Origin of the sequence: Stenotrophomonas maltophilia group sp. RNC7, from assembly GCF_030910085.1 — a bacterium.
GTDB lineage: Bacteria > Pseudomonadota > Gammaproteobacteria > Xanthomonadales > Xanthomonadaceae > Stenotrophomonas > Stenotrophomonas sepilia.
The window spans coordinates 57,672-111,915 of record NZ_JAVFVN010000889.1; the positions used below are offsets into that span (position 1 = coordinate 57,672).

Here is a 54,244-nt window from a genome sequence, read left to right on the forward strand (position 1 = left end):
TTGGTTTCGGGGGCACGGTAGGTCATGCGTCGCAAGGTTCTCCAGGGAAGGGCGGTCAACGGGCCGTCCTGCGGTGGGGGACGCACAGGCTCCCGCAGTATCCCGGCCAACGTGGGCAAAGAAGTGAACCGGGCATGAGGGGGTAAACTGGCGTGCCCCGCACGAGTTGAACGCAATGGACATGGGCCGCAGGCAATCGACCATCGAACTGGTCGCCATCGACATGGATGGCACGCTGCTGGACCCGTCGCACCAGCTCACCTCCCGCGCCAGGAAGGCCATCGCGCAGGCGCGGGCGCTGGGCGTGCACATCGTGCTGACCAGTGGCCGCCCGGTTCCGGGCCTGGCGCCGTACCTGCACGAGCTGGGCATCACCGGCAACGACGACTACTGCATCGCCTGCAATGGCGGCCTGGTGCAGCGCATCGGCACGCGCGAAACCGTGGTCGAGTATCCGCTCAGCTTCGACGACTTCCTGTTCTGCGAGCAGGTCGCCCGCGACCTGGGCGTGCACTTCCAGGCGCTGGACAGCCAGCGCATGTACACGCCCAACCAGGACATCAGCTACTACACCGTAGCCGACTCGCATCTCTCGCGGATGCCGCTGTCCTACCGCCGCGTGGAGGACATGGATCCATCGATGTCCTTCATCAAGCTGATGATGATCGACGCGCCGGACGTGCTGGATGCCGCCATCGCGCGCCTGCCGAGCGAACTGACCGAGCGCTTCGCGGTACTGAAGAGCGCGCCGTTCTTCCTGGAAGTGTTCGACCACCGCGCCGGCAAGGGCCCGAGCCTGCAGAAGCTGGCCGAGCACCTGGGCATCGACCGCGCCAACGTGATGGCCATCGGTGACCAGGAAAACGACCTGACCATGCTGCAGTACGCCGGCACCAGCGTGTCGATGGGCAATGCCATCGATGCGGTGAAGGCCGTGGCGCGCTTCGAAACCACCAGCAATGCCGATGAAGGCGTGGCGCGTGCGATCGAGCGTTTCGTCCTGCAGTAACTGCGCGTCCGCTTGCGCTGGTAGGTGCCAACCTTGGTTGGCACACGCAAGCGGCAAGCGCCAACCAAGGCCGGCCTCTACCACGGCGGGGCTATACCCACGTATAGCCCACCCATCCCCACCGCCATCGGCGCTGTACCACGGTGCAATGGCGGATGCAGCAGCGCGATGCAAGAATTTCGCACGTCGAAATCACGCCATCGAATCCTGCGGCAGATGATCGTCTTCATCTGCTGACCGGCGCGCACCGCGCTGTTACCCCCTCAACGCAATCGCACTGCCAGCCAGGGCGCCGACACCGGCGCTGCAACGCGCTGGGCGTGCGCCTGCGCCGCTTTCCCCCTGCACCCTGGATCTGCTGCCATGAACACCCCACCCACGACACGCCTTGCCTTGGCGATCATCGCGGCCATCACAGCCCCTGCGTACGCCGCAGAAACGCACGATGCCGCGCACGACACGCCCACCACGCTCAACGCCCTGCAGGTCATCGCCACGCCGCGTGGCGCCGCCGTGGCACCGACCCAGGTGGTTGGTCCCAACCGCTACATCATCAAGGCCGAAGATCTCGACGCGATGGTCACCGGCAACAACGGCCTGGCGATGCTCAAGCAGGTGCCGGGCGCCAGCTACACCGCCACAGATGGACTGGGCCTGGATATCTCGGCCACCAGCCTGTTCGTGCGCGGCTTCCGCATGAACGAAATGGGCATCACCTTCGAAGGCGTGCCGCTGAACGACAACGGCTTCCTCTCGCTCACCGGCACCAGCGTGGTGAACGTGGGCGTGCCCGATGGCATCGGCGCGATCACGGTCAGCCCCGGTGGCGCACCGGTCAGCGTGTTCTCCAGCAGCGTCAACGGCGGCAGCCTGGAGTACCGCCTGCGTGACCTGCAGGACACGCCCAGCCTGCGCGTGAAGCAGGGCGTGGGCAGCAACAGCACGTTGGTCACCACCGTATCCGGGCAGACCGGCCAGCTCGGCGAGCAGGGCCCGAAGGTACTTGTCGACCTGCAGCGCGTGTCTGCCGACAAGTACCAGGGCGAGGGCACGCAGAACTTCCTGCGCGGCGACCTGAAGCTGCAACAGGACGTCGCCTGGGGTGACTTCACCGTGTTCCTGTCCGACAGCAAGGCCAAGGTCTGGGGCTACAACAACATCTCCTTCGACATGATCCGCAAGCTGGGCTGGAAGGCCGACATCTTCTATCCCGATTATGCGTGGGCCTGGTACGTGGCCTCGCCGGAGAACGCGGACAAATCCTGTGGCGCCTACACCTGCGGTGAGCTGTCCGAACTGATTCCGTACGACACCGGCCAGATCACCCGCGACCGCGTGTCATCGATCAACCATCGCTTCCAGATCACCCCGGCGCTGAGCGGCAACGTGCAGCTGTACAACGCCAACAGCCACACCCAGGCCACGCTCACCGACCCGACCGTACCGTCGCCCAACGGCGCGCCGTTCTCCGAACAGGTGCAGACACCACACCTCAACCGGCTGGGCGGCATGCTCAACCTGCAGTTCGAGGCGGGCGCGCACACCTTCACCGCCGGTTTCTGGCAGGAGAAGAGCAAGGCCGCGGCCAAGACCGAGTGGTACCAGCAGCCGCTGCTGGGCGAGGGTCCACCACTGAAGGCCACCGGTCCGTTCGATGTGTATGGCCCCGCGTTCAAGACCGACAACGCCTCGAGCTGGGTGACCCGCTCGCGCCAGTTCTACCTGCAGGACGACATCGTGTTGAACGACACGCTGAAGCTGGGTGTCGGCTTCAAGGCCGTGGACTTCCGCACCCGTGGCGGCGGCCTCGGTGATGCCAAGGACCGGCCGGTGAACGGCACGCTGTGCGCGAAGAGCTACTTCCTGCCGCACGTCTCGCTGTTCTGGAGCCCGACCGAATCCACCGATGCCTTCATCGACCTGGCCAACACCATGAACGGCTATCGCGTCGCTCAGCGCGGCAACATCGGTTACACCGCCTCGGCGTGGACCATCACCGACCAGGAAGAGTTCGACCGCGTGGCGGGTACCCTGCGTCCGGAAAAGAACTGGAACCTTACCGTGGGCGCATCGCACCGCTTCGATCGGCTGACGATCACCGGCGACGTGTTCTACAACGACATCCGCAATCGCCTGCTGTCGGCGGCCATCGGCACTCAGTTCGCGCAGATCAACACCGTGCGGCTGATGCCGAAGATGCACGTGATCGGTGCCGACCTCGGCATCACCGCCGACCTGAGCGACCACCTGCAGTTCTACCAGGGCGTGGCCGTGGCCCGTTCGTACTATGACAGCGATTTCGTGGTGGGTGACACGGTGTACCCGATCAAGGGCAACGCCCAGCCGGGCTACCCGCAGATCTCGCTGGTCAGCGACCTGTCCGCCCACTTCGGTGACTGGCGTTTTGGTGCCACCAGCACCTCGTACCTGCGCCAGCCCTTCACCTACGAGAACGACATCCGCGTGCCGACCTTCTGGCAGGTCAACACCTATGCTGCGTATCGATTCGGTGCGGACAGCCCAGTGCCCGGGCTGGAGTTGCGGCTGGACGTGAGCAACCTGTTCAATCGCCACAACATCGGCACCGCCACCATCGCCGGCTCGTCGTTCTCGGGGGACTACCAGACCCTGCAGCGCAGCGCGCCACGGCAGCTGATGTTCAGTACCTCGATGGCGTTCTGAGGCGATGAGGGTGGGGTCAGAGCCCTTTGCTGCGCAAAGGCATCCGACCCCGCAGCCATCCCGTGATCGGGGGGGCGGATCCCTTTGCACGGCAAAGGGCTCTGACCCCGCAGCCCGCCCGGAAGCCCGCCTTGGGCAATCAACAGGGATTTTCTGGCGGCGACGCAAGGTTCCCACAATGTTGCTGGGTCATCCTGTGCGCATGGCACAGCAGACCCCGCCAACCCGGTTGTTCGGCATCCGAGGCCCAGGACGGCCCCGGCAGACGCTGTCCGTGGCGCCTGCAATCGACCTACGTGCCGAATACCAGTTCTGGCAGGTCTACGAACGCGTGGTCCGCCCGCTGCCCGGCGGAGGGCTGCCGCAGGCGTGGCTGGTGTGCCAGAAGGTATATCGCGACCGCTGGCAGCACCCGGAGGACAGCGACGCGGCGGGACTGTCACGGGTGCTGTTCGGCGACAACATGACGGCTGGCCGGGCGTCGGAACTGGCGGAGCTCCACGCGCTGGTCAGCCGTCGGGTGGCGTCGCTGGCGAAGCGGGGACGGTTGCATACGGCAGCCTGATGCCTGCCCTTGGTAGGGTCGACTGTTAGTCCACCGCTCTTCGCATCTACCTCTCAGAAGGCCGCGCTTCGCGCGAGAGTCGACCAACGGTCGACTCTACCAATAGCCAACCCGACCGGCATTTCTAAGGCTTTCCCCGATCCAACTGCCGATAGCCAATCGCCTCAGCCAGATGCGCCGTCTGGATCGTTTCACAACCCGCCAGATCCGCAATCGTGCGCGCCACGCGCAGAATCCGGTGCATCGCACGTGCGGAAAGCTGCAGACGCTCGATGGCCTGCTCCAGCATGTCCTGATCTGCCTCGCTGAGTCGGGTACAGGCTCGCAGCGCCGCTGGCGGCAGATGCGCATTGAGCCCGCCACGCACCTGCTGCCGCGCATGTGCGGCTTCCACCCGTGCACGTACCGCGGCACTGGGCTCACCCAGCGGCGTGCTTTCCCGTAGCTCCACCGCATCCATGCGCGCAACGCTGATATGCAGGTCGATGCGGTCCAGCAGTGGGCCTGACACGCGCGCACGGTAGCGGTTGATGCGTTCGTCGCTGCACAGGCAGCGGTTGCTGCGGTCGCCGGCCCAGCCGCAGGGGCAGGGATTCATCGCCGCCACCAGCTGGAATCGCGCCGGATACTGCACGCTGCGTGCCGCGCGGGCGATGCGGATGTGGCCGGATTCCAGCGGCTCTCGCAGGGTTTCCAATGCACTGCGGTTCCACTCTGGAAGCTCATCCAGGAACAGCACGCCGTGATGGGCCAGCGAGATCTCACCGGGGCAGGGCGGGTTGCCGCCGCCCACCAGCGCCGCCGCGCTCGCACTGTGGTGGGGAGAGCGGAACGGCCGTTGCCGCCAGCGCCGCGGATCCAGCCCTTCGCCACTCACCGACGCAATCGCGGCCAGCTGCAACGCCTCGGCCTCCTCGGTGTCCGGCAACAGACTGGGCAGGCGCGAGGCCAGCAATGTCTTGCCGCAGCCAGGGCTGCCGATCAGCAGAAGATGGTGACCACCCGCTGCGGCCACTTCCAACGCACGCCGCGCATGCGCTTGCCCGCGCACGTCGGCCAGATCGGGCAGTGGCAACGGTGTCGTGTCCACGCGCTCCACGGACGGCAACAGACGCGGATTGCCCAACCCGGCGCAGCACTCCAGCAGCGTGCGGGCCACGCGCACATCGGCGTGCTCGGCCAGGGCCGCCTCGGCGGCATTGCCCGGTGGCACCACCAGGATGCGCCCGGCATCAGCCGCCGCAATCGCCGCCGGCAGCGCGCCGGCCACCGGCCTCAGCTCGCCGGTCAGGCCAAGCTCACCCAGGAACTCGTATTGCAGCAGCGACTGCGGATCGATCTGGCCACTGGCTGCCAGAATGCCCAACGCGATGGCCAGGTCGTAACGCCCGCCTTCCTTGGGCAGGTCAGCGGGCGCGAGGTTGAGCGTGATGCGTCGCTGCGGAAAGTCGAAGCGCGCGCAAAGAAGGGCGGCACGCACGCGCTCACGGGATTCACGCACGCTGGTCTCGGCCAGGCCGACAATCTGGGTGGCAGGCAGGCCACCGGAGAGATGCACTTCCACCCGCACCAGCGGGGCATCGACCCCGGCGCGGGCACGGCTGTGGACCAGCGCCAGGCTCATGTGTGGATTCCTGCAGAGGGACGCTCGATGGTGCTGCAGGTAATCTGCGTGGGACTATCGGGAATTGCTGGTGCAGATACTAGGGGGATTCCGGCCGATGGTTGGAGCGTGTCTTCTTCCTCTGCGGACACGGGTCTCTGCCATCAAGTGAAAGATCGACGCTAACGCTGTGCTACTCCAATGAGGGGCGTCGGTTTCACATGCCGCGCACTTCCTAGCGCCACGCCAATTTCACTTGGGGAATCCAGGTGCCCTACCTGCGGATGCTTCTGAAAGATCAGCGTGGCAACAACCAGCGCTTGATTCACGTCAACACGCACGGGTCTCAGTGTGGCTTCCCCAGCCATCAGGGGCTGTGATATGAAGACGGGATCTTGCTGTAGGCTCTTTCAATGGGATTGGAAGGATGGAAAAGTTCGAGGAGATCGATCACCGTGTTTTCCTTTTTCCTTGGGGCTTGGCGAAGCGCTTTCCTAAACGGACCCCCATGGGGACCTGGCTCAGTTGCATACCAATGATGAGCTTGGCGTTGGCGCCATCGGCAAGCGCCGAGACGGTCACCTACATTCATACTGATGCGCTTGGTTCGGTGGTTGCCGAGACCGACGCCAATGGCAACGTGGTCAAGCGCTATGACTACGAACCCTATGGGGCCGTTGTTGGTGGGCAGGTTGCGGATGGACCTGGATATACGGGACACGTGAGCGACGCTGCCACTGGGCTGAGCTACATGCAGCAGCGCTACTATGATCCCCACTTGGGACTCTTCCTCTCGGTGGATCCGATCTCCACGCATTCAAGTCCGAAACACTTCAATCGCTACAGCTACGCTTATGGCAATCCGTATTCCTTCACCGATCCGGACGGAAGAGTTCCGGTAATGCCATTCATCTATGGTGCCGTCCTGGGCGGCCTCGCAGATATCGCAGTCCAGAAAGCCATGAATCCGGATAAGCCTATCGACAAAGTGGAGGCTGGCATTGCGGCTGCGGTTGGCTCTGTCTCCGGAGGCGCCGGTGGAGTAGCCGTTGCGGCAGTCGGATCTGGCACGATTTCGGTAGGGCGTGCAGTTGCTATACAGACCGTGGTCAATGCGGTGGCAGGCGGTGCCGGCTCCGCCGCAGAGAGCGCAATCAAAGGGCAGCCCATCACGGCGGAGGGCGTCGCTTCAAACGCGATTGGCAGTGCAGCGGGTGGATTGGCAGCCTCCGGGGTTGGCGTTGCCATGGGTGATTTCGCAGGCCCAGCTGCACGGGGATCACTCCAACGGCTGAGTCAATCCCGCGGCCCAGGTGGACCGAACATGGCAACTGCCACTGCGTCAACCGGAACTGCCATTCCCAGGCAATCGGCGCTCCAGGGTGCGGCGTCCCAAGCGGGCCAGGGCCTGGCGGGAGCAGGGGCGACTATCGTACAGAAGGACTTGGAGAAGAAGAAATGAGTCCCTTGTTGAAAGGCTTCATAGGCACTCAGCTTCTCGCTGCGGTCTTTGGCGTTTCGTACTTCGCAGTTCTCACGTACCGCAATTACCCGGACGCTATGCACACGGGATTGCGTATTTGGGGCTACTTCGCGGTGATCTTTCTATTCCTTCAACTGCTTCTTGCGCTGAAGCAGTGGTGGGAAAATTCGCATCGAAGGCGATAGGCGTGCACCGTCCCGGGATTTCGTTCGCACCAAAGAACAAATCGCCCAATGGGCGGCTTGTTCTTTTCAGGGGCCGGTTCACCAGCGTGCAAGTGAAAGCATGCCAATCTCCACATCAGCTGCTGGAAAAACTGCGTTCACTACAATTCTATCGTGGCTTGCGAGTACTGATGGCCCTCTCGCTCGCCATGGGCCTGCCGGGGTGCCGGGATGAGGTGGAGAGTTCAACGTATCCCATTGGCCAGACGGGAGAGACGTGCACCGCCTACAAGGGCTTCGACCGCCAGCCTCCTGAAGTAGTTGTGGCCGAGCTTGCCAAGCGAGGGTTGGATAGTCGCCGATTGGTGCATAGGACAGTCTGCGGCTCGATCACCAGTTGGGACATTCTCCCCGCAGGGGCGTCGATCGATCGGATACCTCCGCCAGACGCATATGTAAACGTCCACCTGCTGGAAGACGGCTCGGTTTCCATCAGTACAGACCGCCCCTGACGTTGGCGCCGTCCTTGATGATCGAGCATCGGGCGGCCCCTTGCGGTGCAGGCGCAGCGCAACTGTGAGCGTCAGCCTACGAAGGCACTTCAGCGCTGAAGTCGTTGCTGGGATCGGGCTGGCGGATGCCGGGCGCCCCAAACAGACACCGCTGCTCATCCAGCACCAGCCCATTGAAGCGCCCAAACCGCTTCTCAACCCACGATGGCCCCGCACTTTCCACCAGCAACCGTCCCTGGCTCTGATGCAGATCCAGCCAGCGCTCGAAGCTGGTGCGTAGACGCTCGATGTCCGGCGCCCGCCACCGTGCATCGGCGGGCATGCGGATCAGCACGCGCGAGGGCGCATTCTCCACCTCCATCACCAGCACGCCCTTGCATCGGATCTCGAAGGACGTTGCCCTGGCATGGCGCGTGTGCAGTTCAAAACCCTCGTGGGCCTTCGCGGTCACGAAGCCGAGCGCATCACTGTGCAGCAGGCGGTAATCGGCCGGCTGCAGCTTCTGGTAGGCCCACACCTGATTGCCCGCGGGCTCAGGCCACTCCACCCACATCGCGCCGATCACCGCGATGCACACCGCCGCAGCGGCAAGGCCGTGCATCTTCATTCGTCACCCCGCACACAGGCAGAAAGGTCCGCGCCATAAGCGCGCTCAGTCCTTGGGTCGCATCCGCTCGTGGATGAAGGCGGTGAGTGCCAGATCGGCCATCACCAGCCCCTCCATCACCCGGTCGCCGACGTACTGTTCGGGCTCACCGTTCTGGCGCGTGCGCTCGGCCGCCAGCAGGATCTCCTGAACGATGCGCTGGCCGGTGAGGGCGCAGTCGGCGTCGGACAACTGCATCTGCCGGCTGCGCAGGTGATGTCGCTCGGGCCAGGGCTGGCCGTCGGCTGCGGCACCGGCACCGATGGCGTGCAGGGTGGCGATGAGGCTGTTGGGGTCCGGGGCCGGAGTGGCCGAGGGCGCTTGCTGGATCGGGCGCGGGGGAGGGGAGTGCGGCGTGGTCATGGCTGGCTCCGTGCATGCAGGCGGAAGCCGCCACCGATAAAGGTGGCGGGCAGAGCGTGGCTCGAAAACCGGTTGCTAGACAAAGCCGGCGGGCACGAGGGCCCCCACGCCCCGCCCGCCATAGCCGGCAGACGGATTGCCAGCCGGCACCACGCGCGGTGGTGCCGGCTGGCAAGCGCAAACTTACGTCTAGCAATCCGGGTTTTCGAGTCCCGACCACCGATGCACGGTGGCGCAGTAACGATTACCTGCTGTTGTTCGGAATGCCAACGGGTAGGGGGCAATGCCGCCAAAACCCGAGACGTTTTTGGCATTGTCGCATAGCGAGGAAAGCGGCGAGAGCCTTGGCGTGCTTGGCGCAGCAGCACTTCTGGGACGGAGTCGTCAGAACCTTCCGCCAGAGACGCAGGGAGCGGCAAATGCGACAACATTGGTCCGACGGTCGCTGATGGATGCCGCGTATTTCGCCTCCATGCGTGAGTGACTTTCTGCCTATTGACCCCACGGGGCGCCACGCAGAATCTGACTACCGCTGTAGTCACTCGGAACTGTTCTGCCCGCAGCAGGAAGGTTCTGCGGCGTTTGAACGGACTCCACCCACTGGCGCAGGCCGCTACAAGGATCACTGTCGTGTTACGCCGCAATCGACTTCTTCTGTCTGCGGGTCTGCTCCCGCTCCCGTGGTTCCTGTTCTGGACCAGCGTTGCCGCCGTGTTCGCGCCGGGCTACAACCCGCTCGCACAGCACGCCAGCGAGCTGCTGCAGGCGCCGACGCTCGCAAGCATCTGCGCCAGGATCGCCGCCATCGGCTCTGGCGTAGGCTTCGTGGCGTTCTCCATCGGGGTATGGAGGGAGTCCGGTCGCCGGATTGCAGTAGGTGCAATCTGCTGGATGGTCTTTGGCGTCTCTATGCTGACCAACGGGCTCTGGCCCATGGGCCATCCGATGCATGGCTTCTACACCATCGGTATCGCAAATATCATTGCGCCGGCGATGTCGCACATCGAATTGAGCGCATGGTCTGCCAACCGAAGGGCTTATGCTGTGACCGCGTTGGTGAGCATCGCGAGCATCGTCTATCTCTGGTTGAACGTGGTGGGCGTGGACCCGGAGGGGTTCAGGGGGCTGACCCAGCGCCTGTTCTCGTCGATCAACTCGCTGTGGCCATTCCTGGTTGCGCTGTACCTGCTGCGCGGGGGTTCAAGCGTGCTGCAGACGCAGACCGTGCATTGATGGGGGCGCACGACAGGAGCAGGCGGGTTCAGCCAGGAACTTCTCGATTCTCAGGCCCAGCTCAAGGTGATCTTCTCGGGGCTCATGCCAGGGGTCTCACTGCTCAAGCCCTGGGCGTTTTCAACCATCTGTCTGTTCCTTGATGCTCGCACCATGGGTGGCAAGGGGGGAAATGGTCGTGCGCGCCTTCTGCTATAAGTAGCGCAACCGCGCCCAGAGGGCCTTTTAGAAGATTGTGGATTCATGGAGTTGTACTGGCGCTTGTTCACCGATTGCACATCGCAGCAGGCCGCCCTCAAGGTGGCGGCGCGAGCTTTTGAGCAAGCTGGTCTTGGCGTCAGCAATCTCCACGTCGAGCCATATCAGAAGGGCGGCTTCATGGTGAGTGCCTGCTCCAATCATGCTGCGCAATCGTGACCTGAATTTGTGGTTCTTGCCCTGGCTTCGGCTCAGGGCACCGGCCGCGGATGGCTCCTGAATGGCTCAATTGCAGAAGAGCTGGATGCTTGGTCCAATCATTCCTTGGCTTCCGGTGTTTCGTGTATCCATATCCAGGCGGAAAGGCGGGAGTGACGAATCGCTGGAGTAGATGGCTGGTTCCGGCATGGAGCTGCTCTAGAGACCACGGCCGCTAGCCGGTTATCATCTTGCAGTATCGCGGCAAGAGTCGAGCTTGAGAATCTTGCATCGCCTATCCAGCCGGCCTGACGGGGCTCACACTTTCGTGTCGGTGCTCCACGATATGGAAGGCTCTTGCGATTGATGCCCGCTCTTGGCTGAATGCAAACGTGCCGGCGCCAGACAACGCGACCCGGAATGCTAGAGGCCGCTCTCGATCCGAAGCGGACGTTCGTCCCCTTCAGCCCTACGCGACACCTGCCAGTCCAGTGATTCGTCCACCTGAGGTTCTTGATTCTCAATGATCGATTTGCCTTGTCCATCGTGTGGCTTCCTGACCCTGGAGGACGTCTACGGGTCCCACGCCATATGTCCGATCTGCAACTGGGAGGATGACGGAGTGCAACTTGCCAACCCCACATCCACCGGCGGAGCCAACGGCGAGTCTCTGGCGCAAGCGCAGCAGAATGCTCTTTCCAGTTTCCCCCTTGGCGTCGAGGTCGCAAGCGGCTTTCGCCGCGGATCTGGCTGGTGCCCTTTGTCCAGCACGGAGATCGGGCACTACGAAGCTCTAAGGGGCGGCAATCACTGGCACAGCAAGAGTGTCTCGTACGAGAAGGAGGCTTACTGGTCGATGCTGGGCGTTCTTTCGATCTGAAGCACTTCGCGGCTCAACTCATGACGTTCACCAATGTCCACCACTGGCCGAGAGCGGACATTGGCTCGCGCAGGGCATTTCCTGTGGATCACTGACCTGCCAGCGACCCGTAGCGAACTTGCCCGTGTGTCTTGAACGTGGATCTGGCAGGGCTCCTGATCCCACGCGTGGGGCCGGCCATGCGTCGGCTTGATGGCTGAACTCGGCCGCTCTAGGATCGCGCTGTACCAGGGGAAAGTACGCCACATGGTGCTTTGTGGGCAGGTCGGCCGTAATCTGACATCAACGATGCCTACGCACTGGATTCCAATGGCCGCATTCGATCATTCCCTGGTAACCCTCAGATTCTTCGGAGACGACCTCCTGCCCGAAGAAGTCAGTGCCTTGCTCGGGGCGACCCCGACCGCTTCGCATCACAAGGGCCAGGAACTCAGAGGCAACCCATCAGGCACCGTGCGTATCGCCAGGACTGGCAGCTGGCAACTTGATGCGGAGCGTCGTGAGCCTGAAGATCTGGACGCTCAGATCTTCGAGATCCTCGATCAACTCACCGGCGATCTCGCCGTATGGCAGGCTCTGGCACGCTTCCGACCTGACCTGTTCTGCGGTCTTTTCATGGGCAGCAGCAATGACGGTGTCTCGCTTTCGCCCCGCGTGCTGCTCGCTCTGGGAGAGCGCGGCATTGAGCTCGGGCTGGACATCTATGAAGCCGATGAAGAGGTGCGCAACGCCCAACGCCAAAAGGTCATCAATTGATGATCTCCCCACTCCCCGAAGCAACAAATGCCTTCAACTGCCGAACGAATTCCGCGTCGTAGAGCTCCCACTCCACAATCTCCCCCACCACCCGCAACGGCTGCGCACTCCGATACGACCGCGTCGGGTTCCCGGGAAACTTCTTGTTGGTCACATTCGGGTCGTCCTCAAACGGCCCGGTCGGCTCCACCACATACACGCGCGGTCGCCCCTCACCCCGGGCCATCTCCGCAGCCAGCCCGGCGCCCTTGGCAATGGTGGTGAAGTAGATGTGGTTCATCACCAGGCTGTCGCGGTAGTTGGAGCGGAAACCGGCACTCAGCAGCTCGCCCACCGCCAGATCAGCGCGGGTGCCGTGATAGAACGGCCCGGCGATCTGGTCGCAGGTGTCATGCGAAACGGGTGTCCATTCGGTGTCCTGCGCCATCGGCACTGCCCCTGCGTGTCCTGCCGGATCGACAGGCCGGCGAGTCTAGGGCGCCCGGTGGGCCTTGCTGCAAGGCCCCATCCGGGAAATAATCTGTAAACGGGAGGCGCGGTGCGCCTCCTTTTTTCATTCTGCGGTGCCGCGCCCTTCCAGCTCGCGCACGGCCGTTTCCAGCGCATCCAGCTTTTCGCGGGTCTTCAGCAGCACGGCGCGCTGCACTTCGAACTCCTCGCGGGTGACCAGGTCGAGCTTGGCCAGGCCGGCCTGCAGCGCGCTCTTGAAGGTGGCCTGCAGTTCCTCGCGCGATTCGCGCAGGCCCGGCGGCACCAGGTCGCTGAGGCGACGGGCGAGGTCATCGATTTGGTTCAGGTCGATCATGGGGTGCTCCGTGGGGGGGGGGCCCGTGCATCCGGCGCGGGCAGGCCGTTCGGGCACAAGGATACTGCTGGCACCCACTGCCCGGACAGGCGGCAGCGGCTTCGCACGGGCCGCGTTCAGGCGCTATCCTCCACGCCGGAAGACAGGAGATAGACGATGAAGATGGTCATGGCGGTGATCAAGCCGTTCAAGCTCGACGACGTGCGCGAAGCGCTGGCCGAGCGTGGGGTCACCGGGATCACGGTGACGGAAGTGAAGGGCTTTGGTCGCCAGAAGGGCCACACCGAGCTGTACCGTGGCGCGGAGTATGTGGTCGATTTCCTGCCGAAGGTGAAGCTGGAAGTGGCGGTAACCGATGACCAGGTGGAGGCGGTGGTTGAGGCCATCGTGAAGGCCGCCGGCACCGGCAAGATTGGGGACGGCAAGGTGTTCGTGTACGACCTGGGCAGCGTGGTGCGTATTCGTACCGGTGAGCTGGACGCGGACGCGTTGTAAGTGCATCGCCGGATGCGCGAACGCGACTGGTCCCGGGAACGCTACGGGGTAGAGTCGACTGTTAGTCGACTATCGCGCGCAGCGCGGGCATTTCGGTCACGGACGGGAAGAGCAGTCGACTAACAGTCGACTCTACCCCGTCAGGCATTCAATGCCACCAGGCTATTCGGCTCTGTCGCTTGGCCGGCGGGTTGCTTGAGTCGAGCAGACTCGACTCTACGGCGCGGTGCGTATCATGGTGTCGATCCAGTCGGCATAGCGCGAGATGCGCACGTTGTGCACCACCTGCCCGTAGTAGCCGGCTTCAAGCGCATGCTCCGGCACTGCGGTGATCCACGAGCCCAGGCCGATCAGCTCCCAGCCATGAGCGCCGTGGATCATCAACGGGCCGCCGCTGTCACCGCTGCCGAGCACGCCCTCCAGTGGCAGGCCGCCGTTGGGCCCGTCGAATCGATACCACAGATAGCGGCCATTGCCACCTGTCACTGCGTTTTCGGCGCGGCGCAGGATGCCGCGGTGCGATCCACCCGGCGCCAGCCCGGTCATGCCGGTGCCCGTGGCCCCCTTGCCGACCAGAGTAGCGATCTTTCCCGCTTCGGCCTGCCCGCGATAGAGGCGAACCGGCGCAACGTCGCTGACCGGTGCGGCCAGCTGAATCAGGGCGATGTCATCGGAGGCGGCGAGGAAGGCGTGGATGGGGCCTGGGTTGCCTGACGCCAGCGCCGCCTGGCCAAGCGCTTCGGGCATGCGCCGGTAACCGGGATGCACGAACACGCGCTCGACACGGTACGGGCGACCGTTGATCTGCACCTCGGTGTCCATGCCTTCCATGGGCGCGGCGTGTGCGGCGGTCACCACCCAGCGCGGCGCGATCAGGACGCCGTGGCCCTCACCGGGCAGGTCGACCAAGGCCGGGAACGCGGATGCCGGTACGCGGTAGGCGCTGTCATCCACATCGCTGCGGATGACAATGGCGTCGGCGGAGAAGGGCAGGGTAGCCCAGGCGAGAAGGAGCCAGCGGCGCATGGTTCGGTGCAGTCCTGTGCGTGGAAGGCGATGACCCTAGCCGGGATCGGGAGGCGCGAATACCCGTGTGCGACGAAGTGCCCTCCCGGTGTGATCAACCGGGCGGAATGAGGGGTGACGACCGCCACTCCGGCAGACCGAGCGCGCGGCGGGTGCGCGTCACGATGGCGCCGATCTCTGCCTCGAAGCCGCCATCAGGTTGCAGCAGCGGCGTGAGTTCGGCACAGCGTTGCTTCAGCACATCGACCCATGGCGCTGGGTGGGTCTCCGTAGCGGCCAGTGCCAAGTGCCTGCGACCCTCGTCGTAAGCGCCCGCCAGCCCGGCAGTGATGCCGGCATGGATGTGTTCGCGGATGCCCGGTTTGGGGTGATGACTCATCAATGTACGCACATGCCCCGGGGTGGGAAAGCGGTCACGCAGGGCCATTACCTCGGCCGCGGCCTGCTCGGCCAGTGTCTGTGCGGCCGAGGCAAACTCGGCGGTCTCGGTGAAGGGTTGGAATCCGGCAACGCGGCCGCCCACGTCGAAGGACAGGTAGTCCTTTTCTTCCCAGAGCCAGCAGGCGCCGACATTGAGATAGCTGCCCCTGTCCCATGCCGAAGGCTGGAACTCGACCACCCCGACCCACCAGCCCTGGTCGTCAAGCCAGGTGCGCGAACGGCCTTTCTGCACGCAGCCCAAGGGGCGCAGTATGGATCTTGCGGCTGCAGTCAGCAGGCGAGTGTGTTCAGGTGTCGGCATCCCCAGCGTCCTTGCGAGTGGCGTGCCGACGAGTATCGCAGAGCATATCGGGCGTGTGGCCCGGGGCAAATGCAGGGGCAAACCGCAGTCGCGCAAGCAATGCAGGGCGAACAGCGCTTACCGGCGCTTCGCCCACTTGTAGAACCGCTTCCAGCCCTGCCGCACCGCGGCCACCCAGCCCGGATCGGCCACCAGTGCGGCCTGCGCGGCACTCGGGGCCTGGCCGGTCACGCGCTGGCGGATCTTCAGCAGGTTCTTCATGTCGCTGCGGCGCATCTGCCGGCTCAGTGGATTGCGGCGCAGCCAGCGCGGGGCGCGCCAGGCGGAGGTGAAGTCCAGCAGCACCGGCACGCCGCCGCTGACCACCACGTTGGTGCCATGCAGGTCGTTGTGGGTGATGCCGGCGGCATGCAAACGGCTGAGCGCGTGCTGCAGCTGCTCGAACACTTCATTGCCCACGGCCTGCGCGGTGCTCAGGGTCTGGCCGGGAATGAACTCCATGCCCAGTGCCAGGCCACCCAAGGTGCCAAGCAGCGCGGGGGCATGCTTCCAGCCGCCCAGGCGCTGCAGCATGCGGGCTTCCCGGCGCACCATCAGTCGCGCGATCAGCGAAACGGGAGTGCCGCGGTAGCGGGAGTAGTCCTTGATGACCGCCTCGCGCCCGTCCAGGCAGGTGCGGTAGACGTCGGGGGCCAGGAAACGTTCGCCGCGCTTGAGCAGCAGCGGGGAGGCGGCGTCATCGCCGCAGGAGGAGGGGGGCAGGGCAGGAAGATGCATGTCGGGGTCTCGGACGACCCGGTGGGTGGCGCAATGCGTCAAGCGAACCGGTGTTACAGGGAGTTACTAAGTTTTCGTTAATTTTAGTACTCGCCAGTTCGCTATTCCACGATTTGTCGGAGAAATGTCGGGGTCGTGGCTGGAACAGTTCGTCACGCAGAATCGGACAATTATGTCTCACTTATTCCAGTTGGCCTTCAGCATCAACAGCTTGCGCGCTCCGCCCTGTGCCTCGTTCACAACCGGCTGAACGCGGCGCACGCGCAACTTGACCCCGGCGCACGGCCTGCCGACCATAAGCTGTTAACCCGCGACATTGGCGGCCGCCCCCCTCCGGCACGTCCCCGTCCCCTGCCGCGTTCCCCACCGGTGCTGGCCGCCTGGCCGTGCATCGCCCCGTTTCCCGTTCCGGCCCCGGCTGGAGGAAAGTGCTTTGATCATCAAAATCGTCATTGCAGCGCTGTTCGTAGCCTGCGTGCTGTACATCCACTTCCGTGGCAAGGTCCGCGCGCGCTGGTCGCGCCAGCTGCTGGACCACTCCAGTTTCATGGCCCCGATCAACGTGGTCATGTACATGTTCTCGAAGGTGCCGACCACGCCGTTCCTGGACCCGGGCAAGGAGTTCCCGCAGCTGGAGCCGCTGCGCCAGAACTGGCAGATGATCCGCGACGAGGCGCTGGCGCTGCGCGACGCGCAGAAGATCGCCGCCTCCAGCACGTTCAACGATGCCGGCTTCAATTCGTTCTTCCGCCGAGGCTGGAAGCGCTTCTACCTGAAGTGGTACGGCCCGTCGCACCCGTCGGCGAAGACGCTGTGCCCGAAGACCACGGCGCTGATCGAGTCGATCCCGGATGTGCGTGCGGCGATGTTCGCGCAGCTGCCGCCGGGTAGTGAGCTGCGCCCGCACCGCGACCCGTTCGCCGGCTCGCTGCGCCTGCATCTGGGCCTGAGCACACCCAACGACGATGCCTGCTACATCGAAGTGGACGGCATCAAGAAGAGCTGGCGCGACGGCGAGTGGATGATGTTCGACGAGACCTACATCCACCATGCACACAACGAGACCCAGCAGGATCGCGTGATCCTGTTCTGCGACATCGCCCGCCCGCTGCGCTTCGGCCTGCCGGGGCTGTTCAACCGCGCGGTGGCGGCCACGCTGCTGGCCGGTGGCGCCTCGCCGAACCTGCCGGGTGACCCGACCGGTGGCGTCAACAAGGCATTCGGCAGCGTCTACAAGGTGCGCCTGAAGGCCAAGGCGCTGCGCGAGCGCAGCGTGGTGGCCTACCAGCTGATCAAGTGGGGCCTGGTGGTGGCGGTCATCGCCGGTATCTGGGCGCTGTGACTGTAGAGCCGAGCCTATGCTCGGCTTGATTTATCGCAACCTGTCCGAACAGCAGCCGAGCATGGCTCGGCTCTACAGACAGCAAAAACCCGCGCTGTCGCCAGCGCGGGTTTCTGTTTGGATCAACCCTTCAATGCCGCCTGCACGAACGGCGGGGTCACCAGTACGCCGGTGTGCAGCGCGGCGGTGTAGTACAGGGTGTTGAAGGTCTTGGCGGCCGAGTCGGCCTGGCGGAAGTCGAAGCTGCTGTCGCCCTTGCGCGCCATGGTCACGCTCCACCAGCCGGTGGGGTAGCACGGCTGCGGGAACGGCAGGGTCTTGAACGAACCGAAGCCGGCCTTGCCCATCTCGGTGCGCATCTCGTTGATCAGCGCCAGCTGCATCAGCGGCGACTCGGACTGCTGCACCAGGATGCCGTCGTCCTTCAGGGCCTTGAAGCAGCTCTCGTAGAAGGCCTTGTTGAACAGGCCTTCGCCCGGGCCGACCGGGTCGGTCGAATCGACGATCACCACGTCCACGCTGCCGGCCGGGCAATTGGCCATGTAGGCCACGCCGTCATCGAACAGCAGCTCGGCGCGGGCGTCATCGTTGGAGTCGCACAGTTCCGGGAAGTGCTTGCGCGCCATCACGGTGACCTGCTCGTCGATATCGCACTGGGTCACGCTCTCCACGCCGGTGTGCTTGAGCACTTCGCGCAGGGTGCCGCAGTCGCCGCCACCGATGATCACCACGCGCTTGGGCGCGGCGTGGGTGAACAGCACCGGGTGGCTGATCATCTCGTGGTAGAAGAAGTTGTCCTTGCTGGTCAGCATGATGGCCCCGTCGATGGTCATCAGGTTGCCCCAGTCGGTGGTCTGGAAGATCTCGATCTTCTGGAACGGCGACTGCACCTCGTCCAGCTTGCCGGTGATGCGGTAGCCGATGGCCGAGCCGGTGCGCTCGAAGTGTTCGATGTACCAGTTGTTGCTGTCAGTCATGGGAAAACAGTCCTGTTCGGAGGGGTGGAGCCGGGCTGGCGGGCGGGGCCGCGTGGCACAGATGCCACATCCGGACGGATCGGCCCGTTCAGGTTGGAACCTGTCACGGGCGCGGGCGCGCATGATAACGAACCTGTGGGCACATAGGCGTTATCATGCCCCCCCTTTTATTGCCAACAAGGCCGACTGAAATGACCGATTGGTCCCTCGACCAAGCCCGCAAGACCTACTCGATCCCGCATTGGGCGGACGGTTACTTCGACGTGGATCAGGCCGGGCACATGGTGGTGAGACCGACCGGGGCGGACGGCCCGGTGGTGTCGCTGCCCAAGGTGGTCGATGCGGCGCGCGCGGCGGGCGCCAAGCTGCCGCTGCTGGTGCGCTTCCCGGACATCCTCGGCCAGCGCCTGGGCAAGCTGCAGGCGGCCTTCGCCCAGGCCCAGCAGGACTGGGAGTACAGCGGCGGCTACACGGCCGTGTACCCGATCAAGGTCAACCAGACCCGCGGCGTGGCCGGCACCCTGGCCAGCCACCACGGCGAGGGCTTCGGCCTGGAAGCGGGCAGCAAGCCCGAGCTGATGGCCGTGCTGGCGCTGTCGCGCCCGGGCGGGCTGATCGTCTGCAACGGCTACAAGGACCGCGAGTACATCCGCCTGGCCCTGATCGGCCGCAAGCTGGGCCTGCAGACCTTCATCGTCATCGAGAAGCCGTCCGAGCTGAAGCTGGTGCTGGAAGAGTCCAAGGCGCTGGACGTGAAGCCGGGCCTGGGCGTGCGCATGCGCCTGGCCTCGCTGGGCGCCGGCAAGTGGCAGAACAGCGGTGGCGACAAGGCCAAGTTCGGCCTGTCGCCGCGCCAGCTGCTGGACCTGTGGAAGTCGCTGCGTGACACCGAGTACGCCGACTGCCTGAACCTGCTGCACTTCCACATGGGCTCGCAGATCTCCAACGTGCGCGACATCGCCAACGGCATGCGCGAAGCCACCCGCTACTTCGTGGAGCTGTCGCGCCTGGGCGCGAAGATCACCCACGTCGATGTCGGCGGTGGCCTGGGCGTGGACTATGAAGGCACCCGTTCGCGCAGCTTCTGCTCGATCAACTACGGCCTGCATTCCTACGCCAGCAACATCGTGCAGCCGCTGGCCAATGCCTGCGAAGAGTTCGGCCTGACCCCGCCGCGCATCGTCACCGAGTGCGGCCGCGCGATGACCGCGCACCACGCGGTACTGATCGCCAACGTCTCGGAAGTGGAAGAAGCGCAGGAAGGCCGCGTGCCGGACCAGCACGACGACGAACCGGCGGCGATCCGACACCTGCGCGAAATCCACGACGAGCTGGACGTGCGCCCGGCGGTGGAACTGTTCCAGGAAGCGCAGCATTTCCATGCCGAAGGCCTGGCCAGCTACGCGCTGGGCCAGATCGACCTGCCGCAGCGCGCGCGCATCGACGATCTGTTCTACGCCATCGCCCACGGCGTGCGTGCGCGCCTGAGCTATGACGAGAAGAGCCACCGCCCGGTGCTGGACGAACTGAACGAGCGCCTGGTCGACAAGTACTTCGTCAACTTCAGCGTGTTCGAATCGATCCCGGACGTGTGGGCGATCGACCAGGTGTTCCCGATCGTGCCGATCGAGCGCCTGGACGAAACCCCGGACCGCCGCGGCATCATCGCCGACATGACCTGCGACTCGGACGGCATGGTGGAAACCTATGTCGAGAACGAGAGCCTGGACAGCTCGCTGCCGCTGCACAAGATGAAGCCGGGCGAGAGCTACCGCATCGGCTTCTTCATGGTCGGCGCCTATCAGGAAATCCTGGGCGACATCCATAACCTGTTCGGCGATACCGACGCGGTGGAAGTGCTGGCCGATGCCGATGGCTATGCCATCACCCAGCAGCGCCGCGGCGATACCACTGACGTGATGCTGGATTACGTGGGTTACCGCCTGGACGAACTGCGGGCGACCTATGCGCAGCGCGTGGCTGCAGCGCAGCTGTCGCCGGAACGCGCGCAGGAACTGTCGGACGCGCTGGAAGCCGGCCTGACCGGTTATACCTACCTCTCCGACGAGCCGTTGGTCTGAGGTAAACGGGAATGCCGGGCATAGGCCCGGCGCTACCGGCCCCGATGAGCGCGCGCGCGATCTTCCACCTGTTCCTGCATGCCGCCGTGCCAGCGTTGCTGGCATGGCTGTTCTGGCGCAAGCGCTTCGCCTCGGCGTGGTTGTTGATGCTGCTGGGCTGGATCATCGACCTGGACCACCTGCTGGCCGATCCGATCTATGCACCGAACCGCTGCAGCATCGGTTTCCATCCGCTGCACACCGCACCGGCAATTGCCGTGTATGCAGGCCTGTGCGTTCCGAAGAAAACGCGGTTGTTCGGCATCGGTCTGATCATCCACATCGCGCTGGACGCAATTGATTGCTGGTGGATGCATCACCGTTGATGCTTGATGCGTGTCGACCAAGGTCGACAGCTATCGGGTGCACGCTGGCCGGTCGGATTGGCGCTTGGTAGAGCCGGCCGCTGGCCGGCTTCCGCAGGCCGGCTTCCGCAGGGCGTTCCCGGTGACCACGTGGTTGCCGGCCAGCGGCCGGCACTACCCACCGTCAGGTTGGTCGTTTCACCCCACCGGCAGCCACAACGTCGCGCGCAGGCCCGGCTGTACATTCTCCAGCGCCACGCGTCCGCCATAACTGGCGGCGATATCTCCGACGATCGCCAGCCCCAATCCACTGCTGCCCACGCGCTCATCCAGCCGCACGCCACGCTGGGTGACCCGTTGCAGGGCGTCCGCGGCCAGGCCGGGGCCGTCGTCGCGGACCTCAATGCGCAACTGGCCGTCGTCGGCTTCCGCGCTGACCTGGACCTGCCGCTGTGCCCAGCGCCCGGCATTGTCCAGCAGGTTGCCCAGCATCTCTTCCAAGTCCGCACTGGCACCGGCGAACTGCAGCGCCGGATCGATACCGGCCGCCGTGAACGTGATGCCACGTTCGCCATGCACGCGTGCCATCAGCCGGCACATCGCCTGAGCGACGGCCGCCACGCCGGTGCGCTGGCGATGGTCGGCGGCCAGTCCTGCAGCCAGGTAACGGTCGACACTGGCCTGCATGCGTGCGCTCTGTTCGCGCACGGTGGCGCGCCAGTGCGTACCGTCGCCGTCGGCCTCGGTGGCCAATACGCTCAGTGGTGTCTTCAGCGCATGCGCCAGATCCTGTGCACTGGTGCGCGCGCGCGCGACCATGCGTTGCTGGTGGTCCAGCAGCGCGTTGAGTTCTTCGCCAAGCGGCGCAACCTCTGCCCCCAGTCCCTGCGTGTCGATGCGTTGCGCGTCGCCGCGCCGTACCTGTTCCAGCTGCGCACCGAGGCGATGCAGCGGGCGCAGGCCGAAGTGCACCTGGCTGGCCAGCACCGCCAGCCAGGCGGCGACCAGCACGCCCAGCGCGATGGCGGTGCGCTTGCGGAATGCAGCGACATCCGCATCCAGCGCGCTGCGATCGGTGGCGACCACGGCCACGAACGGTTCGCTGGCGCGCGGGAGGCGCACCTGCTGCACGCGTGCGCGCAGGGATTGCTGCAGCGGCCCGGGCAGGTTGCGGGTGGCCGGCCCGGCAACCGGCGCCGGCAGGGTTTCGTCCCACAGCGAGCGCGACTGCAGCAACACGCGGCCATCGGCACCGGCGATCTGCCAGTAGGCACCGGAAAACACGCGCTGGAAGCGTGCGTCATTGGGTTCCTGGCGCAGGCGCAGCTGTCCGTCCGCATCCACTTCGGCCTGCGCCAGCAGGGTCAGCATGTCCTGCTGCAGTTCGTGGTCGAGGCGGTCGCGCGCGCTGCGCTTGAACAGCTCGCCCAGCAGCGCGCTGGCCAGCAGCGAGACCAGCAGCAGGCCGACGCCGCCGGCCTGCAGCAGGCGCCGTCGCAGCGATGGTTGCCGGCTCACGGCGCGGCCAGCCGCCAGCCCTGGCCGCGCACGGTCTGGATCAGGTCGATGCCGAGCTTGCGTCGCACGCGTCCGAGCAGCACGTCCAGTGCATTGGAGTCCGGGTCGTGGCCACCGTCGAACACCTGCTCGCCCAGCCGGTCGCGGCCGATCACCTGTCCGCTGTGATGGATGAAGTAGCTGAGCAGGCGGAACTCCTGCGGGCTGAGGGGCAGCGCCTGGCCATCCAGCTCGAAGCGGCCGGCGTTGACGTCCAGCTGCAGCGGACCGCAGTGCAGGCGCGGGCTGGCGTGGCCATGGCTGCGACGGATCAGTGCGCGCAGCCGCAGCACCAGTTCGTCGGCCTGGAAAGGTTTTGTCAGGTAGTCGTCGGCGCCGGCGTCGAAGCCGGCCAGCTTGTCGTGCCAGCGCCCGCGCGCAGTGAGCACCAGCACCGGAAAGCTGCGGCCATTGCCGCGCCAGCGCTCGATCACGCTCAGGCCATCCAGCCCGGGCAGGCCGAGGTCAACGATGGCCGCCTGCAGGTCCTCGATCTGGCCGATCTCCTCGGCCTGGCGGCCATCGGCGACCACCGCCACCACATAGCCGGCCTGCTCCAGCAGGGGCACCAGGCGCTGTGCCAGTGCGGCATCGTCTTCGGCCAACAGGATGCGCATCAGTCGTCGAGCTCCGTCTTCAGCAGCTTTCCGCTGCGCGCATCATAGTCCAGCTCCACCACCACGCCGTCGCCGCGCAGGATCTCCACTTCGTAGACGCCGTCGTCCAGCTCCACTTCCAGCAGCTGGCCCGGGTAGCGCTTGAGTGCGTCGCGGACCACGCTTTCCAGCGGCACGTAGCGGCCCTGCTGCACGGCGCGGCGCGCGACCTGCTGCGCCGGGTCCTGGACGGGCGCGGCGGCGATCGGGGCGTTGGCCAGGGCCAGCAGCAGGGGCAGGGTGGAGAGCATGCGGGTGCAGAAAGAAGGAGGGGGGCAGGCGCGAGTGTGCCGGGGATGACTAACAGCCGGCTAACAGCCACGGCTAAGGCGTTGTTAGCCGTGGCATGCATCGTGGCGTTGCCGGGATGGTCCGGCCACGAATACGAACAGGAGAACCCCCATGTTGAAGTCGCTCACCCTCGCCACCGTTGCCCTGCTGGCCATTGCACCGGCCGCACAGGCCGCACCGCTGGGCATGGCCCAGGTCGAACAGACCCTGCGCAAGGCCGGCTACACCCAGATCCACGAGATCGAACGCGATGACGGCCTGTGGGAAGCCGACGTGAGCCGCGCCGATGGCCGCTTCAGCGAAGTCTACGTGGACCCGAAGACCGGCGAGATCTTCGATGAGCACAGCGGCCGCGCGCTGCTGACCACCGAGCAGGTGCTGGCACGGGCGCAGTCGCATGGCCTGCGCGAGATCCATTCGCTGGAACGCGATGGGGCGACCTGGTCGCTGGAAGCCCGCAATGCCCGCAACCAGAAGGTGGAGGTGCGCCTGAGCGGTTACGACGGCCGCATCCTGCACAGCGAGCGCGATGGCTGGCTGGATTGACGTTGGCCTCTGTAGAGCCGAGCCCATGCTCGGCTTTGCGGCAAACCGTAGCCGAGCATGGGCTCGGCTCTACAGAGGCTGCCCTACCAGCCGTACGGCGGCGGGTAGTCCCAATAGCCCGGGCCGCGGCCGTAATAGCCGCCATACGGACCGAAGAAGCCCGGTCCCTTGCCTTCGCTCACGTGGATGTTGACGTTGACCCCGTGGGTCTTGCCCTCATCGGTGGTGTAGTTCTTGCTCAGGTTCAGCGTGGCCGCGTTGTAGTGGCTGTTGCCGCCGTTCTTGGAATAGCCGATGCCAGTGGTGAAGCTGCCCGACACCTTGACCTTGTCGTCGGTGACGTCGGCGATCCTGGCGTCGTCGTGCACGCGCGGGCCGCTCTTGTCACCGTAATAGGTGCCGGGCGGGTCCTGCTGCAGGGCCGGGTCGTTGAGGTAGCGCAGCGGCGCCTGCGGCAGCGTCAGGTCCAGGCCGGCAGCCTGCGGCGCGGTAGCGCCAGCGGCGGACTGGGCCAGCACGGTTCCCGGCAGGGCCAGGCACAGCAGCAGGGTCAGGGGGCGGATCATGACGGCGCTCCAGCGGACAGGTGGCCGCGCAACACGCGGCGGTACAGGCCGACGCTAGCAGGGGTTGCTTGAATGATGCCTGTCGGCGCCCGCTTGCGGTAGAGCCAGGCCATGCCTGGCTGCACGCTACAACCGTTCGAACCCGAACAGCCCTTCCAGTGCATGCTTGCGCCGCTCGATCCGGGCCCGCAGCAGCTGGGCGCCGATCATTGAATAGGTGATGCCGTTGCCACCGTAGGCCATGGCGAAATGCACCCGCGGGCCCCACTGCGGGTGCGGGCCGAAGAAGGGCAGGCCGTCGGCGGTTTCGGCGAAGGTGCCGGCCCAGGAAAAGGCGGGCACCGGGTCCAGCCGCGGGAACCAGTGCAGGAGCTGATCCATCAGCTTTTCGGCCTTGCGCTGCACGCGCCGGTCGCGCCGCGCCGGGATATCGATGGCGTCGTCCAGCCCACCCACCAGCAGGCGGCGGTCGCCGGTGGCGCGCAGGTACAGGTACGGGCGTGCGCTCTCCCACACCATCGTGCGCTGCAGCCGGCCCAGCGTGTCCGCATCGATCGGGTCGGTGATGAAGGCGTAGCTGCTGCGGTTGCGCGCGACCCGCTGTTCAAGCCAGCGCTGGTTGGCGTAGCCCATCGCCAGGACCACGTGGCGGGCACGGACCGTGGCGCCGGCCTCGGTCATCGCGGTCACCCCCTGCGCGCCAGGCTTCAGCGTGTGCAGCACGGTGCGGTCGTGCACATGGCCGCCGCGGCGGCGCACGCGTTTGAGCAGGCCGTAGGTGAGGCAGTAGGGATCGACCCGCGCTGCCTGGCGGGTCAGCAGGGCGCCGCCGGCATCCACGTCGAAGCGTTCGCGCAGGGCTTCGCGGTCCAGCCAACGCGCGTCCAGTCCAATATCGCGGCGTGCAGCTCCTTCGGCCATCAGGCGCGGCACGTCGCGCCGCCGGCTGGCCAGGTACAGGCTGTCCATCTGGCGGAAGTCCACCTCCTTCAGCCCGCGTGCCACTTCAGCCAGTGCCGGGATCGCGTCGGCACAGGCAAGGTAGGCCAGGGCGGCGGCATCGTTGCCATAGCGCTCGGCCAGTTCCAGCAGATGGGTATCGATCTCGTACTGCAGCAGCGCGGTGCTGGCCGCCGTGCTGCCCCAGCCGATGTCGCGCTGCTCGATCACCGCCACCTCGTGGCCGTGGGTGGACAGTTCGTCGGCGATCAGCGCACCGGTGATGCCGCCACCGACCACCAGCACGTCGCAGCGCAGATCCTGCTCCAGCGGGGGAAAGGCCTGCAGCAGCCCGTTGCGCACTGCCCACCAGGGGTAGCCACTTTTCAGGTCCATGCGTGGTCGTGCTCAGGCGGTGGGGTGGCCGGTATGCGGGGTCTGGATCAGTTCGGACAGATCGAAGCCCTGCAGGCGGGCCGCGGCCAGATAATGGTCCTGCACGGTCGCGTCCAGGCGTGGCTCGCGCGCCAGCAGCCACAGGTACTTGCGGTCCGGGCTGCCGACCAGCGAGACGCTGTAGTCCGGGGCGACCTGGATCACCCAGTAGTCGCCCTTGGCGAACGGCAGCCAGCGCAGGCCCTTGGGCAGGAAACTGACCTCCAGGCGCGCGCTGTCGTTGTCGACGGCGCAGGCCTCGCCGGTGGCCTCTTCGATCTCGCCGTCCATGCGGCAGCGGTTGGTGACGCCGACGTTGCCGTTGTCGAGCAGGGTGTAGTGCGCCGACACATCGGTGCAGCCTTCCGGCTCGTGGCGCATCGGCAGGCGCGCGATCTCGTACCAGGTGCCCAGGTAGCGCGGCAGCTTGAGGTCGGCGACGGTCTTCAGCGGCGGGTGCTCGGTCATCGGTCATCGTGGCAGGGACGGGCCTCCACGATGCCCATGGGCTCGCCATGGGCGGGTGAAGCCGGGGCGACGGCCGTGTCCAGAACGATCCGTCGCCGCTGCGACGTGCCTGTTGTCACCGGCATGGCGGTATCCTGCCGCCAGCGCCGTGTTTTCCTGATCCAACCAAGGTGGAGGTGCCGATGTACCAGGTGATCCTGTTGAAGAGTGAATCCGCGTTCGCACGCGAACAGTGGCCGCAGGTCGACGACCTGGTCGACTACGAGGGCGTGGCCTACAGCCTGCGAGCCGGCCCGCGCCAGCCACTGTCGACCGACCACGAGTGGCACCCGGTGGCGGTGTATGCGCCCGATGAGATCACCGAGGAAGAGTTCCAGGACTGGTACGCGCTGCAGCAGCCGACTGTGGAAGAGCTGCGCCTGAAGTACTGATACTGCTGCACGTCCCCCATCCGCCGTTTACCGCCTGTGCCGTATAGTCGCGCGCAGGCGCGGTGGTCCGCGCGAACCGGTGTGGCTGCGTGTCTTCTTTCCTGCGATCGATCCGTGCACGGGGGCCCTGGTGGGTCCTGCTGCTGTGCACTGCCTTCCTGCTGTCCGCGCCGGTGCTGGCACAGGAGGAGGACCCCACGCCCAAGCAGCAGCTGGCGGACATCGATTCGCGGTTGAAGGATGTCGAGCGCAAGCGTGGCGATGCGGAAGCCACCGAGACGCTGGCGATGCTGTCCGAGAATGCCTCGCAGGCACGGCGTGACGCCGAGGCACTGGAAAAGGCACTGCAGCCCCAGCTGGATCGCATCAACGAGCAACTGGCGCAGCTGGGGACGCCTGCCGAGGGCACCACAGAGCCGCCAGAGCTGGCGGCGCAGCGACGGGCCATAACCAGGCAGCGCGACGGCGTGGCCGCGTCGGTGGCACAGGCCAAGGCCAGTGCCGTGCGTGCACAGCAGCTGGCGGCGGACATCGAGCAGCAGCGCACCGCACAACGTACGGAAGAACTGGGCCAGAAGGTCGCCTCGCCGCTGTCGCCCGCGTTGTGGAGCAAGGTGGCCGAGCGCCTGCCGATCGATATCGCGCGCGTTGCGCCGTTGGCCGAGCAGGGGCGTGACGCGCTGGTCGCCGGCATCCGCGCCCATGGCTGGGGCACGCCGTTGCTGGGCCTGCTGGCCGCGCTGGTGATGATGTTCCCGCTGCGGTTGTGGCTGCGCAGGCTGGGGCGGCAGTTCGCCGCGTCCGAGCGCGCGCCTGATGGACGACTGCGCCGGTCTGGCCTGGCGATGTGGCTGCTGCTGGTGGGCACGCTGCTGCCCGGTTATGCGGTAGTGGTGCTGATGGCGGCGCTGGATGCGATCGATGCCATCGCGCCGCGCCTGCAGGTCGTGGCCGACGGCCTGGAGACCGCCACCTTCCGTGCGGCCTTCATTGCCGCGCTCAGCGCCTGCCTGCTGGTGCCCAAGCGCCCATCATGGCGGCTGTTGAACCTGGACGACACCGCCGCGCTGAAGCTTCGCAAATACGCCTGGGGCGCTGCGGCACTGGCCTGGCTGAGCACGGTGCTGGTGGCCCTCGACCAGGCTACGCGCACCAGCGATGTCACCACGGTGGCGTTGGACGGCCTGATTGCCCTGACCTACCTCGGCCTGATCATGGCCATGCTGGTGACCCTGGCGCGCCTGCATCGGCGGCAGACCGCCGAGGCCGAGGCCAAGCTGGAAGCACAGGCCGATGGCGTGGGGGCAACCACGCCCGTGCGCCGCAGCAGCTGGCTGGTACTGGCCCGGGTAGCGGGCAACATCGCGGTGGTGGCGGCCATCGTCGCCACGTTGCTGGGCTACCTGAATTTCGCCAAGTTCGTGAACCAGCAGCTGATCGGCGGCAGCATCGTAGTGCTGGCCGCAACCTTGCTGTTCAAGTTCGTCGATGACCTGAGCACCTGGATGCTCAACGCCGACAGCAAGGTCGGCCAGACCATCCTGCTCAGCACCGGCCTGAGCGTATCCCGGCTGGAACAGGCGGGCGTGCTGCTGTCGGCGGCGTTGCGCACCATCGTCGTACTGATCGCGCTGCTGGCGCTGGTGGCACCGTTCGGCAACATCGGCGCGGTGGTGGAGCGCTTCTCCTCGCTGTTCACCTCTGGATTCGACATTGGCGGAACCAAGCTGGAGCCGGTGCGCATCGTGCTGGCGGTGCTGGTGCTGCTGGCTGGCCTGGCCGTTACCCAGCTGGTACAGCGCTGGCTGACCGACACCTACCTGCCCAAGACCGAGCTGGACCTGGGCGCGCGTAATTCGGTGAGTACCGTTGCCCGCTATGTGGGCATCATCATCGCGGTGATCTGGGCGCTGAGCGCGATGGGGCTGCAGCTGAGCAAGCTGGCCCTGCTGGTCAGCGCGCTGTCGGTGGGTATCGGTTTCGGCCTGCAGGTGATCACCCAGAACTTCGTCTCCGGCCTGATCCTGCTGGCCGAGCGGCCGGTGAAGATCGGTGACTGGGTGAAGCTGGGTGACCAGGAGGGCGACATCCGCCGCATCAGCCTGCGTTCGACCGAGATCCAGGTGGGCGACAAGTCGACGTTGATCGTGCCCAACTCCGAGCTGGTCACCAAGACCGTGCGCAACATGACGATGGGCAACAACCAGGGCCGCATCCAGATCCAGTTCGCGGTGCCGCCCAGCACGGATGTCGGCAATCTGCGGCAGGCGCTGCTGGATGCGTACACCGCGCACACGAATGTGCTGAAACAGCCGGCACCGACGGTCTACATCGACAGCATTGCCGGTGGCCAGATCACCATCAACAGCTTCGCTTACGTGGCCAGCCCGCGGCAGGTGTACGCCACCCGCAGCGACCTGTACTTCAGCCTGCTGCAGATCCTGGCCGAGCGGAACATTCCGCTGTCGACCCCGACCGACATCCACATCATCCGCGATCCGCAGGAGTAGGGGGTGTTCTGCAGGGCTGCGCCCTGCACCCGCTACGAGCAGAAGCAACAGCAACAGCGTGCATTCCGTGGGATGGCGGGGCGGTGCCGGAGTGCGGGGACGCCGTAAATCCGTCCATGGAGGCTTGGCAGCCGCATCCATGCGGCTGACACCCCGCACTCCGACACCGCCCCACCTCTGACAGATTCCTGAGGCTGTCGGTAGGTGTCGACCTTGGTCGACATTTCTGTCAGATATCGAAATCAATCTGGGATCAGATCCGTTTTTCTCCGGAAAGCGGATCTGATCCCATCGGCATGTCCAACAGACCGCAGCAAACTGTCGAAGGCGGTGTGGGTCCGGTTGCGGGGGCGTGAGCCGCATGGATGCGGCGACCGAGCTTACATGGACGTACTTGCAGCGTCCCCCGCAACCGGACCCACACCGCCAAACCACGGAATGCACGCTGTTGCTGTTGCCGTTGCTCCGGTTTGGAGCGGGTGCAGGGCGCAGCCCTGCAAATAGCCCTACCCCCGCGGTCGGCTGCGCGAGGGCACCAGGGCGAACGTATCCACCGCCAGCTTCTCGGCGTGGTTCAACCACGCGCGGATCTCCAGATCGTCCACTTCGTGATCCAGCCCGAACGACACGTTGATCTTGCCGTTGGCATCGGGCTGCACCCACTGCTGGGCCAGCACCACCTTGCGCTGCGAGGACACCGCTTCGATCCAGAAGCCGCGGTCCGGGCGCGTGCTCGCCACCAGTTGCAGCATGTACTGGCCGGCACGCGTACGGCGTCCCTTCTGGGTGATCATGTGTGCCTGGCGCACGCTCGGGCGCGGGCCCTGGAGCGTATCCAGCGGTGCATCCACCGCGATGCCACCGCGCAGGTCGTTGTCGCGGTACAGCTTGATGCCATTGTCGCGGTTGACGAGCAGGGCGCACCAGTCGCCGTCGGCCGAGCCGTCCTCGAACGCGGTGCAACGGTCGACGTAGGCCAGGGTGTTGTCCGGGTTGGCATCATCGAACTGGCGCGAGGTGTTTTCCAGATACACGGACTTCAGGCCCCAGTCCTTGTCGTACTCCAGCAGCACCGGCGGTTGCACGTGCTGCAGGCCAACGACCACCTGATCATCGCCATCGATCTTCAGTTCGCGGGTCGGCTGGCCCAGCCACAGCGAACGGGCGAAGGCCAGGTACGGCGGGTAGTCGCGGCCGTCATCGCGGCGCGCGGCCACGCTGGCACTGGGCGCGCGCTGCGGGTCAATCAGCGCGCGGCCAAAGCCCATCGTCTTCAGGTTCGGGTCCAGCAGGCTGAGCAGGGTCGCCCCGGAATCCAGGGTGGTGCCAGCGTCGGCACTGAGCTGCTGCGGGGCAATGCCGTCGCCAAGGAACAGCAGCAGGTTCTCGCGCTTCTGCTTGGCCAGCACGTGGCTGAGATCGTTGGGCATCGCCAGGTGGTCGGAGGCGATCACGATCAGCGTGTCCTTCCCATACGGGCTGGCCTGGATTCGCTCGACCAGCTGTGAGATCAGGCGGTCGGTGCACTTGAGTGCATTGAGCAGGCCGATGTTGCCGTACCCGCTCCGGTAGCGCTCGCCCTTGCATGACACCGGCAGGTGGCCCGCCGGGTGGTGGGTGTCCATGGTCAGCGTGGTCAGCATGAACGGTGAACCGGCGCGCGAGAGCTGCTCGAAGCGCTGGTAGGCGGTGTCCAGCAGCACGTCGTCGTGCACGCCCCAGGCCGAGTAGTGGATGCGCCCGATCTTCTTCTGCTGCTTGAACCAGGCCAGGTCATGCACTTCGTCAAAGCCATGGCTGGCCAGGAACTGGCCCTTGCCGGCGAACTGGCCGTTGGCGCCGCCCAGGTAATGGTTGGTGTAGCCCTGCTGCTTCAGGTAGTCGCCCAGGCACACCGCCTTGGGCAGGAAACTGCCCATGCGGTCCATGCTGTTCTCGTCGCCCTGCGAGGTGGTCAGCGGCACGCCACACATTGACGACACCAGGCCGGCGATGGTCCAGCCGCTGCCTTCGGCCGAGGCCAGGCCACGCACGTCCAGCGACTCGGACGCCAGGCGGTTGAGGTTGGGCATCAGGCCGGGAAACACGGCCTCGTCCAGATAGGTGCGTTCCAGGCTCTCGCCGTAGATCCATACGATGTTGCGCGGGCGCTGCAACGGCTGCGTCGGCACCTGGTACTCGGGGGCGATGCGGGCGAAATCGACCGGGCGCAGCTGCTGATAAAGGCGTTGGCCGTCACGGGCCAGCGGGCTGATCAGGATCGTGGCCACCCACACGGTCGCGAAACCGGCGAACAGCGCACCACCGTGGCCGGGCCGGCGCCAGCGCTTCACCCGCGTGGCAAACAGCGGCAGCAGCGAGACCAGCGCCAGCACGATGAAGCCGGCGATGTAGCCCTTGAAGTCGGAGACACCAGCGCCTTCCATGTCGGCGCCGAGGTGATAAAGCGTGGCGGCGTTGAGCCCATCCCCGGACAGCTTGTCGATCAGCCACCACGCGCTGAGCATCAGCAGTAGCAGCGAGAATGCACCGGCCTTCCACCACACCCACTTGTCGGACGCGAGGAACAGCCAGCACAGCAGCAACAACGACAACAGCAGTATCCAGAGCATAGGCAGCTTCGGCAGTGACGGGGTGGTGGTGATGGACGTCGTACCGACGCGTGTCCATCCGACCGGCGCTGCTGAAAGCACATCCACATGACAGGCCGATGACCCGATAGTGCATGCACGAAGCTGACTGAAATGTTTGTTGAAAGCACGCGCGCGCAATCACGCTGCGAAGGTAAAACGAGCGTGAAAGGCTTCGTTGGATTGCATTAAAAACTGCATGAATACGGGTGTTTTCGTCGACGCGCTAGCGGTGCCCGCGCTCTTCGCGTGCCCGCGCGCGACGATCGAACAGCAATGCACTGGTAACGATGCCCAGCCCCAGCACCACGCCGATCAACAGCAGTATCAGTGCGATAAGGGGATAGCCGAACAGGTGCCAGCCGGTGTCGATCTTCATCATCATTGCCGCAGCCATGATCAACGCGGCGCTGATGATGCCGGCCGCCACGCGGTTGGCGATCTTCTGCAGGTTCTCCATCAACCGCGATTCTTCCAGCCCGGTCACCTTCATCTGCAGGCGGTTCTCGGCCAGCAGCGCCATGATGTCCGACAGCTTGCGCGGCCCGTCGCGCAGCAGCTGCTGCAGCTCCATCGCCTCGCTGGCGATGTTGGCCGCCGACAGGGATTTCTTCAGGCGCGCGCGCATCACGTGCTGCAGCTGGCGCTCGACGATGCGGCGCGTGTCCAGCTCCGGCGCCAGCAGCCGGCACACGGTTTCCAGGTTGAGCAGGGCCTTGCCCAGCAGGCTCAGTTCCGGCGGCGTGCGCAGCCCGCAGGCAGTGGCGATGCGCACCATGTCCAGCACCACGCGGCCTTCGGAGAAGCTGCCACTGGCGGCGTAGCGCGCGATCAGCTGGCCGGTCTCGCGCAGGTAGCGCTCTTCGTCGAAGGCCTCCAGCCGCGTGCTGATGCTGATCAGATCGTCGGCCACTTCTTCGCCGCGGCCATCGACGGCGGCGAACAGGATCTTCAGCAGCCGCTCGCGCAGGCGCGGCGGCATGTGCGCGACCATGCCCAGGTCGAAGATCGCCAGCCGGCCATCGGGCATCACCCGCAGGTTGCCCGGGTGCGGGTCGGCATGGATCTCGCCGTGCACGAAGATCTGGTCCAGGTAGCCGCGGATCAGCGCCGCTGCCAGCGGATCCATGTCCTGCTCGGTGCGGCGCACGCCAGAGATCGCATCCACGCGCACGCCGGTGGCGAGCTCCATGGTCAGCACGCGCTGGCTGCTGTAGTCCCAGATCGGCTGCGGTACCCACAGGCGGCGGAAGGGCCGCAGATGCCGTCCGAAGCGGGCCAGGTTCTCGGCCTCGGCGTGGTAGTCCAGCTCCTGCATCAGGGTCTTGGCGAACTCGTTGAGCCAGTCGCGCAGGCGCACGCGGCGGCCCACCTGGGTCAGATGATCGGCGGCCAGCGCAAAGCTGCGCAGCGCTTCCAGGTCCGAGCGCAGCTGCGCGGCCACTTCGGGCTTCTGCACTTTCACTGCCACCTGGCGGCCATCGTGCAGCACCGCACGATGTACCTGCGCGATCGACGCACAACCCAACGGCTCGGGATCGAACGAGGCAAACAGCTTGTTCACCCCCACCCCCAGCTCCTGCTCGATGATGGCGTGGATGCGCTCTACCGGGATCGGCGCCACCTTCTCCTGCATGCGCTCCAGGGCGGTGGCGAACTCCACCGGCACCATGTCCGGGCGGGTGGACAGCATCTGGCCCAGCTTGACGAAGGTCGGCCCCAGGGCCTCCAGGTCACTGACGAACTGTTCCGGGTTGCCATCGGCGGGCACGTCGGCCTGGTTGCTGGCGGCGTCCAGGTTCATGCCGGAGAACACGCCCGAATGGCGGTAGCGCAGCAGCAGGCGCAGGATCTGGCTGCGCCGGTTCATGCCTTTGACCAGCGGAGGATTGCCATTGGCGGTGGGCGGATTGCTCAAGCGGAACTCCCATGCGGCAAGGACGGTAGTGCCGGCCGCTGGCCGGCAATGTCCGGATTCGGCAGTGTCGCCGGGGGAAGGTGGGCATGCGGTGAACCCCGCAGCTATCGCAGAGGCCGGCGGATCGGTCAGAATCCGCTCATTCCCATTCTTGGACGCCCCATGGCCGGTGCCAGCCTGTTTGCCCTGCTCGACGATATCGCCTCCCTGCTAGACGATGTCTCAGTGCTGACCAAAGTCGCCGCGAAGAAGACCGCCGGTGTGCTGGGCGACGATCTGGCGCTGAACGCGCAGCAGGTGACCGGGGTCAACGCCAACCGCGAACTGCCGGTGGTCTGGGCGGTGGCCAAGGGCTCGCTGGTCAACAAGGTCATCCTGGTGCCGGCGGCGCTGGCGATCAGTGCGCTGGAAGCCTGGCTGCACAGCCGCGGCTGGAACGTGCCGCTGATCGTGCCGCTGATGATGATCGGCGGTGCCTTCCTGTGCTTCGAAGGCGTGGAGAAGCTGGCGCACCGCTTCCTGCATTCCTCCGACGACGATGCCGAGCGCCAGGCCGAACGCCGCAAGGCGCTGGCTGACGCGCAGGTGGACATGGTCGCGTGGGAGAAGGACAAGGTGAAGGGCGCGATCCGCACCGACTTCATCCTTTCGGCCGAGATCATCGTGCTCACCCTGGGCGTGGTCGCCACTGCGTCGTTCACCAACCAGATCCTCACGCTGAGCGTGGTCGCACTGGCGATGACCGTGTTCGTCTATGGGCTGGTGGCGGGCATCGTCAAGCTCGATGACGTTGGGCTGTACCTGTCGCGCAAGGGCGGTGCCATTGCCGCCTTCGGTCGCGGGCTGGTGGCGTCGGCGCCGTGGCTGATGAAGTTCCTGTCGGTGGCCGGCACCATCGCCATGTTCCTGGTCGGTGGCGGCATCCTGGTGCACAACGTGCCGGCCCTGCACCACGCGGTGCAGGCGCTGGGCGGCGAAGGGCAGTGGGGCTGGCTGGTGAGCGCGGTGGGCAACATGGTGGTCGGCATCATCGCCGGCGCCATCGTGCTGGCAGCGGTGACCGGGTTCCAGAAGCTGCGCGGGAAGTGATCTGTAGAGCCGAGCCCACGCTCGGCTGCTCTACGGCGCTGCGCGCCGCCGCCCGAGCATGGGCTCGGGCGCTACAGCGTCTGCACGCTGGATCATCAGCCCGCCTGCACCCGGTTCTTGCCCTGCCGCTTGGCCGCATACAGCGCGTCATCGGCGCGCCGCAGCAGGGTTTCGGTATCGTCACCGGGTTGCCACTGCGCCAGCCCGGCGCTGAAATGCACCGGCACGCGCTGCTCCTGCACGGTCAGCACGCGATGGGCCAGCGAGCGCTGCAGGCGCTGCACGGTGGCCATGCTGTCGGCGCCCTGGGTTTCCGGCAGCACCAGCACGAACTCGTCGCCGCCCAGCCGTGCGATGCCGTCGGTGGCGCGCAGCAGCAGCTTGCACACGGCCACCAGGTGCTGCAGCAACGCATCGCCACCGGCATGCCCATGCGCGTCATTGGTCTGGTGGAAATCATCCAGGTCGATCACCGCTACGCCCAGCGGTGAGTTGTTGCGCGCGGCTCGGGCCAGCTCGCGCTCCAGCAGTTCGTCCAGGCCACGGCGGTTCAGCGCCTGGGTCAGCGGATCGATGCGTGCCAGGTCACCGGCGGCGCGCAGTTCCTGCTCCAGCTCGGCAATGCGCTGCTCTGCGCGCTCCACTTCCTGCCGCGCATTGGCCAGGTGATCGCGGGCCTGTGCGGCCTGCTGCTGCACTTTGCCGGTATCGCGCATCACCTCCTGCAGCAGCTGGTTGAGGTCGGCGATGCTGCGCGCCTCGCGCAGCTGCAACGCGTAGCTGCCGATGCGGTCGTGGTATTCGCCGGTGCTGGTGGCCATGCCGTCCATGCGCTCGATGAACTCGCCCATCAACCCGCGCATCGCCGCCTTCGAATCATCGATGCCCTGGCGCAGCAGGCCCTGCTTGTAGATCACTTCGCGCAACTCGGCGCGGGTGCGCTCGACTGCCTCGGCTTCCAACGGACCGTCCAGCAACTGGCGAACCGCCGCGATCTGGCCCTGCAGCCAGCTGCGGTCATCCAGCAGCTCGCTGACGTTCTCCAGCAGCAGCGCGAACAGCTCCAGCAGCAGCGCCTGCTGCTCCTGCCAGCTTTCGGCACGCACGCCGACCTGGTGGCCAAGTTCGCGCACGCCCTGTTCGATGGGTTCCAGGGCTGTGCCCGGCTGCCATTGGCGCAGGCGCAGGGCCAGCGCCTGCGCCTGCTCGCGCAGGTCCGGGTCATGCTGCAGCAGGGCCACCACCGCACCGCCCAGCAGCAGCCGCAGCTGCTCGGACAGGCGCAGGCTTTCCGGCTGCCCGTCCGGCGAATGCTGCTCGATGGTGCGGATGTACTTGTCGATCAGCTGCCGCATCGCGCGGCCGTAACGTGGCCAATCGGCGCTGGCCTGTGCGGACTGCAGGCGGTCGCCCATGTCGCCCAGTTCGCCGGGCAGGGTGGCCATGCCGTTGGCGAACGCCGCCAGCAGCGGTTCCGGCGCATCGGCGCCCGCGAACAGCTGCTGCAGCGCCACGCCACCGCCGCCCTGCAGCACCACGCGGTCACCCCGGCCATCGTCCACCACCGCGCGCACGCGTGCCGGCGGCCCAAGGGCGGTACCGGGGGCAGGGCGGTGGTCGGGCTGGTCCGTCATGGAGCGAATCCTGGGGCTGGCAGGGACTGGTTCCAGCATATCGGCGCGGCTGCCGATGGCTTGAACGGCTACGATGGGCGACAGGATGCCGCAGTGGAGGTGGTGATGCGCGTGATGTTGCTGGGGGCGACCGGCCTGGTCGGCGGGCTGACCCTTCCCAGGCTGCTGGACGACCCGCGCTGCAGCGCCGTGGTGGCGCCCACCCGCCGCCCGTTGGGCGTAACCCACGGGAAGCTGGAGAACCCGGTGCTGGCCTTCGACGCGTTGCCCACTTCGCCCGAATGGGCGCGCGTTGACGCGGTCATCTGCGCGCTGGGCAGCACCATTGCCCAGGCCGGCAGCCGCGAGGCTTTCCACCGCATCGATCATGACTACCCGCTGGCGTTCGCCCGCCTGGCGCAGGCACGGGGGGCGCAGACCTATGTGCTGAATTCCGCAGCCGGTGCCAACCCGCAGTCGTCGATCTTCTACAGCCGGGTGAAGGGCGAGCTGGAGCGTGACCTGCGTGCGCAGGGCTTCAACTCGTTGACCCTGGTCCGCCCAGGGCTGATCGGGGGTGAGCGCAACGAGGTGCGTCGCGGCGAGCGTTTCGCATTGACGGTACTCGGCGCACTGGGGCCAGTACTGCCACGGGCGTGGCGGATCAATCCGGCCAGCGAAATTGCCAAGGCACTGGTCGAGGCCGCACTCGCCCCGCAACCGGGTGAACACGTGGTGGCATCGAGCGCGCTGGCCGGCTGATGTCGCGTGCGCTGCGTCTGACCCAGCTTCAACAGCTGCTGCGCCGCCATCGGCGGCCGGTGGCCGGGCAGGTGCTGGCCGAAGCGCTGGGCATCAGCCTGCGCACGCTGTACCGCGATATCGAGACCCTGCGCGAGCAAGGCGCCGACCTGCGTGGTGAGGCCGGCGTCGGCTACCAGCTGGCGCCGAGCGATACCCTGCCGCCGATGACCCTGCCGCCGGCCGAGATCGATGCGCTGGTGCTGGGCCTGCGCTGGGTTGCGGCCCGTACCGAACCCGCGTTGGCCGAAGCCGCACGCGATGCCCTGGCGCGTATCGCGCATGTGTTGCCCGCAGCGCGGCGCGAGGCCTTGCGTGACAGTGGCCTGCGGGTGGGCCCTTCGCGTGCGGCGGCCAAGGTTCCCCCAGCTCGTCTGCAGGCCGTGCGAGAGGCTGTCGGTTCACAGCAGCGCCTGAAGTTCGGCTACGAGGACGCGCACGGCCAGCGCAGCGAGCGCATCGTCTGGCCGTTCGCGCTGGGCTACTTCGATGAGGTGCCGATGCTGGCGGCGTGGTGCGAGCGCCGCGAGGATTTCCGCCATTTCCGTCTGGACCGCATCCGCCAGGCGCGTGTGCTGGAGGATCACTACCTCGTGCCACGCGCCACCCTGCTGCGACGCTGGCAGAAGGCGCAGGGCATCGCGCCGGACTGGCTGGATCGCTCATAACCACAGCAACAGCCGGGACCCGGGGCGTGTAGAGTCGACTGTTAGTCGACTATCGCGCGCAGCGCGGAGTTTTAGGCAGGTTGAGGGAAGAGCAGTCGACTAACAGTCGACTCTACCGACAGTCGAATATGCTGACAGAATCTGTCAGCAGGCCAGTACCACCATGAGCGCTCCCAACAACGGAGCTTCCCCATGTTCACGCCCAGCACTCTGCTGCAGTACGTGCGCGACGTCGCCACCAGCGCCTCTTTCTACAGTGGCATCCTCGGCAAGCCGCCGGTCGAGCAGTCGCCCGGCTTTGCCCTGTTCCTGCTCGGCGATGGCGCCGCACTCGGCCTGTGGCAACGCGACGACGTGCAGCCTCCGGTGTCCGCGCAGGCCGGCGCCGCTGAACTGGCGATGGTGGTCGCCAACCCCGACGCCGTGCAGCAGATGCACGATGCGTGGCGCGCGCTCGGCGTGCAGATCCTGCAGGCGCCGGTGACGCTGGAGTTCGGCCATACCTTTGTCGGGGCAGATCCTGATGGCCACCGCCTGCGTGTGTACAGCCGCGCCGAGGGGTTGGTGGCGCGGAGTTGATTCAGGGAGGGAGCCGGTACGTGCCGGCTCCTGGAACTACCCTTGCTTCTGCGCTGCTTCGATGACGATTGAAAATGTCTCGTCGTCTTCCGAATTCCATGCAATGGCCAGCTGGGCCAGTTCTCCGACCACATCGCGCTCGGGGTTGCACCGCCTGAGCTTCTTGATGAACTGCCGGACCTGACGTGGCGTCAATTCACAACCTGGATAATTGAAGAGATTGAGCGCGGCATCTGAAGAGGCGTCCAAGAGGTCGGGCGCGAGGATGGAATAGGCTTTGACGTAGCGGGAGAACGGAATATCCGACAGGAAGTTCTCCGCTGCGCACATCACTGACGCATCATGTGGCGGGTTCCGAAGAAATTCCTTCATGACCGCCAAAACGACTTCTACTGACGCTGGTTTCGTCAGAGGCGTGTAGAAGTGGTCGGCGTATGCACAGCATCCTTCGTGGGTGACCGCAGCATCCGATAGCGTTGCCAGTGTTGAGATCCAGACGTCAGCGTCCAGCGGCGTAGCCGGTTCGGCGTCTCCTTGTTGATCGGTCATGGGGAGGACCGCCCGGACGAGGGGCTCGCCGTTGCGCCATGACCGCAGACGGGAGTCGATAATTGCGTACACCTCCTCCTGTTTGTCCCACATGGCGTCCGGCGAAGGCATGGCGTCTTGGGGGAACAACGAGAAGAAGTCCGAAAAGTAGGGAGCGGCCATGCAGAAGTAGCGAACGGTGAACTCCAGCAATTCCGGGTCGAACGCAGTACCGGGGATTTCGTCCTGGAAGGCAGCTTCGATGCATGCCAGGGTATCTGTCGGCGAGGGGGCGGCTGCCACCGTAGAGCCGACCGATGCGTCAAGGAAAGCGTGATTTCGGGCGAGCCAGCGCAGGAAGATGATCCCAAGGACCCAGTTCGTGTCTGACGGATCCTCGTCCTTCGTCAACCGTAGGAAGAATGGAGAGGCGCGGAAAAAATCATTGCCCGCCTTCATGAATTCTTCGAGTGTGGGTGGTGTCTCAATCACGGAAGTTCGACGTCTGCAGAGAGGCTCAAGGCTATCGAGCTGCTCTTGGGAATCCATGCAACTATTCTCAAAATGCTCCGTTGGGCTTTCAACCGACGGTCGGAGAGCCCAGTAGATCCCCGCCATGCGTGGATGGAGCGCGAAGGAGCGGGCACAAAAAAACGCCGGGCAATGCCCGGCGTTCTTTCCAAGTCAGGTGCCAACCAACGGTTGGCACCCACCGGTCAGGTAGTCGATCAGCTGGCCAGCGCCAGGTCGTCCATCATCGCGCGCAGGAAGCGGGCGGCTTCGCCGCCGGTCGCCGCGCGGTGGTCGAAGGTGACCGACAGCGGGATTACCTTGTGCGCTTCCACGCCGCCCATCACCGGGGTCATCTGGTGGCGGGCACGGCCGGCACCGACGATGGCCACGCACGGCGGCACCACGACCGGGGTCGCGTAGCGGCCGGCGAACATGCCGAAGTTGGACAGCGAGATGGTGTAGCCGCTTAGTTCCGAGGCGGCGATCGAGCGCGATTCCACCTGCTCGCGCAGGCGGTTGACGCCCTCTCGGATGCCACGCGCGTCGAGCATGTCGGCATTGCGCAGGGCCGGCACGAACAGGCCGTCGTCGGTGTCCACGGCGATGCCGATGTCTACCTGCGCGTGCAGGGTGCGGGTCAGTGCTTCACCGTCGAACCAGGCGTTCATGGCCGGCACCTTCTGCGCGGCAACGACAATCGCGCGCACCAGGCGGGCGGTGACGTCGTTGCCCGGCAGCCAGGCGTGGATGTCGGCGTCGTCGTTCAGCGTGGTCGGCACGACCTTGCTGTGCGCATCGGCCATGACGCGGGCCATGTTGCGGCGCACGCCCTTCAGCGGTTCCGGCTGGCCCTTGGCGACCACGCCCGGCGGCTGGGTGCGCATCGGCTTGCCGGCGGCGGACAGCGGGGTGCGGGCTTCGCTCTGCACCGGGGCAGACACCTGCGCCGGGGCCGGCGCGGCATACGCGGCGGCAACCGGTGCCGGAGCAGCGCCGAGCTTGGCGGTGCCGTTGGCGGCGGCCTGCTTGACGTCGGCCATGGTCACCGCTCCATCGGTGCCAGTAGCGGCCACGCGGCTCAGGTCCACGCCCAGCTTGCGCGCCATCGCACGCACGGCTGGCACGGCCTTGACGCCACCGACGGCCAGTGCCTGTTCGGCATGCACGGTGTTGGAGCTCTGCATGGCGCCGACCACGGTACCGGCGTCATCACGCTCGGCCGCGGCGGGCTTGGCTTCTTCCACGGCAACCGGTGCGGCGGCCGCCGGCAGCGGCGGCGGCGTCGGTGCAGCGGCAGGCGCTGCGTGACCATGGCTGTGGCCGGTGTCCTGGCCATCGGCACGCTGCGGCAGGTTCGGGTCCAGTTCGAAGCTGGCCAGCACCGAGCCGGTCGGGATGATGTCGCCGGCAGCGCCGGACAGCTTCAGCACCTTGCCTGAGAACGGCGAGGGCACTTCCACCACGGCCTTGGCGGTCTCCATCGAGACCAGCGGCTCGTCCAGCTTGATCACATCGCCTTCCTTGACGAACCACTCGACGATGGTCGCGTCCGGCAGGCCTTCGCCCAGGTCGGGCAGGTTGAAGTTCTTGGTCTGGCTCATTTGCAGTTCTCTTCCAGCAGTTCCAGTTCGCGGGCCGGCAGCCAACCCGTCGCGCCATTGGCGCGCTCGGACCACCACCACCCGCCGTGTTCGTGATGAAGCTTCACCATCTCGCCGCTTTCCACATCCAGCTCGCGGGCGTCGTAGTCGCACAGGGCTTCGGCGCGACCCTCGTCCAGCAGCTGCAACCAGGCGATGGGCGCCCATCCAGCGCGCCCATCGTTGGTGCGTACCCAGGCAAACGCCGGCCATTCCTCGTCACGTACACCTACTTCGACGATCTGGCCGGTGTGGAACCGGAGCGGGTTGGGATACTGGCTGCGGTAAGCCCCCAGAAGGCGGGCCCGCATGTCAGCCGGCCGCCACCGCGCGCTTGGCCGCCGCCACGATCCGCTCAACGCTCGGCAGGTACTTCATTTCCAGGCGGAACAGCGGAATGTGGGTGTCGTAGCCAGTAACGCGCTCGACCGGGGCCAGCAGGTCGTAGATCGATTCCTCGGCCAGGCGCGCGGCGATCTCGGCGCCGAAGCCCGCGGTCTTCGGGGCCTCCTGCACGATCACGCAGCGACCGGTCTTGGCCACCGATTCGGCGATGGTGGCGAAGTCCAGCGGGCGCAGCGTGGCCACGTCGATGACTTCGGCACTGATGCCTTCGCCGGCCAGCTTGTCGGCCGCTTCCAGGGCTTCCTTCACCTGCGCGCCCCAGGTCACCAGGGTCACGTCGGTGCCGTCGCGCAGCACGAAGCAGACGTCCAGCGGCAACGCTTCGCCGTCGTTGACGACCACTTCCTTGTACTGGCGATAGATGCGCTTGGGCTCCATGTAGATCACCGGATCCGGCTCGCGGATCGCAGCCAGCAGCAGGCCGTAGGCACGCTGCGGCGACGACGGCAGCACCACGCGCAGGCCCGGCACGTTGGTGAAGATCGCCTCGTTGGCTTCGCTGTGGTGTTCCGGCGCGCGGATGCCACCGCCCCACGGCACGCGCAGCACCATCGGGCAGTGCAGGCGGCCACGCGTGCGGTAACGCAGGCGCGCGGCGTGGCAGACGATATGGTCGACCATCGGGTACATGAAGCCATCGAACTGGGCTTCGGCCACCGGCTTCATGCCCTGCGCGGCAAGACCAATCGTCAGGCCGGCGATGGTGGTTTCGTCCAGCGGGGTGTCGAGGATGCGGTCCGAGCCGAAGCGCTGCTGCAGGCCGGCAGTGGCGCGGAACACGCCGCCGTTGACGCCCACGTCCTCGCCCAGCACCAGCACCGACGGGTCGTGTTCCAGTTCCCAGGCCAGCGCCTGGGTGATGGCTTCGATGAGGGTGATCGGGGTGGTGGTCATGCTGTCATCTCCGCGCGCGACCGCAGCGCTGTCGGCGGCGTTGGTGTGCGCGCCGGGCGCGCCGTTCTTGATCTCATCCATGGCGCTTCTCCAGGGCGATCGCCTGGGCACGCTGGGCCAGCAGGTCCGGCGGCGGATCGGCATACAGGAAGTCGAACATCGCCTCGACCGGCTGCACCGGCGTGTTGAGGTACAGGTTCACTTCCTCGTCCACGCGCGTGCCGCACTCGGCGACCCACGCGGCTTCCTCGTCCTCGCTCCACACGCCGGCGTTGACCAGGTACTTGCGCAGGCGCAGCATCGGCTCGCGCTGCCAGGCATCCTTCACTTCGGCGTCGTCGCGGTAGCGGCGCGCGTCATCGGCGGTGGTGTGGTCGGACAGGCGGTAGGTCATCAGTTCCAGCACGGTGCCGCCGTCGCCGGCCAGCGCACGTTCGCGCGCCTGCTCCATTGCCGCCAGCACCGCGATCAGGTCGTTGCCGTCCACCTGCAGGCAGTGCAGGCCACCGGCCAGGCCCTTCTGCGCCAGTGTTTCGGCACCGGTCTGGGCCGAACGCGGCACCGAGATGGCCCAGCCGTTGTTGACGATGCACAGAATCAGCGGCAGCTTGTAGGCGCCGGCCGAGTTCAGTGCCGCGTAGAAGTCGGTCTTGGAGCTGCCGCCGTCGCCGCACACCGCCACGGCGATCTGCGGTTCCTTGTTGAGCTTGAACTTCAGCGCAGCACCTGCCGCATGCAGGCACTGGGTGGAAATCGGCACGCAGAACGGGAAGTCCCTGGCCGCGTTGCCGCCGTAATCGTTGCCGCGTTCGTCGCCGCCCCAGTACATCAGCACGTCGTGCGGGCGCACGCCACGCATGAACATCGCGCCATACTCGCGGTACGAAGGCGCGAACACGTCGTCCTTCTGCATCGCCGCGCCGATACCCACGTGGGCGGCTTCATGGCCCAGGCAGGCGGCATACGTGCCGAGCTTGCCGGTGCGCTGCAGCGCGATGGATTTGCTGTCGAACGTACGTACGAACAGCATCTGCTTGAACAGCGGTACCAGCACCTTGGGGTCGCGCAGCGACGCGGGCAGGTCGTCACGGACGAGCGTGCCGTCCGTGTCCAGGTACTGCAGGTATTCGATCTTGAATTCAGCGGCAACCGTCATTGCGTACTGCACCTTCGACAGAGAAGTTACAAATGATATGAATCGCCATGTTAAGGAACGCGTACGGAATAGCCTTCCTGCGCCGCAACACGGAGATTCCCCGTTTTACCCCTGCCGGCGGGTGGGGGGCCAATAACAACAACGTATTCAGTCGTTGCTGCAAAGCATCAGAATACGCCTCTGGCTGACCGCCGGTACAACGGCGCGGACGGTTCCACGCGCAGGCCCGGCATCGGCCGATGCTCCACGGCCAGCCGCACGCCCCGGTATGGACCCGGCGGCTGCCAGCGCGGCGGCAACGCGCTACCCTTGCCGCCCCCGATCTGGTCCCGCCCATGTCCGTCGACAACAACCAACGCGATCTCGAAGCCGGCATCCACACCGACCTGCAGGGACGCCTGACCTACGGCGGCTACCTGCGGCTGGACCAGCTGCTCAGCGCGCAGCAGCCGCTGTCCAGCCCGCCGCACCATGACGAGATGCTCTTCATCATCCAGCACCAGACCTCGGAGCTGTGGCTGAAGCTGCTGGGCCACGAACTGCGTGCCGCGATCGGCTTCCTGCAGCGCGATGAAGTCTGGCAGTGCCGCAAGGTGCTGGCGCGCAGCAAGCAGGTGCTGCGCCAGCTGACCGAGCAGTGGTCGGTGCTGGAAACGCTGACCCCGTCCGAATACATGGGCTTCCGCGACGTGCTGGGCCCGTCGTCGGGCTTCCAGTCGCTGCAGTACCGCTACATCGAGTTCCTGCTGGGCAACAAGAACGCGCAGATGCTGCAGGTGTTCGAGCACGACCCGGCCGGGCAGGCGCAGCTGCGCACCGTGCTGGAGGCGCCGAGCCTGTACGAGGAATTCCTGAAGTACCTGGCCCGCTTTGGCCATGCTGTCCCGGCGGTCTACGAGGCCCACGACTGGACCCAGCCGCACGTGGCCGACGACGCATTGCAGCCGGTCTTCGAGCGCATCTACCAGGACACCGACCGCTACTGGCGCGAGTACGCGCTGTGCGAGGACCTGGTGGACCTGGAGACGGCTTTCCAGCTGTGGCGATTCCGACACATGCGCACCGTGATGCGGGTGATCGGCTTCAAGCGCGGCACCGGCGGTTCGTCCGGCGTGGGCTTCCTGGCCAAGGCGCTGGAACTGACCTTCTTCCCCGAGCTGTTCCAGGTGCGCACCAGCCTGCAGGCCGCGCCCCCGGCAGCGCTGGGCTGATCCCCATTCAGCTTGGTTCCCGGCCCGCGGCTGGATCGTTTCAGATGCAAGTTCAGGGAGCAGGCTGCCACCTGCCTCAAACGGCGTGTATTTGACGTGAACGCCAGAAGTCGGTGATCCTCGCGCGTTGCTCCAACTGCACAGCGGACGTGCTCGTCATCCACCGAACCAGGAAATCCGCATGAGCGTAAACGCCACTGCGAACACCCCAGAGCCGGCACTGCCGGACTTCAAGACCACGCTGGGCCACCCGCGCCCGTTGTGGATGCTGTTCATGACCGAGTTCTGGGAACGCTTTGCGTTCTACGGCATCCGCTGGGCGTTGGTGCTCTACATCGTTGCCCAGTTCTACAACGGCAGCGCTGCCGGTGAAGGCGACGCCAGCCGCATCTATGGCGCCTACCTGGCCCTGGTGTACGCCGCGGCCATCTTTGGCGGCTACGTGGCCGACCGGGTACTGGGCTACCAGCGCTCGATCCTGACCGGCGCGATCATCATGGCCGCCGGCCTGTTCATGATCTCGCTGCCGCAGGAGCACATCTTCAAGCTCGGCCTGGCCACCATCATCGTCGGCAACGGCCTGTTCAAGCCCAACATCTCGACCATGGTCGGCAAGTTGTACGGCCTGAAGGACGAGCGCCGCGATTCGGGCTTCACCATCTTCTACATGGGCATCAACATCGGCGCGATGATCGCCCCGGTGCTGACCGAGTACCTGGCCCGCAAGGTGTTCGGTACCGATGCGATGCCGTCCTACAAGGTCGTGTTCATCGCCTCGGGCGTGGGCATGCTGATCTCGCTGGTGTGGTTCTACATCGGTCGTGCCGGCCTGAAGGGCATCGGTGCACCGCCGGCCGGCGCGGAAGGCTTCGGCCGCATCATCATGGTGCTGGCCGGTGCCGTGGTCGCCATCCCGGTGGCCTACTTCCTGCTGGCTACCGGCGCCACCGCGCTGGCCTGGATCCTGGGCGCGATGTTCACCGCGCTGGCCATCCTGCTGCTGGTCGAGGGCGTCCGCGAGGGCAAGGTGCAGCGCGACCGCGTGATCGCGATGCTGATCATCTTCGCCTTCAACGTGATGTTCTGGATGTTCTTCGAACAGGCCGGCAGCTCGTTCACCTTCCTGGCCGAGAACATCGTCAACCGCCAGTTCGGCAGCTGGACCTTCCCGACCGCGTGGTTCCAGTCGGTCAACTCGGTGGCGATCATCACCCTGGCACCGGTCATCGCCTGGATCTGGGTGGCGATGGGCCGCGCCAATCCGTCCATCCCACGCAAGTTCGGCCTGGGCCTGCTGTTCAACGGCGCCGCCTTCGCGCTGCTGATGTTCGCCCTGTCGCAGATGGTCGTGGACGGCAAGATCCCGTTCTGGACCCTGTTCATGGTCTACGTCATCCAGTCCGTGGGTGAGCTGTGCCTGTCGCCGATCGGCCTGTCGATGGTGACCAAGCTGGCCCCGGTGCGCCTGGTCGGCTTCGGCATGGGTGGCTGGTTCCTGTCCACCGGCATCGGCAACAACCTGTCGGGCATCTTCGCTGGCGTGGTCAGTGGTGAAGGCGGCATGACGGTCGAGTCGGCCCTGAAGGGGTATACCTTCGGGTTCTGGGCCCTGATCGGCTCCGGCGTGGTGCTGTTCCTGATCGCCCCGCTGATCAACAAGCTGATGCACGGCGTCAAGTAATGAAGCGAGGGTAGAAAGCATGCGCAGCAAGCTCGGTGGTGCAATGGTGGTGGTCTGTGCGGCGCTGATCGGCGCCTGTTCCCAACCGCAACCGCCTGCCACCGCCGAGCCCACGCAGCCGCTGGACACCCGACCCACCGAGCCACCGGTCGCTGACCCCAGCGAACCGGTGGCCTCGGGCAACACCCCGGTGGCGGCAGACATCGCCGCCATCGCTGGGCTCGGCGCGCAGTTCGACCCGTCCCGCAACCCCGCCGACGACCTGGCCACCGCCAAGGTGGAAGCCCAGCGCGGCAAGAAGCGCATCCTGCTGGAGGTCGGCAACGCCGCCTGCGAACGCTGCCGGGCGTTGGACGATGTGGTGGAAGGCAGCGGCGACCTGCGTCGCTTCCGCGATGCCCACTACGTGTGGGTGAAGGTCAACGCCAGCGACGAACAGCCCAACACCGCCTTCTTCGCCCAGTTCCCGGTGATGGAGCGCGACTACCCGCACCTGCTGGTACTGGACGCCGATGGCAGCCTGCTGGTCTCGCAGGCCACTGCTGAGCTGCGCAAGGGCGAAGCCTTCCAGCCTGCGCGGGTGAGCGCGTTCCTCAAGCAGTGGGCACCCGACAAACCGGAATAGGGGAGTGCCGGCCGCTGGCCGTCATGCTCTGGTGGATGCCGACCGCGGCCGCCTACCCCGGTGGGTGCCGACCGTTGGTCGGCACAGAAGTGCATCCACGCATGGCGTGGCTCTACTGTGGTTGCGGTCACACTCCCTGAATCGGCATCTCAACTTCGCAACGCGCTCGCCGTTACCGGCAAGGACCTCAGTCGACGCCCCGTCGACGCAACCTACCGGAACGCCCATGCACAGCGACCACGCCGAACGATTGCCCGAACCTGCCAGCCACCTGGCCGAGGGTGGGGCAGGCGAGGGCGTGACTTTGCCGGCGCAGGAAACCCTGTTGGACGACGCCGGCACCGGCGAGGAAACCGTCGAACTGGCCCCGCCGCGCCATCGCCTGCCGCAGATCGCGCTGCCCGATAACGTGGTGCTGAAGGGTGCGGTGCAGAAACTGGTCGAGCAGAAGGCGCGCCTTGATGCGCTGGCCGCCGAAGGCCAGCTGGCCGGGCTGCTGCCGCCGGAATGGCAGGGCCATGGCGCGCGCGCGATCGAGCTGTCCACCTTCATCCAGGGCGTGCTGCCGTTCCTGCAGACCGGGGAGCGTGGCGAAACCGCGCCTGCCCGTCTGCCGGTGCGGCACGTGCTGGGGGATGACAGCCGGTGGGGCCTGGAGGATGTCACCGAGCCGAAGTCGTTGGCGTGGTACCTGGCCAGTGACGAGCGCGCCACGGCGGGCAGCAAGGACGTGGCGGAGGCGTACCTGGTGGGTGCGCTGGGCCTGGCGTGGATGCAGGAAGGGCGCAGCCGCCCGGGCTTCCTGCGTGCGATGGGCCAGGACAGCCTGGCGGCGCGGGTGACCATGCTGGGTTATCCGCCCGCCAACGAACTGGCGCTGTACAACGTCACCGCGCAGGGCCAGCCGCAGATCTGGTGCGTGCACGGCCGCCGCCGCATGCGCCCGCTGGTGGCGCCGTGGCTGAGCGTGCCGCTGCTGACCGCTTACGGCGTGCCGGCCCCGGTGGCGTGGCCGTCCAGCTTCCCACCGGTGGAGGCCGTGGCCGAAGTGCTGGCGACCGCCCGCCTGGGGCGCGCGCTGCCGGAAGTGGATCTGGGCAAGGTGGTGGCGAAGATCGCCGAGGATGCCGCGTCCGACGCCTGGCAACCGGTCAGCCTGCTGCAGCTCAATACATGGTCACCGCGCTGGCATTTCTTCCTGGGCACCTTCGTCGGCCTGCCGTCGCTGCTGCTGGTGGCTGCGGCGCTGGCGCTGCCCGGCGCGGTCGAAGCCGCCACGGTTGCCGCCTCGCTGGGCTTCGCCGGCGGCGCCATCGCAGCACTGGCCGTGCCGTGGATCCACGCAAGGCGCAAGCACCTGAGCTGAAAAAAGGGGACGGAGGGGATTAGGTCGTTTCAGGCACACCTGTGCTCATTACGACTTAATCCCCTCCGTCCCCTTTTTCGTTCAGACCCCTTCGCCCATCCGCTCCAGGCCTTCGCCGGCCAGGCGCAGGATCAGCTTTTCCAGCAGTTGTTCTTCCTCGTCGCTCAGGACCGACATCAGCTTGCGGGTGATCTCGATCACCATCGGCGCGATGGTCTCGTACACCTCGAAGCCGGCGGCCGACAGCGCCAGTACCGAGCGGCGGCGGTCGTCGCCATGCGTCTCGCGCTTGATGAAGCCGCGCTCCAGCAGGCGGGCCACGGCGCGGCTGACCGCCACCTTGTCCATCGCCGTGCGGTCGGAGACCTCGCTGGCCGAGGAGCCCGGGTACAGCGCCAGGATGGTGATCACCCGCCACTCAGGGATCGCCAGACCGTAACGATCGCCGTATAGCTTGGCGATGTTGCCGCTGACCCGGTTGGACAGCACGCTCAGCCGGTACGGCAGGAACTGTTCCAGGTCGAGCAGGACGTGCGAGGCACGCAGGCGGGTCGAGGCAGGATCGGCGGGGCTCATGTTGCGGTGCACCTTGCTGGTGGTTTCAAGTGTAACTATAAGGGGTGGGTCCAGACCCTGCATTCTCGCCGGGTCCCTACCTGCCCGCACCTGGTTTGTACCGATGCGGTACCGATTCGGAGCCACGCCATGAATACCGCAGTCCCGACCGCCTCGCATCCCAACCCCGGCATGCAGGTCACCACCTTCGAGAACCCGATGGGCATCGACGGCTTCGAGTTCGTCGAATTCGCCGCCCCGGCCGGCCGCGGCCAGGAGCTGCACGAGTACTTCCGGAAGATGGGCTTCAGCGCGGTGCTCAAGCACAAGCAGCGTCCGATTACCGTCTATCGCCAGGGCGACGTCAACTTCCTGGTCAATGAAGACCCCGATTCGTTCGCCGCCGACTTCGCCGAAAAGCATGGTCCGTGCGCCTGCGGCTTCGCCATCCGCTTCAAGAAGCCGGGCCAGGAGGTCTACCAGACCGCGCTGGGCAACGGCGCCGAAGCCATCGCCTTCAAGCCGGACAGCAAGGCGGTCAGCGCGCCGGTCATCAAGGGCATCGGCGACTGCATGCTGTACCTGGTCGATCGCTATGGCAGCGCCGGCAGCATCTACGACGGCGACTACGAGCCGATCGCCGGTGCCGACCTGCACCCGGTGGGCTTCGGCCTGACCTTCATCGACCACCTGACCCATAACCTGTACTTCGGCAACATGCAGCAGTGGTCGGACTACTACGAGCGCCTGTTCAACTTCCGCGAGATCCGCTACTTCGACATCAAGGGCCTGAAGACCGGCCTGGTGTCCAAGGCGATGACCGCGCCGGACGGCATCGTGCGCATCCCGCTGAACGAATCGTCCGACCCGAAGAGCCAGATCAACGAGTACCTGGACGCGTACAAGGGCGAGGGCATCCAGCACATCGCCTGCTTCACCGAGAACATCTACGACACGGTCGAAGCGATGCGCGCGCAGGGCGTGGACTTCCTCGACACGCCGGAGACCTACTTCGACGTGATCGACCAGCGCGTGCCGAACCACGGTGAAGACGTGCCGCGCCTGGCCAGGAACAAGATCCTGATCGATGCCGATCCGGAAACCCACCAGCGCAAGCTGCTGCAGATCTTCACCCAGAACTGCATCGGCCCGATCTTCTTCGAGATCATCCAGCGCAAGGGCAACGAGGGCTTCGGCGAAGGCAACTTCACCGCGCTGTTCGAGAGCATCGAGCGCGACCAGATCCGCCGCGGCGTGCTGTAAGGTCCTGGGCAGCGCCGGGTCACGCCCGGCGCCTGCTTGCCTGTAGAGCCGAGCCATGCTCGGCTGCTTTCCGTTCCGGTCTTGCCGTTTTTCAGGAGCCCCCATGTCCCCCGCCATCACCGCCCGCGGCTACCAGTCCGGCTTCGGCAACGAATTCGCCACCGAGGCCGTCGCCGGCGCGCTGCCGGTCGGGCAGAACTCGCCGCAGAAGGTGGCCCACGGCCTGTACGCCGAACAGTTGACCGGCACCGCGTTCACCGCGCCGCGCGGCAGCAATCGCCGCAGCTGGCTGTACCGGATCCGTCCGGCGGTGACCCATGGCGAGTTCACCCCGTTCGCGCAGTCGCAGCTGCAATGTGATTTCGGCGCACAGCCGGCCTCGCCGAACCAGCTGCGCTGGAGTCCGCTGCCGCTGCCGGAGCTGCCGACCGACTTCGTCGAAGGCCTGTACACGATGGGGGGCAACGGTTCGCCCGATGCGCATGCTGGCGTGGGCATCCACCTCTACGCTGCCAACCGCGACATGGTCGGCCGCTACTTCTACGATGCCGACGGTGAGCTGCTGATCGTGCCGCAGCTGGGCGCGCTGCGCCTGCTGACCGAGCTGGGCGTGATCGAGATCGAGCCGCAGCAGATCGCGGTGATCCCGCGCGGCGTGCGGTTCCGCGTTGAACTGCCCGATGGCCCGAGCCGCGGCTACATCTGCGAGAACTACGGTGCGCTGCTGAAGCTGCCCGACCTTGGCCCGATCGGTTCCAACGGCCTGGCCAATCCGCGCGACTTCGAAACCCCGCACGCGGCGTTCGAGGATGTCGATGGCGATTTCGAGCTGATCGCCAAATTCGAGGGCCGCCTGTGGCGTGCGCCGATCGACCATTCGCCGCTGGACGTGGTGGCCTGGCACGGCAACTACGCGCCGTACCGCTACGACCTGCGCCGCTTCAACACCATTGGCTCGATCAGCTACGACCACCCGGATCCGTCGATCTTCCTGGTGCTGCATTCGCCCAGCGACACGCCGGGAACCAGCAACATGGATTTTGCGATCTTCCCGCCGCGCTGGCTGGTGGCGCAGAACACGTTCCGCCCGCCGTGGTTCCACCGCAACATCGCCAGCGAATTCATGGGCCTGGTGCACGGTGCCTACGATGCCAAGGCCGAAGGCTTCGTGCCGGGAGGCGCATCGCTGCACAACTGCATGAGCGGCCATGGCCCGGACGCACCGACCTTCGACAAGGCGTCCAATGCCGATCTGTCCAAGGCGGACGTGATCAAGGACACGATGGCCTTCATGTTCGAGACCCGCGCGGTGATCCGCCCGACCGCACAGGCCCTGGCCGCCGGCCACCGTCAGGGCGACTACCAGCAGTGCTGGAACGGCCTGCGCAACAACTTCCGCTGATCCGAAAAAGGGGACGGAGGGGATTAAGCCGCAATCAGCACACGTGTGCTTGAAACGACTTAATCCCCTCCGTCCCCTTTTTCTTCAGGCCACCTCGGCGAACGCGTCGCAGTGCTCCAACGGCAGCGCTTCCAGCAGGCGTTGGCGTACGCGCTGGCAGTAGCCTTCCGAGGTCAGCCCGGGCAGCGTCCGCATCGCAGACTGAAGTACCTGCAGGACATCGCTCTCGGCCCGGGCCTGTTGCAGTTCGCGGAACAGGGCCACTGCCTGTGGGTGGCGCTGCATCTCCAGGATCCCCAGCACGTAGATGCGCGCGGCCACCAGTGAGCGGCGGCGTTCGCTGCCGGTTGCGGGTGCAGCCGCGGCTGCGGGTGGTGGCGGGGCGGCTGTGGCGGCGGTCCCGGTGCTCAGGTAACCGGCCTGCACCAGCTGGATGACCATGGCCGCCGCGTCCTGGCCGATCAGGCCGGTGAGGTCGGCCAGGGTGCGCTGGCCGTCGCACAGGATCAGCAACCGGCGCTGGCGCATGTCCAGCGGCGCGCGATGGGCCTGCAGCGCGGTTCGGGCGAGTTCGGTCTTGCGCGGTTGCATGGAAGGGACAGCCAGGTCGGTGCACGCCGAGCCTGAACGAGGGCGATGAAACCGCGATGACAATGCAGCCTCTGCACGCGCGCTGCGCTAGCGTGCAGCTACCTTCGTGCCAGGGAACCGCACCGATGAAGCACCTCCCGATTGCTGGTCTGTTGCTCCTTTCGCTCGCCGCCTGCAGTGGCGGCCCCGACAAGCAGGGCGCCGCCGGCAGCGGCAGCGACACCCCGGCGGAAACCGCGTCGGCGACCGGTCCGGCCCAATCGACGGATCCTGATCTGGCGGCCCGCCCGGCGAACGACCTCCGCAAGGACAGCCCGGCGCGCCTGGATGGCTTCGGCGGCGTCACGCTGGGCGCCGGCATCGCCGAGGTCCGCAGCGGCTTCGGCACGCCGCTGCAGGGACTGGGCACCGACGCCAGTGGCAAGCCCTTGCCCGCCGACGACGGCAACGACGGCTGCTACTTCCTGCGCCCGCAGGATGCCGAGGACCCGCGGCTGATGATCGAAGGCCGCAAGCTGGTGCGCTACGACGTGCGCAGCGCCGCCATCACTGCACCGGGCGGCGGCAAGGTCGGCATGACCCTGGGCGAGCTGCAGGTGCTGTATCCCGAGCGCGCTGACGTCGGTCCCGACAAGTACGACGAGAAGGCCCAGCACCTGCGCGTGCGGCCGGCGCAGGAGGGCGGGGCAGTGATCGACTTCGCGCTTGGTGCCGATGGCCGGGTGGGGGCCTGGCGGGTCGGGCAGACCCCGCAGGTCGACTATGCGGAAGGCTGTGGCTGATCCTTGATCCACCGCCCAGCCATGCGCTCGGGCCACGCGTAGAATCGCGCCACCACTGCTGGGGGAGTGCTCGATGATCGCCATTGCCATTGCCTGGTTCCTGCTTGGCCTGCTGCTGCTGGCCCTGGGCGGGGACTCCATCGTCAAGGCCGTGTCCGGCCTGGCCCAGCGTTTCGGGGCCAGCCCGTTCACCGCCGGATTGCTGCTGCTCGGGGTGGCCACCTCGTTGCCGGAACTGGCGGTCAACGCACGCGCGCTGGCGGTGGGCCAGCCAGAGCTGGCGCTGGGCAATGCGGTCGGCAGCAGCATCGTCAATCTGGGCCTGACCCTGGCCGTGGCCGCCATCGCCGCGCCCCTGTTGCTGCGCGCGCGCCTGCAGGCGGTGCTGTGGTGGTCGCTGCTGGCGGCCGCCGTGCTGCTGATCCTGTTCGGCCTGGATGGTCACCTGGTGCGCTGGGAAGGCGGCGTGCTGGTGGCGGGCTTCATCGTCATGCAGGTGCTGCTGCTGCGCCGCGGCCGCGTCGAGAGCGCCGAGGTGCAGGCAGCCATCGCCGAATCCGCGCTGAGCCGCACCAGCCTTCCGTTGAACGTGCTGCGCGTGCTGATCGCCGCACTGACCCTGTACTGGGGCGCGCGCCTGGTGGTGGGTGCTGCGGCCGACTTCGGTGCCGCACTGGGCTGGACGCCGTTGCTGGTCGGCCTGTTGCCGGTGGCGATCGGCACCGCACTGCCCGAGGTGGCCACTGCCATTGCCGCCTCGCGTCGCGGGCATGGCGACATGGTGCTCGGCCACGTACTGGGTTCCAGCGTGGTCAACCTGCTGCTGGTGATCGGCGCGATGGCGGTGTTGCAGCCGTTGGCGTTGCCGGCCTCGTTCGTGCGCCTGGAACTGCCGGCGCTGTTGGCGTTCGCGCTGGTGCTGTACCCGATGCTGCGCGGCGACCTGAAGATCAGTCGTGGCGAAGGCGGGATCCTGCTGGTCGCGTTCGTAGGCTGGTTCGTGCTGGAGCTGCTGCTGGTCGGCGCACCGGCGCTGTAGAGCCGAGCCCATGCT

54 protein-coding genes (1 of these 54 running past the window's edge) are annotated in these 54,244 nt (G+C 66.2%); 28 read left to right on the forward strand and 26 right to left on the reverse strand.

Annotation, left to right across the window (positions count from 1 at the left end; all coding sequences use genetic code 11):
• On the reverse strand, positions 1–26 hold the beginning of the coding sequence (locus RCF13_RS23035) for an exopolysaccharide biosynthesis protein (RefSeq protein WP_061479724.1). 637 nt of this gene lie to the left of the window's left edge; the window shows 26 of its 663 coding nt (coding positions 1–26); the start codon lies at positions 24–26; the stop codon falls past the left edge of the window.
• A 149-nt stretch (positions 27–175) separates the two neighbouring features.
• On the opposite strand from RCF13_RS23035, the gene yidA reads away from it, so the two are divergent.
• The 3 genes from yidA to RCF13_RS23050 all read left to right on the forward strand — a co-directional run bounded on the left by yidA (position 176) and on the right by RCF13_RS23050 (position 4,256).
• Complete coding sequence (gene yidA / locus RCF13_RS23040) at positions 176–1,009, forward strand: sugar-phosphatase (protein WP_134967951.1); 834 nt, start codon at positions 176–178, stop codon at positions 1,007–1,009.
• A gap of 363 nt (positions 1,010–1,372) precedes the next feature.
• Positions 1,373–3,691, forward strand: a complete 2,319-nt coding sequence (locus RCF13_RS23045) for a TonB-dependent receptor (RefSeq protein WP_134967950.1) — start codon at positions 1,373–1,375, stop codon at positions 3,689–3,691.
• Positions 3,692–3,869: 178 nt separating this feature from the next.
• Positions 3,870–4,256 carry a hypothetical protein gene (locus RCF13_RS23050; protein WP_134967949.1) on the forward strand — a complete coding sequence of 129 codons (387 nt, stop codon included), beginning with the start codon at positions 3,870–3,872 and terminating at the stop codon, positions 4,254–4,256.
• Between the two features lie 124 nt (positions 4,257–4,380).
• Here RCF13_RS23050 and RCF13_RS23055 read toward each other — a convergent pair whose 3' ends face one another.
• A complete protein-coding gene (locus tag RCF13_RS23055; RefSeq protein ID WP_134967948.1) occupies positions 4,381–5,880 on the reverse strand; it encodes a YifB family Mg chelatase-like AAA ATPase in 1,500 nt (499 codons plus the stop codon).
• Between the two features lie 514 nt (positions 5,881–6,394).
• On the opposite strand from RCF13_RS23055, the gene RCF13_RS23060 reads away from it, so the two are divergent.
• Together RCF13_RS23060 and RCF13_RS23065 are read left to right on the forward strand one after the other, a co-directional pair.
• Positions 6,395–7,321 carry an RHS repeat-associated core domain-containing protein gene (locus RCF13_RS23060; protein ID WP_231352769.1) on the forward strand — a complete coding sequence of 309 codons (927 nt, stop codon included), beginning with the start codon at positions 6,395–6,397 and terminating at the stop codon, positions 7,319–7,321.
• Between the two features lie 178 nt (positions 7,322–7,499).
• Positions 7,500–8,018 (forward strand): hypothetical protein, encoded by a 519-nt coding sequence (locus RCF13_RS23065; RefSeq protein ID WP_229298489.1) that lies wholly within the window; start codon positions 7,500–7,502, stop codon positions 8,016–8,018.
• Positions 8,019–8,094: 76 nt separating this feature from the next.
• Here RCF13_RS23065 and RCF13_RS23070 read toward each other — a convergent pair whose 3' ends face one another.
• Together RCF13_RS23070 and RCF13_RS23075 are read right to left on the reverse strand one after the other, a co-directional pair.
• A complete protein-coding gene (locus RCF13_RS23070) occupies positions 8,095–8,625 on the reverse strand; it encodes a cold-shock protein (protein WP_134967946.1) in 531 nt (176 codons plus the stop codon).
• Positions 8,626–8,670: 45 nt separating this feature from the next.
• On the reverse strand, positions 8,671–9,027 hold the full coding sequence (locus tag RCF13_RS23075; RefSeq protein WP_134967945.1) for a hypothetical protein: 357 nt from the start codon (positions 9,025–9,027) through the stop codon (positions 8,671–8,673).
• A gap of 630 nt (positions 9,028–9,657) precedes the next feature.
• On the opposite strand from RCF13_RS23075, the gene RCF13_RS23080 reads away from it, so the two are divergent.
• The 4 genes from RCF13_RS23080 to RCF13_RS23095 all read left to right on the forward strand — a co-directional run bounded on the left by RCF13_RS23080 (position 9,658) and on the right by RCF13_RS23095 (position 12,292).
• On the forward strand, positions 9,658–10,260 hold the full coding sequence (locus RCF13_RS23080) for a DUF998 domain-containing protein (protein ID WP_134967944.1): 603 nt from the start codon (positions 9,658–9,660) through the stop codon (positions 10,258–10,260).
• Between the two features lie 243 nt (positions 10,261–10,503).
• Positions 10,504–10,677 carry a hypothetical protein gene (locus RCF13_RS23085; RefSeq protein WP_231352362.1) on the forward strand — a complete coding sequence of 58 codons (174 nt, stop codon included), beginning with the start codon at positions 10,504–10,506 and terminating at the stop codon, positions 10,675–10,677.
• Between the two features lie 502 nt (positions 10,678–11,179).
• Positions 11,180–11,536, forward strand: coding sequence for a CPCC family cysteine-rich protein (locus tag RCF13_RS23090; protein ID WP_134967943.1), 357 nt, complete (start codon positions 11,180–11,182; stop codon positions 11,534–11,536).
• Between the two features lie 309 nt (positions 11,537–11,845).
• Complete coding sequence (locus tag RCF13_RS23095; RefSeq protein ID WP_134967967.1) at positions 11,846–12,292, forward strand: DUF4279 domain-containing protein; 447 nt, start codon at positions 11,846–11,848, stop codon at positions 12,290–12,292.
• Here RCF13_RS23095 and arr read toward each other — a convergent pair.
• Together arr and RCF13_RS23105 are read right to left on the reverse strand one after the other, a co-directional pair.
• The gene (arr, locus tag RCF13_RS23100; protein ID WP_134967942.1) at positions 12,285–12,719 is read right to left on the reverse strand and encodes an NAD(+)--rifampin ADP-ribosyltransferase; all 435 of its coding nucleotides are present in this window, start codon (positions 12,717–12,719) and stop codon (positions 12,285–12,287) included. The genes RCF13_RS23095 and arr overlap by 8 nt on opposite strands.
• A gap of 126 nt (positions 12,720–12,845) precedes the next feature.
• Positions 12,846–13,097: an accessory factor UbiK family protein gene (locus RCF13_RS23105; protein ID WP_012512353.1), complete on the reverse strand. Its 252-nt coding sequence runs from the start codon at positions 13,095–13,097 to the stop codon at positions 12,846–12,848.
• A 156-nt stretch (positions 13,098–13,253) separates the two neighbouring features.
• Here RCF13_RS23105 and RCF13_RS23110 point away from each other — a divergent pair, with 156 nt between their 5' ends.
• Positions 13,254–13,592 carry a P-II family nitrogen regulator gene (locus tag RCF13_RS23110; protein WP_005411374.1) on the forward strand — a complete coding sequence of 113 codons (339 nt, stop codon included), beginning with the start codon at positions 13,254–13,256 and terminating at the stop codon, positions 13,590–13,592.
• Between the two features lie 216 nt (positions 13,593–13,808).
• Here RCF13_RS23110 and RCF13_RS23115 read toward each other — a convergent pair whose 3' ends face one another.
• The 3 genes from RCF13_RS23115 to RCF13_RS23125 all read right to left on the reverse strand — a co-directional run bounded on the left by RCF13_RS23115 (position 13,809) and on the right by RCF13_RS23125 (position 16,137).
• Positions 13,809–14,618, reverse strand: coding sequence for a trypsin-like serine protease (locus tag RCF13_RS23115; RefSeq protein ID WP_134967941.1), 810 nt, complete (start codon positions 14,616–14,618; stop codon positions 13,809–13,811).
• Positions 14,619–14,712: 94 nt separating this feature from the next.
• Positions 14,713–15,360: a hypothetical protein gene (locus tag RCF13_RS23120; protein ID WP_227844576.1), complete on the reverse strand. Its 648-nt coding sequence runs from the start codon at positions 15,358–15,360 to the stop codon at positions 14,713–14,715.
• Between the two features lie 117 nt (positions 15,361–15,477).
• Positions 15,478–16,137 carry an RIO1 family regulatory kinase/ATPase gene (locus RCF13_RS23125; protein ID WP_005419978.1) on the reverse strand — a complete coding sequence of 220 codons (660 nt, stop codon included), beginning with the start codon at positions 16,135–16,137 and terminating at the stop codon, positions 15,478–15,480.
• A 436-nt stretch (positions 16,138–16,573) separates the two neighbouring features.
• On the opposite strand from RCF13_RS23125, the gene RCF13_RS23130 reads away from it, so the two are divergent.
• Positions 16,574–17,479: an aspartyl/asparaginyl beta-hydroxylase domain-containing protein gene (locus tag RCF13_RS23130; protein WP_032954620.1), complete on the forward strand. Its 906-nt coding sequence runs from the start codon at positions 16,574–16,576 to the stop codon at positions 17,477–17,479.
• 122 nt (positions 17,480–17,601) lie between these two features.
• Here RCF13_RS23130 and speE read toward each other — a convergent pair whose 3' ends face one another.
• Positions 17,602–18,456: a polyamine aminopropyltransferase gene (gene speE, locus RCF13_RS23135; RefSeq protein WP_072167936.1), complete on the reverse strand. Its 855-nt coding sequence runs from the start codon at positions 18,454–18,456 to the stop codon at positions 17,602–17,604.
• A 191-nt stretch (positions 18,457–18,647) separates the two neighbouring features.
• On the opposite strand from speE, the gene speA reads away from it, so the two are divergent.
• Together speA and RCF13_RS23145 are read left to right on the forward strand one after the other, a co-directional pair.
• Positions 18,648–20,537 (forward strand): arginine decarboxylase, encoded by a 1,890-nt coding sequence (gene speA / locus RCF13_RS23140; protein ID WP_061480252.1) that lies wholly within the window; start codon positions 18,648–18,650, stop codon positions 20,535–20,537.
• 44 nt (positions 20,538–20,581) lie between these two features.
• Positions 20,582–20,902 carry a DUF6122 family protein gene (locus RCF13_RS23145; protein WP_049439080.1) on the forward strand — a complete coding sequence of 107 codons (321 nt, stop codon included), beginning with the start codon at positions 20,582–20,584 and terminating at the stop codon, positions 20,900–20,902.
• 177 nt (positions 20,903–21,079) lie between these two features.
• On the opposite strand, the gene RCF13_RS23150 is transcribed toward RCF13_RS23145, so the two are convergent.
• Genes RCF13_RS23150 through RCF13_RS23160 form a run of 3 tightly spaced genes read right to left on the reverse strand, consistent with a single transcriptional unit; the run spans position 21,080 to position 23,345 of the window.
• Positions 21,080–22,399 (reverse strand): sensor histidine kinase, encoded by a 1,320-nt coding sequence (locus tag RCF13_RS23150; RefSeq protein ID WP_231352360.1) that lies wholly within the window; start codon positions 22,397–22,399, stop codon positions 21,080–21,082.
• On the reverse strand, positions 22,396–23,055 hold the full coding sequence (locus RCF13_RS23155; RefSeq protein WP_005419968.1) for a response regulator transcription factor: 660 nt from the start codon (positions 23,053–23,055) through the stop codon (positions 22,396–22,398). The genes RCF13_RS23150 and RCF13_RS23155 overlap by 4 nt, the downstream gene beginning before the upstream one ends.
• On the reverse strand, positions 23,055–23,345 hold the full coding sequence (locus RCF13_RS23160) for a PepSY domain-containing protein (RefSeq protein WP_065198236.1): 291 nt from the start codon (positions 23,343–23,345) through the stop codon (positions 23,055–23,057). The genes RCF13_RS23155 and RCF13_RS23160 overlap by 1 nt, the downstream gene beginning before the upstream one ends.
• Positions 23,346–23,496: 151 nt before the next feature.
• Here RCF13_RS23160 and RCF13_RS23165 point away from each other — a divergent pair, with 151 nt between their 5' ends.
• Entirely contained in the window at positions 23,497–23,931 is a 435-nt protein-coding gene (locus RCF13_RS23165; RefSeq protein ID WP_072167930.1) for a PepSY domain-containing protein, read from the forward strand.
• Positions 23,932–24,014: 83 nt separating this feature from the next.
• Here the strand turns inward: RCF13_RS23165 and RCF13_RS23170 are convergent, their stop codons facing one another.
• From RCF13_RS23170 to RCF13_RS23180, 3 genes are all read right to left on the reverse strand, one after another.
• Positions 24,015–24,497, reverse strand: a complete 483-nt coding sequence (locus RCF13_RS23170; RefSeq protein WP_134968417.1) for a hypothetical protein — start codon at positions 24,495–24,497, stop codon at positions 24,015–24,017.
• Between the two features lie 126 nt (positions 24,498–24,623).
• Entirely contained in the window at positions 24,624–25,832 is a 1,209-nt protein-coding gene (locus tag RCF13_RS23175) for an FAD-dependent oxidoreductase (RefSeq protein ID WP_134968418.1), read from the reverse strand.
• Positions 25,833–25,844: 12 nt separating this feature from the next.
• Positions 25,845–26,339: a lipocalin family protein gene (locus RCF13_RS23180; RefSeq protein WP_005419954.1), complete on the reverse strand. Its 495-nt coding sequence runs from the start codon at positions 26,337–26,339 to the stop codon at positions 25,845–25,847.
• Positions 26,340–26,521: 182 nt separating this feature from the next.
• On the opposite strand from RCF13_RS23180, the gene RCF13_RS23185 reads away from it, so the two are divergent.
• Positions 26,522–26,770, forward strand: a complete 249-nt coding sequence (locus RCF13_RS23185; RefSeq protein WP_061480245.1) for a hypothetical protein — start codon at positions 26,522–26,524, stop codon at positions 26,768–26,770.
• Between the two features lie 89 nt (positions 26,771–26,859).
• A complete protein-coding gene (locus tag RCF13_RS23190) occupies positions 26,860–29,280 on the forward strand; it encodes a DUF3772 domain-containing protein (RefSeq protein WP_134968419.1) in 2,421 nt (806 codons plus the stop codon).
• A gap of 506 nt (positions 29,281–29,786) precedes the next feature.
• Here the strand turns inward: RCF13_RS23190 and RCF13_RS23195 are convergent.
• Together RCF13_RS23195 and RCF13_RS23200 are read right to left on the reverse strand one after the other, a co-directional pair.
• A complete protein-coding gene (locus RCF13_RS23195; protein ID WP_134968420.1) occupies positions 29,787–31,892 on the reverse strand; it encodes a phosphoglycerol transferase I in 2,106 nt (701 codons plus the stop codon).
• A gap of 244 nt (positions 31,893–32,136) precedes the next feature.
• Positions 32,137–33,828 (reverse strand): AarF/UbiB family protein, encoded by a 1,692-nt coding sequence (locus tag RCF13_RS23200; protein WP_005419940.1) that lies wholly within the window; start codon positions 33,826–33,828, stop codon positions 32,137–32,139.
• Between the two features lie 162 nt (positions 33,829–33,990).
• Here RCF13_RS23200 and RCF13_RS23205 point away from each other — a divergent pair, with 162 nt between their 5' ends.
• Complete coding sequence (locus RCF13_RS23205) at positions 33,991–34,917, forward strand: DUF808 domain-containing protein (RefSeq protein ID WP_061480242.1); 927 nt, start codon at positions 33,991–33,993, stop codon at positions 34,915–34,917.
• 95 nt (positions 34,918–35,012) lie between these two features.
• Here RCF13_RS23205 and RCF13_RS23210 read toward each other — a convergent pair whose 3' ends face one another.
• Positions 35,013–36,551, reverse strand: a complete 1,539-nt coding sequence (locus RCF13_RS23210; RefSeq protein WP_072168894.1) for a GGDEF domain-containing protein — start codon at positions 36,549–36,551, stop codon at positions 35,013–35,015.
• 105 nt (positions 36,552–36,656) lie between these two features.
• Here RCF13_RS23210 and RCF13_RS23215 point away from each other — a divergent pair, with 105 nt between their 5' ends.
• The 3 genes from RCF13_RS23215 (at position 36,657) to RCF13_RS23225 (ending at position 38,578) form a co-directional block, all read left to right on the forward strand.
• Complete coding sequence (locus RCF13_RS23215) at positions 36,657–37,292, forward strand: NAD-dependent dehydratase (protein WP_181357931.1); 636 nt, start codon at positions 36,657–36,659, stop codon at positions 37,290–37,292.
• On the forward strand, positions 37,292–37,999 hold the full coding sequence (locus tag RCF13_RS23220; protein WP_134969434.1) for a YafY family protein: 708 nt from the start codon (positions 37,292–37,294) through the stop codon (positions 37,997–37,999). The genes RCF13_RS23215 and RCF13_RS23220 overlap by 1 nt, the downstream gene beginning before the upstream one ends.
• 192 nt (positions 38,000–38,191) lie before the next feature.
• Positions 38,192–38,578: a VOC family protein gene (locus RCF13_RS23225; RefSeq protein ID WP_134969433.1), complete on the forward strand. Its 387-nt coding sequence runs from the start codon at positions 38,192–38,194 to the stop codon at positions 38,576–38,578.
• 36 nt (positions 38,579–38,614) lie between these two features.
• Here RCF13_RS23225 and RCF13_RS23230 read toward each other — a convergent pair whose 3' ends face one another.
• The 5 genes from RCF13_RS23230 to pdhA all read right to left on the reverse strand — a co-directional run bounded on the left by RCF13_RS23230 (position 38,615) and on the right by pdhA (position 43,714).
• Positions 38,615–39,655, reverse strand: a complete 1,041-nt coding sequence (locus RCF13_RS23230; protein WP_308141566.1) for a hypothetical protein — start codon at positions 39,653–39,655, stop codon at positions 38,615–38,617.
• A gap of 179 nt (positions 39,656–39,834) precedes the next feature.
• Complete coding sequence (locus RCF13_RS23235; RefSeq protein ID WP_231352357.1) at positions 39,835–41,220, reverse strand: dihydrolipoamide acetyltransferase family protein; 1,386 nt, start codon at positions 41,218–41,220, stop codon at positions 39,835–39,837.
• Entirely contained in the window at positions 41,217–41,570 is a 354-nt protein-coding gene (locus RCF13_RS23240) for an SH3 domain-containing protein (protein WP_005411349.1), read from the reverse strand. Before RCF13_RS23240 ends, RCF13_RS23235 begins: the two co-directional genes overlap by 4 nt.
• Position 41,571: 1 nt before the next feature.
• On the reverse strand, positions 41,572–42,639 hold the full coding sequence (locus tag RCF13_RS23245) for an alpha-ketoacid dehydrogenase subunit beta (protein ID WP_005419896.1): 1,068 nt from the start codon (positions 42,637–42,639) through the stop codon (positions 41,572–41,574).
• Positions 42,632–43,714 carry a pyruvate dehydrogenase (acetyl-transferring) E1 component subunit alpha gene (gene pdhA / locus RCF13_RS23250; protein WP_061480235.1) on the reverse strand — a complete coding sequence of 361 codons (1,083 nt, stop codon included), beginning with the start codon at positions 43,712–43,714 and terminating at the stop codon, positions 42,632–42,634. Before pdhA ends, RCF13_RS23245 begins: the two co-directional genes overlap by 8 nt.
• 335 nt (positions 43,715–44,049) lie before the next feature.
• Between pdhA and RCF13_RS23255 the strand changes: the two genes are divergently transcribed.
• From RCF13_RS23255 to RCF13_RS23270, 4 genes are all read left to right on the forward strand, one after another.
• Positions 44,050–44,925: a tryptophan 2,3-dioxygenase family protein gene (locus RCF13_RS23255; protein WP_005419892.1), complete on the forward strand. Its 876-nt coding sequence runs from the start codon at positions 44,050–44,052 to the stop codon at positions 44,923–44,925.
• 181 nt (positions 44,926–45,106) lie between these two features.
• Complete coding sequence (locus RCF13_RS23260; RefSeq protein WP_061480233.1) at positions 45,107–46,606, forward strand: oligopeptide:H+ symporter; 1,500 nt, start codon at positions 45,107–45,109, stop codon at positions 46,604–46,606.
• Positions 46,607–46,625: 19 nt separating this feature from the next.
• The gene (locus RCF13_RS23265; protein WP_154351531.1) at positions 46,626–47,231 is read left to right on the forward strand and encodes a thioredoxin family protein; all 606 of its coding nucleotides are present in this window, start codon (positions 46,626–46,628) and stop codon (positions 47,229–47,231) included.
• Positions 47,232–47,457: 226 nt separating this feature from the next.
• Positions 47,458–48,597 carry a hypothetical protein gene (locus RCF13_RS23270; protein WP_061480231.1) on the forward strand — a complete coding sequence of 380 codons (1,140 nt, stop codon included), beginning with the start codon at positions 47,458–47,460 and terminating at the stop codon, positions 48,595–48,597.
• Positions 48,598–48,678: 81 nt separating this feature from the next.
• Here RCF13_RS23270 and RCF13_RS23275 read toward each other — a convergent pair whose 3' ends face one another.
• The gene (locus RCF13_RS23275; protein WP_072168901.1) at positions 48,679–49,173 is read right to left on the reverse strand and encodes a MarR family winged helix-turn-helix transcriptional regulator; all 495 of its coding nucleotides are present in this window, start codon (positions 49,171–49,173) and stop codon (positions 48,679–48,681) included.
• 129 nt (positions 49,174–49,302) lie between these two features.
• On the opposite strand from RCF13_RS23275, the gene hppD reads away from it, so the two are divergent.
• Together hppD and hmgA are read left to right on the forward strand one after the other, a co-directional pair.
• The gene (gene hppD, locus RCF13_RS23280; RefSeq protein WP_185807468.1) at positions 49,303–50,415 is read left to right on the forward strand and encodes a 4-hydroxyphenylpyruvate dioxygenase; all 1,113 of its coding nucleotides are present in this window, start codon (positions 49,303–49,305) and stop codon (positions 50,413–50,415) included.
• 103 nt (positions 50,416–50,518) lie between these two features.
• The gene (gene hmgA, locus RCF13_RS23285; protein WP_005411339.1) at positions 50,519–51,817 is read left to right on the forward strand and encodes a homogentisate 1,2-dioxygenase; all 1,299 of its coding nucleotides are present in this window, start codon (positions 50,519–50,521) and stop codon (positions 51,815–51,817) included.
• 84 nt (positions 51,818–51,901) lie between these two features.
• Here hmgA and RCF13_RS23290 read toward each other — a convergent pair whose 3' ends face one another.
• A complete protein-coding gene (locus tag RCF13_RS23290; RefSeq protein WP_061480229.1) occupies positions 51,902–52,408 on the reverse strand; it encodes a hypothetical protein in 507 nt (168 codons plus the stop codon).
• A gap of 125 nt (positions 52,409–52,533) precedes the next feature.
• Between RCF13_RS23290 and RCF13_RS23295 the strand changes: the two genes are divergently transcribed.
• Both RCF13_RS23295 and RCF13_RS23300 read left to right on the forward strand, forming a co-directional pair.
• Positions 52,534–53,190, forward strand: coding sequence for a hypothetical protein (locus tag RCF13_RS23295; protein ID WP_061480228.1), 657 nt, complete (start codon positions 52,534–52,536; stop codon positions 53,188–53,190).
• 73 nt (positions 53,191–53,263) lie between these two features.
• Entirely contained in the window at positions 53,264–54,229 is a 966-nt protein-coding gene (locus tag RCF13_RS23300) for a sodium:calcium antiporter (protein ID WP_061480227.1), read from the forward strand.
• The last annotated feature ends 15 nt before the right edge of the window (positions 54,230–54,244 follow it).

What these genes read in the sequence shown, in the direction of transcription:
- RCF13_RS23095 (WP_134967967.1), top strand. Translation starts at nt 11,846, where the DNA reads ATGGCCGCATTCGATCATTCCCTGGTAACCCTCAGATTCTTCGGAGAC.
- RCF13_RS23240 (WP_005411349.1), bottom strand. Translation starts at nt 41,570, where the DNA reads ATGCGGGCCCGCCTTCTGGGGGCTTACCGCAGCCAGTATCCCAACCCG.
- speE (WP_072167936.1), bottom strand. Translation starts at nt 18,456, where the DNA reads ATGACTGACAGCAACAACTGGTACATCGAACACTTCGAGCGCACCGGC.
- RCF13_RS23275 (WP_072168901.1), bottom strand. Translation starts at nt 49,173, where the DNA reads ATGAGCCCCGCCGATCCTGCCTCGACCCGCCTGCGTGCCTCGCACGTC.
- RCF13_RS23045 (WP_134967950.1), top strand. Translation starts at nt 1,373, where the DNA reads ATGAACACCCCACCCACGACACGCCTTGCCTTGGCGATCATCGCGGCC.
- RCF13_RS23155 (WP_005419968.1), bottom strand. Translation starts at nt 23,055, where the DNA reads ATGCGCATCCTGTTGGCCGAAGACGATGCCGCACTGGCACAGCGCCTG.
- RCF13_RS23225 (WP_134969433.1), top strand. Translation starts at nt 38,192, where the DNA reads ATGTTCACGCCCAGCACTCTGCTGCAGTACGTGCGCGACGTCGCCACC.
- RCF13_RS23255 (WP_005419892.1), top strand. Translation starts at nt 44,050, where the DNA reads ATGTCCGTCGACAACAACCAACGCGATCTCGAAGCCGGCATCCACACC.
- RCF13_RS23105 (WP_012512353.1), bottom strand. Translation starts at nt 13,097, where the DNA reads ATGATCGACCTGAACCAAATCGATGACCTCGCCCGTCGCCTCAGCGAC.
- RCF13_RS23245 (WP_005419896.1), bottom strand. Translation starts at nt 42,639, where the DNA reads ATGGATGAGATCAAGAACGGCGCGCCCGGCGCGCACACCAACGCCGCC.
- RCF13_RS23205 (WP_061480242.1), top strand. Translation starts at nt 33,991, where the DNA reads ATGGCCGGTGCCAGCCTGTTTGCCCTGCTCGACGATATCGCCTCCCTG.
- RCF13_RS23160 (WP_065198236.1), bottom strand. Translation starts at nt 23,345, where the DNA reads ATGCTCTCCACCCTGCCCCTGCTGCTGGCCCTGGCCAACGCCCCGATC.
- RCF13_RS23300 (WP_061480227.1), top strand. Translation starts at nt 53,264, where the DNA reads ATGATCGCCATTGCCATTGCCTGGTTCCTGCTTGGCCTGCTGCTGCTG.
- RCF13_RS23115 (WP_134967941.1), bottom strand. Translation starts at nt 14,618, where the DNA reads ATGCGCCGCTGGCTCCTTCTCGCCTGGGCTACCCTGCCCTTCTCCGCC.
- RCF13_RS23075 (WP_134967945.1), bottom strand. Translation starts at nt 9,027, where the DNA reads ATGACCACGCCGCACTCCCCTCCCCCGCGCCCGATCCAGCAAGCGCCC.
- RCF13_RS23195 (WP_134968420.1), bottom strand. Translation starts at nt 31,892, where the DNA reads ATGCTCTGGATACTGCTGTTGTCGTTGTTGCTGCTGTGCTGGCTGTTC.
- RCF13_RS23120 (WP_227844576.1), bottom strand. Translation starts at nt 15,360, where the DNA reads ATGCCGACACCTGAACACACTCGCCTGCTGACTGCAGCCGCAAGATCC.
- RCF13_RS23090 (WP_134967943.1), top strand. Translation starts at nt 11,180, where the DNA reads ATGATCGATTTGCCTTGTCCATCGTGTGGCTTCCTGACCCTGGAGGAC.
- RCF13_RS23215 (WP_181357931.1), top strand. Translation starts at nt 36,657, where the DNA reads ATGCGCGTGATGTTGCTGGGGGCGACCGGCCTGGTCGGCGGGCTGACC.
- RCF13_RS23055 (WP_134967948.1), bottom strand. Translation starts at nt 5,880, where the DNA reads ATGAGCCTGGCGCTGGTCCACAGCCGTGCCCGCGCCGGGGTCGATGCC.
- RCF13_RS23170 (WP_134968417.1), bottom strand. Translation starts at nt 24,497, where the DNA reads ATGATCCGCCCCCTGACCCTGCTGCTGTGCCTGGCCCTGCCGGGAACC.
- RCF13_RS23265 (WP_154351531.1), top strand. Translation starts at nt 46,626, where the DNA reads ATGCGCAGCAAGCTCGGTGGTGCAATGGTGGTGGTCTGTGCGGCGCTG.
- speA (WP_061480252.1), top strand. Translation starts at nt 18,648, where the DNA reads ATGACCGATTGGTCCCTCGACCAAGCCCGCAAGACCTACTCGATCCCG.
- RCF13_RS23210 (WP_072168894.1), bottom strand. Translation starts at nt 36,551, where the DNA reads ATGACGGACCAGCCCGACCACCGCCCTGCCCCCGGTACCGCCCTTGGG.
- RCF13_RS23270 (WP_061480231.1), top strand. Translation starts at nt 47,458, where the DNA reads ATGCACAGCGACCACGCCGAACGATTGCCCGAACCTGCCAGCCACCTG.
- RCF13_RS23235 (WP_231352357.1), bottom strand. Translation starts at nt 41,220, where the DNA reads ATGAGCCAGACCAAGAACTTCAACCTGCCCGACCTGGGCGAAGGCCTG.
- RCF13_RS23180 (WP_005419954.1), bottom strand. Translation starts at nt 26,339, where the DNA reads ATGACCGAGCACCCGCCGCTGAAGACCGTCGCCGACCTCAAGCTGCCG.
- RCF13_RS23085 (WP_231352362.1), top strand. Translation starts at nt 10,504, where the DNA reads ATGGAGTTGTACTGGCGCTTGTTCACCGATTGCACATCGCAGCAGGCC.
- RCF13_RS23175 (WP_134968418.1), bottom strand. Translation starts at nt 25,832, where the DNA reads ATGGACCTGAAAAGTGGCTACCCCTGGTGGGCAGTGCGCAACGGGCTG.
- RCF13_RS23260 (WP_061480233.1), top strand. Translation starts at nt 45,107, where the DNA reads ATGAGCGTAAACGCCACTGCGAACACCCCAGAGCCGGCACTGCCGGAC.
- RCF13_RS23290 (WP_061480229.1), bottom strand. Translation starts at nt 52,408, where the DNA reads ATGCAACCGCGCAAGACCGAACTCGCCCGAACCGCGCTGCAGGCCCAT.
- RCF13_RS23125 (WP_005419978.1), bottom strand. Translation starts at nt 16,137, where the DNA reads ATGCATCTTCCTGCCCTGCCCCCCTCCTCCTGCGGCGATGACGCCGCC.
- RCF13_RS23220 (WP_134969434.1), top strand. Translation starts at nt 37,292, where the DNA reads ATGTCGCGTGCGCTGCGTCTGACCCAGCTTCAACAGCTGCTGCGCCGC.
- RCF13_RS23185 (WP_061480245.1), top strand. Translation starts at nt 26,522, where the DNA reads ATGTACCAGGTGATCCTGTTGAAGAGTGAATCCGCGTTCGCACGCGAA.
- arr (WP_134967942.1), bottom strand. Translation starts at nt 12,719, where the DNA reads ATGGCGCAGGACACCGAATGGACACCCGTTTCGCATGACACCTGCGAC.
- RCF13_RS23145 (WP_049439080.1), top strand. Translation starts at nt 20,582, where the DNA reads ATGAGCGCGCGCGCGATCTTCCACCTGTTCCTGCATGCCGCCGTGCCA.
- hppD (WP_185807468.1), top strand. Translation starts at nt 49,303, where the DNA reads ATGAATACCGCAGTCCCGACCGCCTCGCATCCCAACCCCGGCATGCAG.
- RCF13_RS23165 (WP_072167930.1), top strand. Translation starts at nt 23,497, where the DNA reads ATGTTGAAGTCGCTCACCCTCGCCACCGTTGCCCTGCTGGCCATTGCA.
- yidA (WP_134967951.1), top strand. Translation starts at nt 176, where the DNA reads ATGGACATGGGCCGCAGGCAATCGACCATCGAACTGGTCGCCATCGAC.
- RCF13_RS23110 (WP_005411374.1), top strand. Translation starts at nt 13,254, where the DNA reads ATGAAGATGGTCATGGCGGTGATCAAGCCGTTCAAGCTCGACGACGTG.
- RCF13_RS23050 (WP_134967949.1), top strand. Translation starts at nt 3,870, where the DNA reads ATGTTGCTGGGTCATCCTGTGCGCATGGCACAGCAGACCCCGCCAACC.
- RCF13_RS23060 (WP_231352769.1), top strand. Translation starts at nt 6,395, where the DNA reads ATGATGAGCTTGGCGTTGGCGCCATCGGCAAGCGCCGAGACGGTCACC.
- RCF13_RS23230 (WP_308141566.1), bottom strand. Translation starts at nt 39,655, where the DNA reads ATGGATTCCCAAGAGCAGCTCGATAGCCTTGAGCCTCTCTGCAGACGT.
- RCF13_RS23070 (WP_134967946.1), bottom strand. Translation starts at nt 8,625, where the DNA reads ATGAAGATGCACGGCCTTGCCGCTGCGGCGGTGTGCATCGCGGTGATC.
- hmgA (WP_005411339.1), top strand. Translation starts at nt 50,519, where the DNA reads ATGTCCCCCGCCATCACCGCCCGCGGCTACCAGTCCGGCTTCGGCAAC.
- RCF13_RS23295 (WP_061480228.1), top strand. Translation starts at nt 52,534, where the DNA reads ATGAAGCACCTCCCGATTGCTGGTCTGTTGCTCCTTTCGCTCGCCGCC.
- pdhA (WP_061480235.1), bottom strand. Translation starts at nt 43,714, where the DNA reads ATGACGGTTGCCGCTGAATTCAAGATCGAATACCTGCAGTACCTGGAC.